The 56524-nt window shown below is 60.3% G+C and carries 51 protein-coding genes (1 of these 51 cut by a window edge); 26 read left to right on the plus strand and 25 right to left on the minus strand.

Translation table 11 applies throughout. The features are described 5' to 3' along the window. Positions 1-332: 332 nt before the first annotated feature. The gene (locus HBJ59_RS31515; protein WP_076013218.1) at positions 333-530 is read left to right on the plus strand and encodes a PA3496 family putative envelope integrity protein; all 198 of its coding nucleotides are present in this window, start codon (positions 333-335) and stop codon (positions 528-530) included. Here the strand turns inward: HBJ59_RS31515 and HBJ59_RS14495 are convergent. Beyond that, on the minus strand, positions 460-1434 hold the full coding sequence (locus HBJ59_RS14495) for a LysR family transcriptional regulator (RefSeq protein ID WP_076013217.1): 975 nt from the start codon (positions 1432-1434) through the stop codon (positions 460-462). The genes HBJ59_RS31515 and HBJ59_RS14495 overlap by 71 nt on opposite strands. 196 nt (positions 1435-1630) lie before the next feature. On the opposite strand from HBJ59_RS14495, the gene HBJ59_RS14500 reads away from it, so the two are divergent. Then, positions 1631-3046, plus strand: a complete 1416-nt coding sequence (locus HBJ59_RS14500) for an acetyl-CoA carboxylase biotin carboxylase subunit (RefSeq protein ID WP_003213442.1) — start codon at positions 1631-1633, stop codon at positions 3044-3046. An 11-nt stretch (positions 3047-3057) separates the two neighbouring features. Next, a complete protein-coding gene (gene oadA, locus HBJ59_RS14505) occupies positions 3058-4866 on the plus strand; it encodes a sodium-extruding oxaloacetate decarboxylase subunit alpha (RefSeq protein ID WP_076013216.1) in 1809 nt (602 codons plus the stop codon). A gap of 74 nt (positions 4867-4940) precedes the next feature. Here the strand turns inward: oadA and HBJ59_RS14510 are convergent, their stop codons facing one another. The 3 genes from HBJ59_RS14510 to HBJ59_RS14520 all read right to left on the minus strand — a co-directional run bounded on the left by HBJ59_RS14510 (position 4941) and on the right by HBJ59_RS14520 (position 10538). Beyond that, on the minus strand, positions 4941-6014 hold the full coding sequence (locus HBJ59_RS14510; protein ID WP_143503519.1) for a hypothetical protein: 1074 nt from the start codon (positions 6012-6014) through the stop codon (positions 4941-4943). Positions 6015-6125: 111 nt separating this feature from the next. Continuing rightward, complete coding sequence (locus tag HBJ59_RS14515; RefSeq protein WP_167663963.1) at positions 6126-7454, minus strand: autotransporter domain-containing protein; 1329 nt, start codon at positions 7452-7454, stop codon at positions 6126-6128. Between the two features lie 111 nt (positions 7455-7565). Next, positions 7566-10538 (minus strand): autotransporter domain-containing protein, encoded by a 2973-nt coding sequence (locus tag HBJ59_RS14520; RefSeq protein ID WP_167663964.1) that lies wholly within the window; start codon positions 10536-10538, stop codon positions 7566-7568. A gap of 355 nt (positions 10539-10893) precedes the next feature. On the opposite strand from HBJ59_RS14520, the gene HBJ59_RS14525 reads away from it, so the two are divergent. Next, positions 10894-11160 (plus strand): hypothetical protein, encoded by a 267-nt coding sequence (locus HBJ59_RS14525; RefSeq protein ID WP_076013212.1) that lies wholly within the window; start codon positions 10894-10896, stop codon positions 11158-11160. A gap of 144 nt (positions 11161-11304) precedes the next feature. On the opposite strand, the gene HBJ59_RS14530 is transcribed toward HBJ59_RS14525, so the two are convergent. Genes HBJ59_RS14530 through HBJ59_RS14540 form a run of 3 tightly spaced genes read right to left on the minus strand, consistent with a single transcriptional unit; the run spans position 11305 to position 13068 of the window. Further along, positions 11305-11976, minus strand: coding sequence for a GNAT family N-acetyltransferase (locus HBJ59_RS14530; RefSeq protein WP_167663965.1), 672 nt, complete (start codon positions 11974-11976; stop codon positions 11305-11307). Positions 11977-11989: 13 nt separating this feature from the next. After that, positions 11990-12436: a GNAT family N-acetyltransferase gene (locus HBJ59_RS14535; protein WP_167663966.1), complete on the minus strand. Its 447-nt coding sequence runs from the start codon at positions 12434-12436 to the stop codon at positions 11990-11992. Then, a complete protein-coding gene (locus HBJ59_RS14540; RefSeq protein ID WP_076013210.1) occupies positions 12433-13068 on the minus strand; it encodes an FMN-binding negative transcriptional regulator in 636 nt (211 codons plus the stop codon). The genes HBJ59_RS14535 and HBJ59_RS14540 overlap by 4 nt, the downstream gene beginning before the upstream one ends. Before the next feature lie 90 nt (positions 13069-13158). Between HBJ59_RS14540 and HBJ59_RS14545 the strand changes: the two genes are divergently transcribed. Further along, entirely contained in the window at positions 13159-14721 is a 1563-nt protein-coding gene (locus tag HBJ59_RS14545; protein WP_167663967.1) for a PLP-dependent aminotransferase family protein, read from the plus strand. Positions 14722-14742: 21 nt separating this feature from the next. On the opposite strand, the gene HBJ59_RS14550 is transcribed toward HBJ59_RS14545, so the two are convergent. From HBJ59_RS14550 to aspA, 6 genes are all read right to left on the minus strand, one after another. After that, positions 14743-15834 (minus strand): polyamine ABC transporter substrate-binding protein, encoded by a 1092-nt coding sequence (locus tag HBJ59_RS14550; protein WP_167663968.1) that lies wholly within the window; start codon positions 15832-15834, stop codon positions 14743-14745. Continuing rightward, on the minus strand, positions 15831-16865 hold the full coding sequence (locus HBJ59_RS14555) for a histone deacetylase family protein (RefSeq protein WP_167663969.1): 1035 nt from the start codon (positions 16863-16865) through the stop codon (positions 15831-15833). The genes HBJ59_RS14550 and HBJ59_RS14555 overlap by 4 nt, the downstream gene beginning before the upstream one ends. A gap of 155 nt (positions 16866-17020) precedes the next feature. After that, positions 17021-18013: an AraC family transcriptional regulator gene (locus HBJ59_RS14560; RefSeq protein WP_076013206.1), complete on the minus strand. Its 993-nt coding sequence runs from the start codon at positions 18011-18013 to the stop codon at positions 17021-17023. A gap of 50 nt (positions 18014-18063) precedes the next feature. After that, the gene (locus HBJ59_RS14565; RefSeq protein ID WP_167663970.1) at positions 18064-19041 is read right to left on the minus strand and encodes an asparaginase; all 978 of its coding nucleotides are present in this window, start codon (positions 19039-19041) and stop codon (positions 18064-18066) included. Between the two features lie 77 nt (positions 19042-19118). Further along, positions 19119-20570 carry a sodium:alanine symporter family protein gene (locus HBJ59_RS14570; RefSeq protein ID WP_167663971.1) on the minus strand — a complete coding sequence of 484 codons (1452 nt, stop codon included), beginning with the start codon at positions 20568-20570 and terminating at the stop codon, positions 19119-19121. Between the two features lie 416 nt (positions 20571-20986). Next, positions 20987-22411: an aspartate ammonia-lyase gene (aspA, locus tag HBJ59_RS14575; protein ID WP_003213415.1), complete on the minus strand. Its 1425-nt coding sequence runs from the start codon at positions 22409-22411 to the stop codon at positions 20987-20989. 181 nt (positions 22412-22592) lie between these two features. On the opposite strand from aspA, the gene HBJ59_RS14580 reads away from it, so the two are divergent. The 7 genes from HBJ59_RS14580 to HBJ59_RS14610 all read left to right on the plus strand — a co-directional run bounded on the left by HBJ59_RS14580 (position 22593) and on the right by HBJ59_RS14610 (position 28122). Continuing rightward, positions 22593-23522, plus strand: a complete 930-nt coding sequence (locus tag HBJ59_RS14580) for a LysR substrate-binding domain-containing protein (protein ID WP_167663972.1) — start codon at positions 22593-22595, stop codon at positions 23520-23522. A gap of 186 nt (positions 23523-23708) precedes the next feature. Next, entirely contained in the window at positions 23709-24074 is a 366-nt protein-coding gene (locus tag HBJ59_RS14585; RefSeq protein ID WP_256670837.1) for a helix-turn-helix domain-containing protein, read from the plus strand. Next, entirely contained in the window at positions 24071-25375 is a 1305-nt protein-coding gene (locus HBJ59_RS14590) for a type II toxin-antitoxin system HipA family toxin (protein WP_167663973.1), read from the plus strand. The genes HBJ59_RS14585 and HBJ59_RS14590 overlap by 4 nt, the downstream gene beginning before the upstream one ends. A gap of 196 nt (positions 25376-25571) precedes the next feature. After that, positions 25572-26063, plus strand: coding sequence for a 5-(carboxyamino)imidazole ribonucleotide mutase (gene purE / locus HBJ59_RS14595; RefSeq protein ID WP_003195648.1), 492 nt, complete (start codon positions 25572-25574; stop codon positions 26061-26063). An 11-nt stretch (positions 26064-26074) separates the two neighbouring features. Beyond that, positions 26075-27160, plus strand: coding sequence for a 5-(carboxyamino)imidazole ribonucleotide synthase (locus HBJ59_RS14600; RefSeq protein ID WP_017476761.1), 1086 nt, complete (start codon positions 26075-26077; stop codon positions 27158-27160). A 104-nt stretch (positions 27161-27264) separates the two neighbouring features. Continuing rightward, positions 27265-27510, plus strand: a complete 246-nt coding sequence (locus tag HBJ59_RS14605) for a GlsB/YeaQ/YmgE family stress response membrane protein (protein ID WP_003213408.1) — start codon at positions 27265-27267, stop codon at positions 27508-27510. A gap of 78 nt (positions 27511-27588) precedes the next feature. Further along, positions 27589-28122 carry a DUF3299 domain-containing protein gene (locus tag HBJ59_RS14610; RefSeq protein ID WP_023659290.1) on the plus strand — a complete coding sequence of 178 codons (534 nt, stop codon included), beginning with the start codon at positions 27589-27591 and terminating at the stop codon, positions 28120-28122. Between the two features lie 120 nt (positions 28123-28242). Here the strand turns inward: HBJ59_RS14610 and HBJ59_RS14615 are convergent, their stop codons facing one another. Together HBJ59_RS14615 and HBJ59_RS14620 are read right to left on the minus strand one after the other, a co-directional pair. Continuing rightward, complete coding sequence (locus HBJ59_RS14615; protein WP_167663974.1) at positions 28243-29142, minus strand: D-hexose-6-phosphate mutarotase; 900 nt, start codon at positions 29140-29142, stop codon at positions 28243-28245. Between the two features lie 58 nt (positions 29143-29200). Next, positions 29201-29605 (minus strand): acyl-CoA thioesterase, encoded by a 405-nt coding sequence (locus HBJ59_RS14620; protein WP_003176975.1) that lies wholly within the window; start codon positions 29603-29605, stop codon positions 29201-29203. 456 nt (positions 29606-30061) lie between these two features. On the opposite strand from HBJ59_RS14620, the gene HBJ59_RS14625 reads away from it, so the two are divergent. The 10 genes from HBJ59_RS14625 (at position 30062) to HBJ59_RS14670 (ending at position 41150) form a co-directional block, all read left to right on the plus strand. Further along, positions 30062-31351, plus strand: a complete 1290-nt coding sequence (locus HBJ59_RS14625) for an MFS transporter (RefSeq protein ID WP_167663975.1) — start codon at positions 30062-30064, stop codon at positions 31349-31351. 250 nt (positions 31352-31601) lie between these two features. Further along, entirely contained in the window at positions 31602-32591 is a 990-nt protein-coding gene (locus HBJ59_RS14630; RefSeq protein ID WP_076013198.1) for a phosphate ABC transporter substrate-binding protein PstS, read from the plus strand. A gap of 430 nt (positions 32592-33021) precedes the next feature. Then, positions 33022-35055 carry an ABC transporter permease subunit gene (locus tag HBJ59_RS14635; RefSeq protein ID WP_173860312.1) on the plus strand — a complete coding sequence of 678 codons (2034 nt, stop codon included), beginning with the start codon at positions 33022-33024 and terminating at the stop codon, positions 35053-35055. 15 nt (positions 35056-35070) lie between these two features. Continuing rightward, positions 35071-36741, plus strand: coding sequence for a phosphate ABC transporter permease PstA (gene pstA, locus HBJ59_RS14640; RefSeq protein ID WP_076013196.1), 1671 nt, complete (start codon positions 35071-35073; stop codon positions 36739-36741). Positions 36742-36880: 139 nt separating this feature from the next. Beyond that, complete coding sequence (gene pstB, locus HBJ59_RS14645; protein ID WP_076013195.1) at positions 36881-37714, plus strand: phosphate ABC transporter ATP-binding protein PstB; 834 nt, start codon at positions 36881-36883, stop codon at positions 37712-37714. A 72-nt stretch (positions 37715-37786) separates the two neighbouring features. Next, a complete protein-coding gene (gene phoU / locus HBJ59_RS14650; protein ID WP_076013194.1) occupies positions 37787-38548 on the plus strand; it encodes a phosphate signaling complex protein PhoU in 762 nt (253 codons plus the stop codon). Positions 38549-38715: 167 nt separating this feature from the next. Further along, positions 38716-39615 (plus strand): response regulator, encoded by a 900-nt coding sequence (locus HBJ59_RS14655; RefSeq protein WP_167663976.1) that lies wholly within the window; start codon positions 38716-38718, stop codon positions 39613-39615. Positions 39616-39805: 190 nt separating this feature from the next. Next, positions 39806-40129, plus strand: coding sequence for a type II toxin-antitoxin system RelE/ParE family toxin (locus HBJ59_RS14660; RefSeq protein ID WP_167663977.1), 324 nt, complete (start codon positions 39806-39808; stop codon positions 40127-40129). Between the two features lie 4 nt (positions 40130-40133). Next, the gene (locus tag HBJ59_RS14665; RefSeq protein WP_167663978.1) at positions 40134-40433 is read left to right on the plus strand and encodes a helix-turn-helix domain-containing protein; all 300 of its coding nucleotides are present in this window, start codon (positions 40134-40136) and stop codon (positions 40431-40433) included. 66 nt (positions 40434-40499) lie between these two features. Beyond that, on the plus strand, positions 40500-41150 hold the full coding sequence (locus HBJ59_RS14670) for a M23 family metallopeptidase (RefSeq protein WP_167663979.1): 651 nt from the start codon (positions 40500-40502) through the stop codon (positions 41148-41150). Between the two features lie 113 nt (positions 41151-41263). Here HBJ59_RS14670 and HBJ59_RS14675 read toward each other — a convergent pair whose 3' ends face one another. From HBJ59_RS14675 to phoB, 3 genes are all read right to left on the minus strand, one after another. Beyond that, the gene (locus HBJ59_RS14675; protein WP_076013189.1) at positions 41264-42604 is read right to left on the minus strand and encodes a hemolysin family protein; all 1341 of its coding nucleotides are present in this window, start codon (positions 42602-42604) and stop codon (positions 41264-41266) included. Positions 42605-42728: 124 nt separating this feature from the next. Continuing rightward, positions 42729-44051, minus strand: coding sequence for a phosphate regulon sensor histidine kinase PhoR (phoR, locus tag HBJ59_RS14680; protein WP_167663980.1), 1323 nt, complete (start codon positions 44049-44051; stop codon positions 42729-42731). Positions 44052-44094: 43 nt separating this feature from the next. Then, positions 44095-44784 carry a phosphate regulon transcriptional regulator PhoB gene (gene phoB / locus HBJ59_RS14685; RefSeq protein ID WP_003195617.1) on the minus strand — a complete coding sequence of 230 codons (690 nt, stop codon included), beginning with the start codon at positions 44782-44784 and terminating at the stop codon, positions 44095-44097. A gap of 152 nt (positions 44785-44936) precedes the next feature. Between phoB and HBJ59_RS14690 the strand changes: the two genes are divergently transcribed. Beyond that, positions 44937-45317, plus strand: a complete 381-nt coding sequence (locus HBJ59_RS14690; protein WP_076013187.1) for a hypothetical protein — start codon at positions 44937-44939, stop codon at positions 45315-45317. Between the two features lie 32 nt (positions 45318-45349). Here HBJ59_RS14690 and ubiA read toward each other — a convergent pair whose 3' ends face one another. After that, a complete protein-coding gene (gene ubiA / locus HBJ59_RS14695) occupies positions 45350-46240 on the minus strand; it encodes a 4-hydroxybenzoate octaprenyltransferase (RefSeq protein ID WP_167663981.1) in 891 nt (296 codons plus the stop codon). Further along, complete coding sequence (locus HBJ59_RS14700; RefSeq protein WP_167663982.1) at positions 46240-46803, minus strand: chorismate lyase; 564 nt, start codon at positions 46801-46803, stop codon at positions 46240-46242. Before HBJ59_RS14700 ends, ubiA begins: the two co-directional genes overlap by 1 nt. 196 nt (positions 46804-46999) lie before the next feature. Here HBJ59_RS14700 and HBJ59_RS14705 point away from each other — a divergent pair, with 196 nt between their 5' ends. The 3 genes from HBJ59_RS14705 (at position 47000) to HBJ59_RS14715 (ending at position 48824) form a co-directional block, all read left to right on the plus strand. Next, entirely contained in the window at positions 47000-47167 is a 168-nt protein-coding gene (locus tag HBJ59_RS14705; RefSeq protein WP_032856748.1) for a rubredoxin, read from the plus strand. Positions 47168-47208: 41 nt separating this feature from the next. Then, entirely contained in the window at positions 47209-48357 is a 1149-nt protein-coding gene (locus HBJ59_RS14710) for an NAD(P)/FAD-dependent oxidoreductase (RefSeq protein ID WP_167663983.1), read from the plus strand. Between the two features lie 191 nt (positions 48358-48548). Continuing rightward, entirely contained in the window at positions 48549-48824 is a 276-nt protein-coding gene (locus HBJ59_RS14715; protein ID WP_003213368.1) for an HU family DNA-binding protein, read from the plus strand. 123 nt (positions 48825-48947) lie between these two features. Here HBJ59_RS14715 and HBJ59_RS14720 read toward each other — a convergent pair whose 3' ends face one another. From HBJ59_RS14720 to HBJ59_RS14740, 5 genes are all read right to left on the minus strand, one after another. Continuing rightward, on the minus strand, positions 48948-49268 hold the full coding sequence (locus HBJ59_RS14720; protein WP_167663984.1) for a hypothetical protein: 321 nt from the start codon (positions 49266-49268) through the stop codon (positions 48948-48950). 88 nt (positions 49269-49356) lie between these two features. Then, the gene (locus tag HBJ59_RS14725; RefSeq protein WP_178124271.1) at positions 49357-50118 is read right to left on the minus strand and encodes a pentapeptide repeat-containing protein; all 762 of its coding nucleotides are present in this window, start codon (positions 50116-50118) and stop codon (positions 49357-49359) included. After that, a complete protein-coding gene (locus HBJ59_RS14730) occupies positions 50115-54497 on the minus strand; it encodes an RHS repeat-associated core domain-containing protein (RefSeq protein WP_167663986.1) in 4383 nt (1460 codons plus the stop codon). Before HBJ59_RS14730 ends, HBJ59_RS14725 begins: the two co-directional genes overlap by 4 nt. Before the next feature lie 14 nt (positions 54498-54511). Then, the gene (locus tag HBJ59_RS14735) at positions 54512-54946 is read right to left on the minus strand and encodes a DcrB-related protein (protein WP_076013181.1); all 435 of its coding nucleotides are present in this window, start codon (positions 54944-54946) and stop codon (positions 54512-54514) included. Positions 54947-54961: 15 nt separating this feature from the next. Next, a protein-coding gene (locus HBJ59_RS14740) for a type VI secretion system Vgr family protein (protein ID WP_167663987.1) crosses the window boundary here: on the minus strand, positions 54962-56524 show its 3' portion. Its footprint extends 384 nt past the window's final position; 1563 of the gene's 1947 nt are visible here — the last part of the coding sequence; the start codon falls outside the window, past its right edge; its stop codon occupies positions 54962-54964.

The following is a 56524-nucleotide window of genomic DNA, read 5'->3' on the forward strand; positions in this document are numbered from 1 at the left end:
TCTATCGTCGGTCATGGCCGATGCATTCCTTATCGGCGCTTTGGTGAAGGGGTGGGGCGAAGTCTCCCACGGTCTGTACTGGCTAGAGTCAGATGCTGGCTTTTAGTCCCACCACCCCTACAAGTCTAACCATACAAGCGGGCTTGCTCGCGAATGCGCAGTGTCAGTCACCGAATATGCTGGCTGGCCCACCGCATTCGCGAGCAAGCCCGCTCCCACATTTTGATTGGGTTCTGCCCCGGAAGATTCATCGTCCTGTCATCCCCGTGCCGCTAAACCGTCATTGCCCAAGCCCATCCTGAACTCCCCGTACTCGCATTGGGAGACTCGAAATGGCTCGGCAATACGAAGAAAGCAATAGCACCGTCAAGACTCGTCGCCAACAGGAAGACCAGCGCCGCATGGCTTTCCGACGCGCAATTGAAGACCGCTGCGATCAGCGTCAATTGCAACAGAGCATCAGTGACTATCCGGAACTTCATTGGCAGGCACCCGCGGCTGCCCAGCGAAGCGCTCAGCCAGCGCGCTGATCTGTAGCCGCTCGCTGCGGATAAAGCCCAGGAATGCATGGGCCACCGGTGACAGACGCTTGGCCTTGGCCTGCACCAGGCACCAACTGCGGTACAGCGGCAGTTCTTCCACCGGCAGCTCCTTGAGCCCGCCGGTGGCCAGTTCCAGGTTGACCGCGTGGCGCGTCAGCAGTGCCACGCCCAACCCGGCGGTCACGCACTCTCGCTGCGCCTCGGCCGAGGATACTTCCACCGTCTGGGTGAAGTGCACGCGCTTCTCCTTGAAGTACTCCTCGCACGCCATCCGCGTCCCGGACCCTGGCTCGCGTAACAGCAGCGTGTAAGGCTCCAGGTCCTGCAAACGCAGCGGCCCTTGATGGCTCAGCGGATGGTCGTGGGGCGCCACGGCAACAATCGGGTTGTTCAGGAACGGCAGGAATTCCAGGCCCATGTCCTGGGGCACCATGGACATGATCACCAGGTCATCACGGTTGTCCGACAGCCTGCGAATCACCTGGGCGCGGTTGACCACCGTCAGGTGCAGGTTGACCTCCGGGTGCTGGCGCTTGAAGGCGGCAAACAGGTGCGGCACGAAGTACTTGGCGCTGGATTCCACCGCCAGTTTCAGCTGGCCTTGCAATGAGCCCTGCATGTCGGAGAGCTGCATATCGAGGTTTTCCAGGCGCCCGAAGATGTCTCGGCTGGCCCTTTGCAACGCTTCGGCTGCTTCAGTCATATAGAGCTTTTTGCCGACGTAATCGAATAACGGCTGGCCCAGCAGCTCTTCCAGCTGCTTGATTTGTAGGCTAACGGCCGGCTGCGTGAGAGACATTTCCTCAGCCGCACGGCTGTAGGAGCGCAAATCACAGACCTCATTGAAAATTTGCAACTGACGCAATGTCATACGCATCAATGACTTACGCATTGTTCAAACCCTCCTGCCGACCTCTGATGCGCTGACTATAAGTCTTTACTTATACACAACCCAATTATTATTGATTTTTGTTAATCCCTGCAGGGGCATAGTGTGTGTCTCGCGACTGGCTTGAAACATTTGGTCACGCGCCGACCCGGCTCCAGCGGGTCGAAGTAGCTAGCAATCGGCTCAAGGGAATTTCCAAGTGATAAAAAAGATCCTGATCGCCAACCGTGGTGAGATTGCCGTACGTATCGTGCGTGCTTGCGCCGAGATGGGTATTCGTTCGGTCGCGGTCTATTCCGATGCCGATCGCCATGCCCTGCATGTAAAGCGCGCAGATGAAGCCCACAGCATCGGCGCCGAGCCATTGGCCGGTTACCTGAACCCGCGCAAGCTGGTGAACCTCGCGGTGGAAACCGGTTGCGACGCGCTGCACCCCGGCTACGGCTTTCTCTCGGAAAACGCCGAGCTGGCAGATATTTGCGCCGAACGCGGGATCAAATTCATCGGCCCGTCGGCCGAAGTGATTCGCCGCATGGGCGACAAGACCGAAGCCCGCCGCAGCATGATCAAGGCCGGCGTGCCGGTCACCCCGGGCACCGAAGGCAACGTTGCCGACATCGCTGAAGCTCTCACCGAAGGCGACCGTATCGGTTACCCGGTGATGCTCAAGGCCACCTCCGGTGGTGGCGGTCGCGGCATTCGTCGCTGCAACAGCCGTGAAGAACTCGAACAAGCCTTCCCTCGCGTGATTTCCGAAGCCACCAAGGCGTTCGGTTCGGCGGAAGTGTTCCTGGAAAAATGCATCGTCAATCCCAAGCACATTGAGGCGCAGATCCTCGGTGACAGCTTTGGCAACGTGGTGCATTTGTTCGAGCGTGATTGCTCGATCCAGCGCCGCAACCAGAAGCTCATCGAAATCGCCCCGAGCCCCCAGCTGACCCCTGAACAGCGCGCCTACATCGGCGACCTGTCGGTGCGCGCAGCCAAGGCCGTGGGCTACGAGAACGCCGGCACCGTGGAGTTCCTGCTCGCCGAGGGCGAGGTGTACTTCATGGAGATGAACACCCGGGTGCAGGTGGAACACACCATCACCGAAGAAATCACCGGCATCGACATTGTGCGTGAGCAGATCCGCATCGCGTCGGGCCTGCCGCTGTCGGTCAAGCAGGAAGACATTCAGCACCGGGGTTTCGCGTTGCAGTTCCGGATCAACGCCGAAGACCCGAAGAACAACTTCCTCCCAAGTTTCGGCAAGATCACCCGTTACTACGCACCCGGCGGCCCCGGCGTGCGCACCGACACGGCGATCTATACCGGCTACACCATCCCGCCGTTCTACGACTCCATGTGCCTGAAGCTGGTGGTGTGGGCGTTGACCTGGGAAGAAGCCATGGACCGCGGCCTGCGCGCCCTGGACGACATGCGGCTGCAAGGCGTGAAGACCACCGCCGCCTATTACCAGGAAATCCTGCGCAACCCGGAATTCCGCAGCGGCCAGTTCAACACCAGTTTCGTGGAAAGCCACCCTGAGCTGACCAACTACTCGATCAAGCGCAAACCCGAAGAGCTGGCCCTGGCCATCGCCGCCGCCATCGCCGCCCACGCAGGCCTGTGAGGAATATAAGAATGAGCAAGAAGATCTTCGTAACCGACACCATCCTGCGCGACGCCCACCAATCGTTGCTGGCGACCCGCATGCGCACCGACGACATGCTGCCGATCTGCGACAAGCTCGACAAAGTCGGCTACTGGTCCCTGGAAGTCTGGGGCGGCGCGACCTTCGACGCCTGCGTACGCTTTCTGAAAGAAGACCCGTGGGAGCGCCTGCGCAAGCTGCGTGCGGCATTGCCCAACACGCGCCTGCAAATGCTGCTGCGCGGCCAGAACCTGCTGGGCTACCGCCACTACAGCGACGACGTGGTCAAAGCCTTCGTCGCTAAAGCTGCCGTCAACGGTATCGACGTGTTCCGTATCTTCGATGCGATGAACGACGTGCGTAACCTGCGTGTGGCCATCGAAGCGGTAAAAGCAGCGGGCAAACATGCCCAGGGCACCATCGCCTACACCACCAGCCCGGTGCACACCGTCGAAGCGTTCGTGGCCCAGGCCAAGCAGTTGGAATCCATGGGTTGCGACTCGATCGCGATCAAGGACATGGCCGGCCTGCTGACGCCGTACGCCACCGGCGAACTGGTCAAGGCGCTGAAAGCCGAGCAAAGCCTGCCGATCTTCATCCACTCCCACGACACCGCCGGCCTGGCTGCGATGTGCCAACTCAAGGCTATCGAAAACGGCGCCGACCATATCGACACCGCCATCTCCAGCTTCGCCTGGGGCACCAGCCACCCGGGCACCGAGTCGATGGTCGCCGCCCTTAAAGGCAGCGAGTTCGACACCGGCCTGAGCCTGGAACTGCTGCAGGAAATCGGCCTGTACTTCTACGCCGTGCGCAAGAAGTACCACCAGTTCGAAAGCGAATTCACGGCGGTCGATACCCGTGTGCAAGTCAACCAGGTACCGGGCGGGATGATTTCCAACCTGGCCAACCAGTTGAAAGAGCAGGGCGCGCTGAACCGCATGAGCGAAGTGCTGGCTGAAATCCCGCGAGTGCGTGAAGACCTCGGCTTCCCGCCGCTGGTTACCCCGACCTCGCAGATTGTCGGCACCCAGGCGTTCTTCAACGTGCTGGCCGGCGAGCGCTACAAGACCATCACCAACGAAGTGAAGCTGTACCTGCAAGGCGGCTACGGCAAGGCGCCGGGCACTGTGAATGAAAAACTGCGGCGCCAGGCCATCGGCAGCGAAGAAGTTATCGACGTCCGTCCGGCCGATCTGCTCAAGCCGGAAATGACCAAGCTGCGCGGCGAAATCGGCGCGCTGGCCAAGTCCGAAGAAGACGTGCTGACCTACGCCATGTTCCCGGACATCGGCCGCAAGTTCCTCGAAGAGCGTGATGCCGGCACCTTGAGCCCTGAAGTGTTGTTGCCGATTCCTGAAGCCGGCGGCGTGGCCCGCGCCGGTGGTGAAGGTGTGCCGACCGAGTTCGTGATCGACGTGCACGGCGAAAGCTACCGCGTGGATATCACCGGGGTGGGCGTCAAGGCTGAAGGCAAGCGCCACTTCTACCTGTCCATCGACGGCATGCCCGAAGAAGTGGTGTTCGAACCGCTCAACGAATTCGTCAGCAGCGGCGGCAGCAAGCGCAAGCACGCCACCGAGCCGGGTCATGTCAGCACGGCGATGCCGGGCAACATCGTCGACGTGCTGGTCAAGGAAGGCGATGTGGTCAAGGCCGGCCAGGCCGTGTTGATCACTGAAGCGATGAAGATGGAGACCGAAGTACAGGCGTCTATCGCCGGCAAGGTCACCGCCGTTCACGTGGCCAAGGGCGACCGGGTCAACCCGGGTGAAATCCTGATTGAAATCGAAGGCTGACTGACAGCCTTCGACACTACCGCTTAATCCTCGGGGGGGCATGTGCCCCCTTTTTTTTCGCCTGGGATTTGCCCTCAGGCCGCCACGGCTTCCTTGGGTTTGAACGCCACAAAAACGCCGGTTGGGGTGTAGATCAGCTCCGGGGTGTAGGCCTTCAGGTTGCTGGTAACCGTGCCGAACTCGCCGTCAACCTGCTGGGCATCAACCACCCGTAGTTGCCGCGCCAGGAGCTGGTCGGTCTCGGCGGTGACTTCGATGTTCAACGTGGCGTTGTTCAGGACGGCGCGGTTGTCGACTTTCAACGTGCTGTGGGTTTCATCCGTGCCGACCTTGAAGGCCAGTGTCGAACCCGGTTCAAGGCGCAAGGTGTCCTTGACCCTTGTCTGCGACTTCGTCGCCGGGTCGAGCTGCAGGGTGCCCGCAACATTCAGGCTACCAACGGTGCCTCCCGTGTAAGTACCTCCCGGGCGTACGTGCATCTCCCCGCCGATTCGGCTTTTGTTGATCAGGGTCGCGTTGGCGTAGACCTCGCCGTTCTGGTTGGCGGGCACGGGGCCGGTCAAGGTCCAGGCGCCGCTGCCCACCCACAGGTGTTGCATCTGGCTGGCGCCGTCAAAGGTGCCACCCTTGGCACTGTCCAGGAGCACCTGATTGGTGCCGCTGCCTCCGTCGACTGCGCCGTCGAAACCGCCGCTGCTGCGCACAATCAACAGGTCGTCGCCGCCGCCCATGTCCAGGGCAATGCCGTTGCTGCCTTTGATCATGCCTGCGTTCACCACCTCGTCTGCCTGGTTGCCCGCAAGTTTTACCCCGGTACCCTTTTTGTTTTCGATAAGGCCCTGGTTTTCCAGCCAGACAGGGTTCTGGCCGGCGCTTGAAAGGCCCTGGGTCGTGGCGGTAGGCGAGTTGGTGATTTCGATGCCTCGCAGTGAAGTGCGGGGGCCGGTTTTGGCGTAGGGCGAAATCAGCTGGCTGACACTATCGATGTCCAGTCCTGCCCCATTGTTGAGGGTTACGGAGATGGAGGTGAAGTTTGCGCCGACCGGGGCGGCTGAAGGTGGCCGAGGCGCCACGGCCTCGGCCAATGACCGAGTGCCGTAGGCCAGCAGGGAGCCCATGGAAGGAAAGTACGGGATTGTCGACGACATAATGTTCCGGCCTCTTGGGTAAAAGAGACCGGAATGTAGCGAGCAACCCGGGTTGATGACTGTCAGGACATCGGGCCGATGCTTGCGGGATTGTTCCTCAATTCACTGAGGTTAGAACGCCATCCGCCAGTTGCCCATCAGTCCTTGTTGATGGCTGTTGCTGCCGACCTCGGCGGTATAGGCCAGGCCCACGGTCTGTTGCGCCGAGAGTGCCAGGTCGAGCCCGGTGTGCAGGGCCAGGCTGTCACGGTCAAGGGAGGTGCCTTCGATGTTGAAGTCACTGTTGAAGGTTGTCCGTTTTACCCAGGCGGAGGATTGGCGCACGCTGCTGCCCACGTCGCCGTAGAGATGCTTCCAGCTAGTGCTCAGATGCGGTTTCAAGGTCATGCGGTTATCCAGCTCAAACGCGCTGGCCATGCGCAGGCCGAAGTTACTGCTGAGGTTTTCCTGGGTCTGGGTGCCGACGTTCAGCGCTGTAAAGCCGCCTTTTTCCTTGTAGCTGTCACGGTGATAGCGCTGGTAGCCGACACCGGCAAAAGGTTCGACGCTGAAGCTGCCCTTGTCCAGTTGATAGCCCAGTTCGGCGAAAGCGTTCTGGCTTTGGGCGTTGTATTTGCCTTTGGCCTGCTCGCGATAATCGACGAAGTCAAAGTCCACGGAACGTTTGGTTTGGCCGGCATGGCTGCTGTAGATCGCACCCAGGCGCAGGGCCAGGGGGCCGTCCTGCCGCACCGCGTAACCACCAAGGTGCCAGCTGTCCAGATCACCCTTGAAGCGTCTGGCGCTCAGGTCGCTGGCAGATTTGGCACCCATCACGCCCACTCGCCATGCGTCATTCACTGACCAGTCGCCACCCAGCATCAGGCCTTTTGTTCGGCGATCCAGCCCCGCGCTGCCGTGCTGCCCGTCGAGCTTGCCAGTGTCGCCCAGAGCCTGGAGCCAGACGTGGCCATTGCCTGCGCCATCGCTGACGTTGCGGCCATCGCTCAGTTGGCGCATGGCTGAAAGCAGGCTGCTATTGAGCTGTTTCATGCTGTCTTGAGTGGCAGTGCCGAGGTTGGCGTTCTGGCTGCCTGCCAGTTGCTCAAGGACTGCACCCACACGGCCGGGTGCCAGATCGCCGAGTTCCCGGGCGACACTTTCCAGTTCGTACTCATCCCATTCGTCGAGTTCTCCCGACTCGAGAAGGGTGTCCACGGCGGAGTCCAGCACGCGAGCGACCTGCTGACCGTTGCGGGTGGTCGCTTGGTTGGCGAAGTAGAAGTCGGGAGTGGGCTCGGATGGCGTGGGATACAGGTGGCCCTGTTGGCCGACCACCGGCTGTGAGGTGAACCACTCGCTGTCTGGATCAATCTCCCCTTGCGCCTGGACGAATTGAGCGCTGGTGGCTCCCAGTGCGAAGGTGATGGCAACAGCGAGTTGTTTCTGTAGGAGTGGCATGTAAACCGAACCTCTTGATGTATGAGGTCGGGAAATCTAGCGAGGTAAAGGGCGAATAAATGTCAGGCTATCCACCCTTGGCTTGCCGGAGATGTCTCTAGTGGGCTGCGATTAAAAACTCATCTGCCAATGCCCGATCAATCCATGAGTGCGGCTGTTATTGCCGATGTCGCCGCTGTAGCCCACGCCCAGCGTGTGGCGAGCCGACAGGCCAACATCCAGCCCGGCCTCCAGCATCAAGCTGTCACGGTCCAGTGCGCTGCCTTCGACGTTGAACGCGGTACCGCCCATCAGGAAGGCCTGGCGAGTGCTGCTGTCGACATCGCCGTAGGTGTGTTTCCAGCCGGCGCTGACCCGTGGCGTGAGGCTGATGCCATTGTCGAGCTGGCTCAGGTGCGCCAGGCGCAGGCCGAACGTGCTGCTGAAATTGTCCTGGGTTTGCCCATCGACACGCAGCGCGGCGGCGCCGCCTTTTTCGTTATAGCTGTCGCGGTGGTAGCGCTGGTAACCGAGGTTGGCGAACGGCTCGGCGCTGAGGCGCCCGCTGCCCAGGGCATAACCCAGTTCGGCGAAGGCTTGTTGGCTGTTGGCGTCGTAGTCACCTTTGGGGCGATCGCTGAAACCGTCGAAGGTCACGGTGCGTTTGCTGTCGCCTTGATGCCCACTGTAGGCAGCACCAAGGCGCAAGGCCAGCGGTCCACTCTGGCGCATGGCGTAGACGCCGGCGTGCCAGCTGTCGACGCTGCCATCGACGCCGGTGGTGTCCAGGTCTGTCTTCGAATAACCGCCCAGTACGCCCACGCGCCAGTCCGAATCGAGCGCCCAATCGGCCCCCAGCACGCTGCCCTTGGTGCGCTGGGTCAGGCCATTGCTGCCGTGGTCGCCGTCGAGCTTGCCGTAGCTGGCGATGCCTTGCAGCCACAGGCGGCCCCGGGCATTCGGATCGTTGAGGTTACGGGCTTCGGCGGGTACGCCAGTGGCGGCCAGTACGGGGGGGTCTTTTTGATCAAGGCCCACCAGCAATCCTGCGCCGCCGCCCAGTTGATGCATGGCGCTCAGCATGCTGTTGCCGACCTGGGCGCTGGCGCCGAGGGTGGCGCTGGTCAGGTTGGCGTTGCTGCTGCCCGCCAGTTGCTCGATGGCGGCACCGGCGCTGTTGTTGGTGGTGTTGAGCAGGGCGTTATACAGTGGGTTGTTGTTGCCCAGGCTCGCCAGGGCGTTGGCGGCGCGGGTGCCGTTGCCGGTGTTGGCGAACTGATTGAAGGCAATATCATTACGGGTGTAGGTCAGGCCAACCTGGGTAGGGCTGTAATCCAGGGTGGGGGTGAGGAAGGCATAGTCGCTGGTGACCTTGCCGAATGTGCCATGGATGCTGCCGGCTTGCAGCACCGTGTAGTGGCTCTGCCACGGGTAGGTGCCGGTGCCTGGGTTGACCGCCAGGGTCGCGCCATTCAGATAGGCAGTGCCTCCGATCTGAACCGGTGCACTGCTGCCGTCGGCATTCACGCCATAGGCCAGGGTCGAGCCACTGGTCATGGTCAGGTCGCGGGTGATTCTGGCGGTGCCGAGTGCAGTGTTGGTCTGCAACGTGCCTTTGACCAACAGGCTGCCGACGCTGCCGCCACCGGCATAAATACCGCCTTCATCGACGGTCACGTTGCCGGCGATCCCGCCTTGGTTGATCAGCTTGGCGCCGCTGAAAATCTCGCCGCCATCGCTGAAGTCACCGCTGCCGGTGAGGGTCCAGGTGCCTTGCTTCACGTCCAGCCATTCAAAGTTGCGGCTGTCGCCGAAACTGCCGCCGGCGGCGTCGTCCATGATCACGCGGTCATATCCGGTGCCGCCATCCACCACGCCGACAAAACGGCTGCCACCGAGCAGAGTCAGCTTGTCATCGCCGCCGCCCATATCCAGGGCCAGGCCGTTACTGCCGCTGATCAAGCCAGCGTTGACCACCGTGTCGGCAAACTCGCCGACGAACTTCACACCAAAGCCGTTCAAGCCCTGGATGGTGCCGTGGTTGATCAGGGTCGTGGCTGCCAGTCCCGGGCCGTCGCTGCCGTCGTCCACCAGCACCGCGTTATTGGCGCCGCTCACCAGCGCGCCGACACCGTTGAACACATAGCCACCGCCGAGGGCGATGCCTTCGCTGCCGTTGGCAAAGCCGTTTTTGTCGACGCCACCGGCGCCCACGCCCTGGATGACTCCGTAGTTTTCAATGTGGGCGATCTTGTCGATGTCCACGCCGTCGCCGTCGCCATCTGGCTGCAGTCCGGAGAATGCGCCAGTGATGGTGCCGTGGTTGATCACCGTGCCGTCGCCGTCGGAGCCAAAGCCCGAGCCGTTGCGGCCGATCACCGTGCCGTAGTTGGTCAGCGTAGCGCCCAGGTCGGTGGTGATGCCGTGGCGGCCGCCGGAGATGAGGCCGTAGTTGGTGACGGTCACGCCGGTGGCGGAGTCGATGTCGACGCCGTCGAATTTGTCATCGCGCGAGTGGGTGTCACCGGTGGAAATCTCGCCGTAGTTGGTGATCGTAGCGTTGCCGCCGGTCTTCATGCCGTCGCTGGCGTCGCCGCGAATCAACCCGCCCAGGCGGTTGATGATGGTGGTGCTGACGTTGGGGCTGCGGATCGCATCCAGGTCCAGCCCTTGGCCGGTGGCGGAGCGAATGGTGCCGCTGTTATCGATCAACAGGCTGCCGCTGGCGAAATTACTGTCGATGCGCAGCGCGTCGTTGGCACCCTGGATCACGCCGCCGGCGCGGTTGTAGATGCTGTAGTTGCGAGCGCCGGTGAGGTCGCCGCTGCTGTCGATCCCGCGGCCGCCGGTGGAGGCGATAGTGCCGGAGTTATCGATCCGCACGCCGTTGCCGCTGGTGCCATCTTTCAAGGTCACCGCGACTTTGGAGGTGGTGATGCTGCCCGGGGCCGAGATCGTCAACGAGTCACTGCCACCCAGGGTTTGCCCGGTGGTGGTGGGCGTGTCGATCTGCAGCGTCTTGGTTGGCGTGGGCGCCGCATCGACAAAACCGCTGCTGACCAGCAGGCCGAGAGTGAGCGCAAGGCGCTGGGGCGAAGGGGGCATGGCGGGCGACCTTGTTTTTGGAAAATAGTCGACCTGTATAGCGAAGGTTTTTTACAGAATGATGGCGGGGAGGTGACAGAAGAGTGCAATTTATTGCAGCTTTTGCAGCTTTATCATGCAATAAACGCAATATATTGCAGCTTGCCGTGTTCAGTCCGTTTGAATTGAAGGTGGGAGCGTTGAAGCTTCGTAGAAGCTTATAGGAAAAGGCGATCATGAGATTTTTGATCGTGGGCAAGTATTTTAAGGTATAGCCGCTGGCATATAGTCCGCCGGTTGCTGATTCGTAGGTGACCGATCTTAGCCGGTCGAAAGCAAAGTGAGACCTCTGAACTTCAATTACGAGTCTTTCTTCATGCCCAACTACACCGCTCTTGAAAGTAATATCAGCTGTGACCCCGTCCTGTTCCTCAACCCCGATGCCGACGCCCGCGGGCTACTCGAAACCGCCACCCAGCGCATCGAGGCTGCCCGCAATTTGCTCAATAGCGTGATCTGTCTGAGTACCGAGCGCGTGGAGGGCACGGACCTGCAACACTTCGCCTCGGCGGCGCATCTGTTGTTGCAGGATGGTTGTGACGCCTTGCAGGCGTTGGGGTGGAAAGAGGGCAGGGTTGGCTGAGCACAAGGCCCGGATACGCTGAAGATACAATGTGGGAGCCGGGCTTGCCCGCGATGACGGTGGGTCAGTTAATACATTTGTGACGGATACACCGCTTTCGCGAGCAAGCCCGCTCCCACATTTGTAAGGGGGTGGCAGGGTGGATTAGGTACGGCATTCCACCAGCGTTTTCAACTGTCCCGAACCGGTCTGGTTGGCATCTGACAGCCACCGCTCAAACCCCGCCCCAATCGCCGGCCATTCCCCATCCAGGATCGAATACCACGCCGTATCCCGGTTGCGGCCCTTGACCACGGTGTGCTGGCGAAACACCCCTTCAAAACTGAAACCCAAACGCTCGGCCGCATTTTTGGAGCGGGCGTTGGCGTTGTTGCACTTCCATTCCAGGCGACGATTGCCCAGCTCAAACGAGTGCTTGGCCAGCAGGTACACCGCCTCGGTGCTTTTCGGTGAGCGCTGCATCGGCGCGCCGAAGGTCACGTGGCCGATTTCGATGCGGCCTTGCTCGGGCACGATGGACATCAGGCTGAGGATGCCTTGTACGTCGCCGCTGGCCTTGTCGATCACGCTGAAGAAGTACGGGTCGCTGTGGGACGCGTGGTTGTTCAGCCAGGCGTCGAAGGCGGCGCGCTCAGGAAACGGGCCGTAAGGCAAATAATCCCATAACGTCGGATCCGCGCCGGGGCCTTGCAGGGCGTTGAACAGGTCATCGCCGTGGCGGGCCGGGTCGAGTTTTTCCAGGCGGATGAAGCGCCCTTCGATAACGGTGACGGTGGGCGCCGGGACGCCTTTCCAGTCGGCCAATGATGTCGTCATGCTGTGCTTCTCCTTAAAGACCTTTGCGAAACTGGATAAAGCCGGGGCGTTCGGCGATGCGTTCGTACAGCTGGATGGCGGTGGCGTTGGTCTCGTGGGTCAGCCAGTGGACCTTGCAGCAGCCGTCGGCCTTGGCGGTGGCGTAGACGAATTCGATCAGTTTGCGGCCGACGCCGGTGCCACGCTGGGCCGGGTCTACCAGCAAGTCCTGCAGGTAGCAGGAGTTTTCGATGCTCCAGTTGGAGCGGTGGTAGATGAAGTTGACCATGCCTACGGCCTTGCCGTCCTGCCAGGCCAGGGCCGAATGGGTCGGCTCATTGGCGTCGATCAGGCGTTGCCAAGTGTTCTGGCTGACGGCGTCGGGCAACTCGGTGTTGTAAAAACGCAGGTAGGCCTGCCACAGGGGCAGCCATGCGGCGTGGTCGGCGGCGCCGACCTGGCGGATTTCGATCTGGCTCATGATGGCTCCTTGGGGATAAAGCGGGCGAGGGTCTGGTCGCGCACATCGGTGCTGGCCGCAAGGCCGTCGCGAACCCCAGCGATGTCTGCCGGGCTGCGGTTCTGGCTTAGTTTGCGTTTGCCTTCCAGGCGCTGGATGGGCAGGGCAAAGCCGACGATGGCCTTGAGCATGCCGTCGATGTAATCGGCCGGGGCGTCGCTGACGTTCCAGGGTTGGGCGCGATTGCCTTCATGGCGGTCGGTGAGGGCACTGACCAACTCCAGCAGGCGCTCGGCATCGGTGAACACTTCGCCGGTGCCGTAGGCGTGTACCGCGATGTAGTTCCAGGTCGGCACCACTTTGCCGTGTTCGGCTTTGGCCGGGTAAAACGACGGGCTGACGTAGGCCTCGGCACCGGCAAAAATCACCAGGGCCTCGCCGCCATTTTGCAGGTCCTGCCACTGGCGATTGGCCTTGGCCATGTGCCCGTAAAGGGTGCCGTTGGGCCCTTCATCGGGGTTGAGCAGCAGCGGTAAATGGCTGGCTTGCAGGCCTTGCTCACCGAAAGTGACCAGTTGCGCCAAGCGCGTGTGCTGGATCAGTTGCTGGATTTCGGGCAAGTCATCGAGGGCAAAGGCGCGTGGTGTGTACATGAAGATTTTCCTTGGCGAATGCTTGCATCCTAGGCAGGCTATTGGTTCGTTGTAAGAGCCATCTACAGTCAATTTCATAGGTCCAATTCTATGCCTGCCTTAGAACCACCGCTCTCGTTCAACCCGGCGGGTATCGAGTTGGACCGTCGCCAGGGCCTCACGCGCCAGCTCTATCAGGCGCTGCGCCAGCGGGTATTGGATGGCCGGCTGGTCAGTGGCACTCGGCTCCCCGCCAGCCGCGACCTGGCAGCCGCGTTGTCGATTTCACGCAATAGCGTGGTCCGCGCTTACGACCAACTGTATGCCGAAGGATTTATCGAAGGCCGAGTGGGTGATGGCACCTATGTCGCGCAATTGCCACAGACACCGACTCCCGCAAAAAAACTATCCACAAAAGTGTCCACAGGGTTATCAACAGGCTTATCCCCAGGGTTATCCACAAAACGGCCGGATTTACCTGGGGTTTCGTCCAGTCAAGTTATCCACAGCGGTGCGTTGGCGCGGGTGGAAAACAATCATTTGGCACTTCCACCCGGCGGTCCGCCGAGGGCTTTCAGGGTGGGCGTACCGGCTTTTGATCTGTTCCCCTTCGACGTGTGGGCCAAGCTGAATGCGGCTTTCTGGCGCAAGCCGGACTTGCAGCAGCTGTGTTATGGCGACCCGGCAGGCGACGAGCGCCTGCGTGGATTGATTGCTGCCTATTTGCGCAGTTCTCGCGGCATGCAGTGCAGTGCTGAGCAAATAGTGATCACCAGTGGCGCGCAGCAGGCAATCAGCCTTTGTGCACAGTTGCTGGTGGAGCCCGGCGATGCAGTTGCCATTGAAAATCCGGGGTATCGGGCGGCGGGCCATGCGTTCGCAGTGGCGGGGGGCCAATTGCATGGCGTGACGGTGGACAGCGAGGGCATCGACTGCGCTGCCTTGAACGGCCTCGGCAGTTGCCGCTTGGCCTACGTCACCCCATCGCATCAATACCCCACCGGAGTGGTGATGAGCCTGGCCCGGCGCCTGGAACTGCTGGCCTGGGCCGAGCGTACGGGCGGCTGGATCGTCGAGGATGACTACGACGGTGAGTACCGCTACAGCGGCGCGCCCCTGGCTCCGCTGGCGGCCCTGGATCGTACGGGGCGGGTGCTGTATGTCGGGACCTTCGGCAAGGTGGCCTTTCCGGCGCTGCGCCTGGGCTACCTGGTGTTGCCGGTCGGCCTGGTCCAGGGCTTTGCCCGTCGCCGTGCGGTGGACGTGCGCCACTCGGAAGTCAGCACTCAAGCGGTGATGGCGGAGTTCATGGCGACCGGGCACTTTCAACGCCATGTGCGCCGGATGCGCCGAGCCGCGCAGAGCCGGCTCAATGCGCTGGTGGCCGAATGGCCCGCTGGTATAGATGGCGTTGGCCGCCTCCCGTCAGTGGCGGCCGGGCTGCACTTGACCGTGCGGGTCGACAGCCTGGCGCGGGAACAGGCGCTGATCGCACAGGCCGCGGCGGTGGGTGTGGAGATCAATGGCCTGAGCAGCTATTGGTTGCCGGACTCGCTTACACCGCAGGATCAACGTGCAGGATTGGTGTTGGGGTTTGCTGCCGTGCCCGAGGCGCAGATCAGCCAGGCGTTGAAGCGCTTGGGCCAGGTTTGGCGCGCGCCGGTTACGCGCTGAGGCGCAACCGGCGGCCACCGATCAGGTGCCGGACTTGATCTTGGTCCAGGCGCGGGTCCTGGCCCGTTCTGCATCGCGGCCCAGCGGTTTCAAGGTATAGAGCGTGGCCATCGCCGTTTCGGTGGGGTACAGGTTGGGGTTGCTGCGGATCGCCGGGTCGACCAGCGAGGTGGCGTCCTTATTGGGGTTGGGATAACCGACAAAGTCACTGATCGGCGCGATCACGCCCGGTTGCAGCAGGTAGTTGATAAAGGTGTAGGCGTCTTCCGGGTCCTTGGCGCCTTTGGGGATGGCGAGCATATCGAACCAGATTGGCGCACCTTCTTTCGGCAGGCGCATGTCCACGGTCACGCCGTTCTTGGCTTCCTTGGCGCGGTTGGCGGCCTGGGAGAAGCTGCCGGAATAGCCGACCGCCACGCAGATGTCACCGTTGGCAATGTCGGCCATGTACTTGGACGAGTGGAAATAGGTGATGTACGGACGGATCTTCATCAGCAGCGCTTCGGCTTTGACATAGTCCGCCGGGTTGCTGCTGTTGGGGTCCAGGCCCAGGTGCTGCAAGGCCAGCGGCAGGATCTCCGACGGCGAATCCAGCAGCGCCACGCCGCATTGCTTGAGCTTGCTGATGTTTTCGACGTTGAAGATCAAGTCCCAGCTGTCCACGGGCGCGTTGGCACCCAGCGCGGCCTTGACCTTGTCCGGGTTGAAGCCGATCAGGATGGTGCCGTACATGTAGGGCACGGCGAACTTATTACCCGGGTCGTTGGCCTCGATCAGCTTCATCAACTTGGGATCGAGGTGGTTCCAGTTGGGCAGTTTGCTGCGGTCCAGCGGCTGGAACACCGAGGCTTCGATCTGCTTGGCCAGGAACACGTTGGACGGCACCACCACGTCATAGCCGGAGTTGCCGGTCAGCAGCTTGGCCTCAAGGGCTTCGTTGGTGTCGAAGATGTCGTAGACCAGCTTGACGCTGGGGTTCTGCGCCTTGAAATCTTCCAGGGCCTTGGGGGTGATGTAGTCGAACCAGTTGTAGACCCGCAGGGTTCTTTCTTCGGCGTGCGCGGCCCCGCTCAGCACGGCGGCGCAGAGGACGAGATGCTTGAGCATGTTCATTGGACGAATCCCTCAAAACCTTCGAGAACGTTGACGGCATTGATGCCGATTTCTTCCACGGCGTAGCCGCCTTCCATCACAAACAGCGTCGGTTTGCCGAGGCGGGCGATTCGCGCGCCCATCGCCAGGTAGTCCGGGCTGTCGAGCTTGAACTGGGAGATCGGGTCGTCCTTGAAGGTGTCCACGCCCAGCGAGACCACGATGATGTCGGCGCCATAGCGTTCAATCTCCTCGCACGCCTGCTCCAGCGCGGCGCTCCAGCGGTCCCAGCCAGAACCTGCAGGCAGCGGATAATTGAAGTTGAAACCTTCACCGGCGCCTTCGCCCGACTCGTCGGCATAGCCCAGGAAGAACGGAAATTCCGCTTCCGGATGGCCATGGATCGAGGTGAACAGCACATCGTTGCGCTCGTAGAAAATCGACTGGGTACCGTTGCCGTGGTGGTAGTCCACGTCGAGGATGGCGACCTTCCCGTGGCCCTGGTCGAGAAACGCCTGGGCTGCGATCGCCGCGTTGTTGAGGTAGCAATAGCCGCCCATCAAGTCGCTGGCGGCATGGTGCCCGGGCGGACGGCACAGGGCGAAGGCGCTGTGGGCACCTTGCTGGATCGCCTGTTGCGCAGTCAGCGCGACTTGCGCTGCGCTGTAGGCCGCTTGCCAGGTGCCGGCGGTGATCGGCGCGCCGCCGTCGAAGCTGTAATAGCCGAGCTGGCCGTGCAGGCTGGTGGGGATGACCCGGCGCAAAGTGCGTGCGGGCCAGGTGTAGGGCAGCAGATCTCCGTCCTGGCCGAACGCGGTCCAGCGCTCCCAGGCGCCTTTAAAGAAGTCCAGATAGGCGGGGCTGTGAATGCGTTGCAGCGGCGCCAGGCCAAAATCGTTGGGCGCTTGCACCGGTCCCAGTTCGCGCTCCTTGACCCGTTGCAACACATGGTCGGCGCGCGAGGGCATTTCAAAACACGGCATCAGTTGCCCGTCCATCAACTCGCACCGGCCATGATGCAGGTGGTGATCGTCCGAGTAGATCGTCAGCATATTGTTGTTCTCCGCAGGCTGAATCGGTGAGGTCCAGTCTTGCGGCGGTCGGGATTTATGAGAATGGCAGGAGCGGCCAAAAGGGGATCAATATGGCCAAAGTGTGTGACCGCAATTCGCCCCGAAATGGCGCGGCCACGCCCCACCAAGTGGCTTCAGGGGCGGAACTGGCTGGGCGCTACGCCGCTCCAGCGCACAAAGGCGTGACGGAAACTTGCGGTTTCGCTGAAGCCCAGCGCCTCGGCAATTCGGTAAATAGGCAGTTCATCCTCGCCCAGCAACCGTTTGGCCCGCTCGAAGCGTAGCTCGTCCAGCAACTCCTGATAGCTGCAGCCCAAGTCATGCAGGTGCCGGCGTAGCGTGCGGGGGGAGCAGTTCATCTGCTCGGCCAGGCCATCGAGTCCCGGCGCGGCGCTGAGTTGGCTGGCGAGCAGGTGGCGAATCTTGCCCAGCCAGGCCTGGCGCCCGGTGAACTCGGTGTTTTGCTTGCGGCAGCGCTCGGCCATGGCCTGGTGGGTGACGGCGTCGGCTAACGGCAGGGGCTGGTCCAGCCAGCTTCGGTCGAAGGCAAACGCGTTGGCGGTGGCGCCGAATTGCAGCGAGCAGGCAAAGCTTTCGGCGTACCGCGCGCGGTAATCCGGGGCGTCATGTTCAAAGCGCGCACCCAGCAGCGGCAAGGCATGCCCCAGCAGGTCGTCGCAGATCACCTTCAACGAAGCCAGGCAAAGTTCGACGTTGAACATTTCCAGTGCCGGATTTTCTCGGTAATCCGCGGCGCTGAACCAGATGCGCGTGCCGTCTTCCTCGAGGTCCAGCTCGAAAAGTGTTCCCAGCAGCGCCGGATACCGCAGCGCCAGGCGCAAAGCGTCACCGAAGGTGGCACTGGTGAGCAGTGCGTAACCGAGCATGCCATAGGAAGAAACGTGCATTTGCCGGCCCAGCTCCAGGCCGATATCCCGGCGCAGTGCCACGGCGTTGGCGCACACGCGCATCTCCTGGTTGGTGGTGATGCGGGTGTCGGCGCGGCTCAAGTCCGCCGCGCAGATACCGCTGCCGGCCAGCAAGGCCTCGGCGGGTTGGCCTTCGGCCTTGAAGGTATTCAGCACCAACGAGACGGCATTGAGGGTGGTGAGGTGGGAGTGCAGCATGGGTGCTTCCAGCCAGGGGATGGCTGGAAGAGGAGCAAGTTATATGCCGGTCAGCTCAGTTCGCCGCACAGGTCGAGTTCGACAAGGCGGCGGACTTCGGCGGTGTCCAGCCCGGCGCCGATCAAGGCATTGAGCTTGCCGAACACGGCTTCCCGGGTCATCCCGCCACCTGACAACACGCCCACGCCACGCAAGCGGCTACCGGCTTCGTACACATCCAGCTCCACGCCGCCTTCATGGCATTGGGTAATTGCCACCACCACCACGCCGTTATCCTGCGCGCGCTGGAGGCTGGCGAGGAACTGCGGGTTGTCGCTCGGCCCGGTGCCGCTGCCGAAGCATTCCAGCACCAGCGCCTGGATGCCACTGTCGATCAACCCGTCCAATTGCGCGGCGGCGATGCCCGGCACCAGTGGCAGCACGCCCACATTGGCCAGCGCCTTGGCCTGGCGGTAATGCAGCGCTGCTGGCACCAGTTCGGCCTTGGCCACGCCGCCATTACGCCGTAACGCGGCAAACGGATGGCGACCAAAACTGCGGATTTTCGCGCAACGGGTCGGGGCCATCAGTGCACCGTGGAAGTACAGTTGCACGCCCGGCGCCAGGCCTTCGCCCAAGGCTGCCAACGCACCGCTGACGTTTTCCCAGGCATCGCTGTCGGGCACGCCGGCAGGCAGCATCGAGCCGGTGAACAGCACCGGTGCGGGCAGGCCCAGCAGTTGGAAACTCATGGCGGCCGCGCTGTAGGCCAGGGTGTCGGTGCCGTGCAGCACCAGTACGGCGTCGCAGCCCTCGTCCACCGCCTCAATCACGGCGGCGCGCAGGCGCTGCCAGTAGGCGGGGGTCATGTTGGCGCTGTCGATCAGCGGGGACATTTCCCGGAAGCGCCAGGCTGGCATATTCAGTTGGGCGAGGGCTTCGCTCATTCGCGCTTCAAAACCCGAAGCGGGGGCCAGGCCGTTTGCGCTGGCCTGCATGCCGATGGTGCCGCCGGTGTAGAGCACCATGACGTTGTTGGCTGGTTGCATTGAAGAATCTCCTGAACGAAAAACGCCGCCGGGCCCAGAGCATGCCCAAGGCCGGGCGGCGTGTCATCTATCTAGGTTTAGCGTTGCGTTTGAGTGCTCAGTTCAACCGATGCTTGAGCGGTTGGCTCAGCCTTCACCGGGTTCGCCGGCCAGGCCTTGCGGTCCAGGTCCAGGTCCGGGAACTTGCTGGAATCAAACACGGGCGTCTTGATGCCCGCAGCACGCTGGCCGTCGTAGTCATTCAGGATACGCATGGCGATCTTGAACAGGAACGCCAGGGCAAACAGGTTGACGAACGCGAGCATGGTCATGGTGATGTCGGCGAAAGCGAACACGGTGCCGAGGTTCTCGATGGAACCCCAGAAAATCAGCACCAGCACCAGCGCACGGTAGCCCATCAACACCTTGCGATTGTCGCCCACGATGAAGCGCAGGTTGCTCTCGCCGAGGTAGTAGTTGTACATGATCGAGGTGAACACGAACAACGCCAAGGCCACCGAGATGAACATCCGGCCCCAGTCACCGACCACTGCCGCGAGGGAGTTCTGGGTCAGGGCAATGCCGTCGCCTTCAAAGCCAGGGGTGTAGAAGCCGGAGAGCAGGATCAGCAACGCGGTGCAGGTGCAGATCACAAAGGTGTCGAGGAACACGCTGAACGCTTGCACCACGCCTTGGGCGATCGGGTGCTCTACCGACGCGACTGCCGCCACGTTAGGCGCACTGCCCAGGCCGGCTTCGTTGGCGAACACGCCGCGTTTCACGCCCATGATGATCGCGCTACCCACCAGGCCACCGAAGGCCTGATCGAGGCCGAAGGCGCTCTTGACGATGGTCGCGAGCATGGCCGGTACGTGGTCGAATTGCAGCACGATCACGTACAGGGTCACGGCGATGTAGACCAGGGTCTTGACCGGCACCAGCAGGTCGGCGATCGAGGCGATACGCTTGATCCCGCCAATGAACACCAAGCCCAGCAGCACAGCCAGGGCCAGGCCGGTGTAGGTGGTGTCGAGGCCAAACGCGTTGTTCAGCGAGTGGGTTACGGCGTGGGCTTGCAGACCGTTGAAGGCGAAACCGAAGGTCACCAGCAGCAGGAACGCCATCACCATGCCCAACCAGCGCTTGTGCAGGCCATGCTGGATGTAATACGCCGGGCCACCACGGTAGGTGCCTTCAGCGTCGGTGCGTTTGTAGAGCTGGCCGAGGGAGCACTCGATAAAGCTCGAGGACATGCCCACCAGTGCGGTGACCCACATCCAGAATACGGCGCCCGGGCCACCCAGGGTCACGGCAATGCCGACGCCTGCGATGTTGCCGGCACCCACGCGCCCGGCGAGGCTGAGCATCAGCGCCTGGAACGAGCTGAGCTGGCCGGCGCTGCTTTTCAGGCTGTCGCGAAATACCGAAAACATGTGGAAAAAGTGACGCAACTGAACGAAACGCGAGCGGATCGTGAAGTAACCACCGAGCCCGACAATGAGCACGATCAATACTTTCCCTGAGAGGAAGTCGTTGATGACTTCTAGCATGGAGTGTTCCTCGCTGATTTTTCTAATGGCAAACGCAGGACGGTCCGACGCATCGCTCGGCACCAGGCAGTGCACGACGCTTCGACCCCAATCCTTTTGCGGGTGTTGTTATTCATGCGGTTTCGCGCTTACCAGGGTCTCGTTACCGACGACCGCTGACGCGAAGAGGGGCGGCACTATACCTAGGAGTGTGTGATCCGTCTGCACGAGGCGATTAAAGGTTTGTAGGAGCGAGCTTGCTCGCGAAGGTCGTTAACGGTGATCTTGGCTGTCTGGATGATTGCGGTCTCCTTGCGTTTTTCGCGAGCAAGCTCGCTCCTACAAGCAAAAAAAAAGGGCCTGAAGAACGAGCCTTCAGGCCCTCAAAAGGTGAGAGGTGTCTAGTCCCTCAACCTGGTGAGCGGTGCAACAAACGCTTAGGCCTTCAACGGGACCAAACGTGGAGCGATCATGTTTTCGGGGCGCAGGATGTCGTCGAGCATGGCGTCGTCGAGCAAGCCTTCTTCGCGCACCAGTTCCAGCACGCCGCGGCCGCTTTCAAGGGCGATGCGGGCGATGCGGGTGGCGTTTTCATAGCCGATGTACGGGTTCAGCGCGGTGACCAGGCCGATGGAGTGTTCCACCAGTTCGCGGCAGCGGGCTTCGTTGGCGGTGATGCCGACGATGCAGTGCTCGCGCAGCATATCCATGGCGCGTTGCAGCAAGCGGATCGAGTCGAAGATCTTGTAGGCGATCAGCGGCTCCATCACGTTCAGTTGCAGCTGGCCGCCTTCGGCCGCGATGGTCAGTGCCAAGTCGTTACCGATGATCTGGAACGCTACCTGGTTCACGGCTTCCGGGATGACCGGGTTGACCTTGCCGGGCATGATCGAGCTGCCTGGCTGACGCGCTGGCAGGTTGATTTCGTTGATGCCGGTGCGTGGGCCGCTGGACAGCAGGCGCAGGTCGTTGCAGATCTTCGACAGCTTCACCGCGGTACGCTTGAGCATGCCGGAGAACAGTACGAAGGCGCCCATGTCGGAGGTGGCTTCGATCAGGTCGGCAGCCGGTACCAGCGGCTGGCCGCTGATGGTGGCCAGGCGTTGCACGGCCAGGGCCTGGTAACGCGGGTCGGCGTTGATGCCGGTACCGATGGCGGTGCCGCCCAGGTTCACTTCAGTCAGCAGCTCAGGCGCCAGGGTCTTCAGGCGAGCCAGGTCTTCACCGAGGGTGGTGGCGAAGGCACGGAATTCCTGGCCGAGGGTCATCGGCACGGCGTCTTGCAACTGGGTACGGCCCATCTTCAGGACGTGGCTGAATTCTTCACCTTTGGCAGCGAACGCCTGGATCAGGCTGTCGAGGCTGGCCAACAAGGCGTCGTGGCCCAGCAGCAAACCCAGGCGGATCGCGGTCGGGTAGGCGTCGTTGGTCGACTGCGCCATGTTCACGTCGTTGTTGGGGTGCAGGTATTGGTATTCGCCCTTGCTGTGGCCCATGGCCTCCAGCGCGATGTTGGCGATGACTTCGTTGGCATTCATGTTGGTTGAAGTGCCAGCGCCGCCTTGAATCATGTCCACCACGAACTCTTCGTGGAAATCGCCGCGGATCAGACGGGCACAGGCTTCGCTGATGGCAGCATGCTTGGCTTCGCTGAGCTGGCCCAGCTCGCGGTTGGCGTCAGCAGCTGCCTGCTTGACCATTGCCAGGCCGACCACCAATTTCGGGTAATGCGAAATCGGAACGCCCGAGAGGCGGAAGTTATTCACCGCTCGCAGGGTCTGGATGCCGTAATACGCTTGAGCGGGTACTTCGAGTACGCCAAGCAGGTCTTTTTCTGTGCGGAAAGATGCAGCGGAGGACATGACGGAAATCATCTCGATATGGACCCGGGCTAGGCCGGAACGCTGTGAATGCTAGGCTTGCAGGAGATTTTGGGCCAATGCTGTTAAACACTGGGCTATGCATAAACGGCATAATGTCGGTGTGACCCCGTTACCATAACGGTCGTGTGTGCCAAAATGGTGCATGCCCCGGGAGGATGTGATGAACCTTGAAAGCAAATGGCTGGAAGACTTTAGCGCCCTGGCTGCCACCCGCAGCTTCTCCCAGGCGGCGGAGCGGCGCTTCGTCACCCAGCCGGCGTTCAGTCGACGCATTCGCAGCCTGGAGGCCGCGCTGGGGCTGACCCTGGTTAATCGCTCGCGCACGCCGGTCGAACTGACGGCGGCGGGGCAGTTGTTCCTGGTCACCGCGCGTACCGTGGTCGAGCAACTCGGTGAAGTGCTGCGGCACTTGCATCACTTGGAAGGCGGGCAGGGCGAAGTCATGCAGGTGGCCGCGGCGCACTCCCTGGCGTTGGGCTTCTTCCCACGTTGGATCGCGCAGTTGCGCAACGAAGGACTGAACATCGCCACGCGGTTGGTTGCTACCAACGTGGGTGACGCCGTGCATGCCTTGCGCGAAGGCGGTTGCGATTTGATGCTGGCGTTCTACGACCCGGATGCGGCCATGCAGATGGACCCGGAAATCTTCCCGTCGCTGCACCTGGGCAACACCGAGATGCTGCCAGTGTGCGCCTCCGATGCCGATGGAAAGCCGCTGTTCGACCTGGAAGGCGAGGGCAGTGTGCCGCTGCTGGCCTACAGCGCCGGGGCTTTCCTGGGGCGCTCGGTAAACCTGTTGTTGCGCCAGCGGGCGCTGCGCTTCACCACGATTTATGAAACTGCCATGGCCGACAGCCTGAAAAGCATGGCCCTCGAAGGCCTGGGCATTGCCTGGGTGCCGCAGTTGAGCGTGCGCGCCGAGTTGGCCCGGGGCGAACTGGTGGTGTGCGGCGGCCCGCAATGGCATGTGCCGCTGGAGATCCGGCTGTACCGCTGTGCCTTGGTGCGCAAGGCGAACGTGCGGTTGCTGTGGCGCAAGCTGGAAGGTGGTGCGGCGCAGACACCGGTGGGAGAGCGTGGCCTTGCTTGATGATATAAATTGGATAGTTTTCTGATCAATATAGGCTATAAGGTCATATTTTGATCATGTTTCTAGCCAAAAGATATGACTTTATATGGCATCAGTTTTCAGTCAATTATTGGCTAGAATACTGATCAATATCCCGTGAAATACTGCCTATTGATCAGGAATCTATACAAAATGCGAATGACTACGATGAGTGAGCAAGCCATCGCACAGGCAATTGGTTTGCGCCTTGAAGCCTTGAGAGTAAAAAAGAACATCAGTCAGGCAGTCGTCGCCGAAGAGGCAGGCATTTCGCGTACGACATTACGTCAGTTGATGGCGGGCAAGGGCACCCTGCTCAACCTCATTTCGGTCCTGCGGGTGATCGGTGAATTGGATCGGTTGAGTTCTCTGGTCGAGGAGGTGCGTTCAAGCCCCATCCAGATGGCGAAGATGGCCGGGAAGAAGCGCCAGCGGGCCTATACCACTCGCAAGGATCCATTGGCGGCGACCGCAGTAACAGGCCAGAAAAAGCTCATCGTGCCTGACGCAACCAAGAAGGACATTAGTTGGTGATCGCACAAATCTACTTATGGGGTTTATACGTCGGCGCGCTTAATTGGGATGAGGCAACCGAAGTTGGCGAGTTCGAATTCTCCCCCGAGTTCGTGGCCACGGGTCTGGAAATCTCGCCCATTCATATGCCCGCCCGCGCGGGGTACACCTACGCATTCACCAACCTGAATCGGGAAACCTATAAGGCGCTCCCTGCGATCTTTGCCGACTCTCTCCCGGATGACTTTGGTAATGCGCTGATCAATGCGTGGTTAGCACAGCAAGGCCGTGACAAGCTTTCGTTCACGCCAGTGGATCGACTTCTTTACCAGGGTAATCGGGGCATGGGCGCGCTTGAGTATCGGCCGGCCATGAACACTGAGGCGAACGAGGCCCAGGTCGTAGAGATCGCGGCACTTGTTCAGTTGGCTGGGGAGGTTCTCTCGGGAAGAGAGAGCCTGGAGGATCGCCTGACCTCTAATGACCCCACTGTCGACGACGCTGCATTGCAACGTTTGATTCAGGTCGGCACAAGTGCCGGTGGCGCGCGTGCGAAGGCGATCATTGCGATCAACGCCGAAGGTCACATCAGGTCAGGGCAGGTGATCGCTCCTAAGGGTTATAGCTACTGGCTCCTTAAGTTTGACGTCGGAAAAAACACTGATGTGCTTGCCGATAGTCAAGGTTATGGCCGGATCGAATACGCGTATTACTTGATGGCCAGGCAAGCCGGTGTGGTGATGACCGAATGTCGCCTGCTTCAAGAAGGCGGACGTGCTCATTTCATGACCAGGCGATTCGATCGCACTGATGAGGGTGAAAAAATCCATACAGCGACACTATGTGCGTTGGATCATGCCGACTATAAGAAGCCTGGAGAGTATTCCTACGCTGAGGCGCTGAGCGTATTCAGGGTGCTGAAACTGGGCCGTAGTGAGGCAGAACAGTTTTTCAGGCGGATGGTGTTCAACGTTATCGCTCGAAACCAGGATGACCATACCAAGAACATCAGTTTCTTGCTGGATACCGACGGCACTTGGTACTTGTCTCCAGCCTATGACGTAACGTGGTCCTACCTGCCTGGAAACTTCTGGGTCGATAGCCATCAGATGAGCATCAACGGCAAGCGTGACAATTTTGTGGTGGATGACCTCCTCACTGTGGGAAGGCAGATCAAGGGATTGAAGGCCAAGCAGATCATTCGGGAGGTCCATGAAGCTGTGCAGCAATGGCCTTCTATCGCTGCAGAGGCAGGCGTCTCAAAGGTAATGATCGAGGCCATCGCCAAGACCCATCGCCTCGATCTTGTCGCTGACTTGTAAGTCAATAAAACCGCCGGTTTGACCTGTAAGACAGATGGTCACCCAAGGGGCTGTTTATCTGCGTTATTACGGTATACTGCGCGGCCTTCGGCCGGTCCAACCGGCCTTAATTCGTACAACAAGCCACGCCGGATTTCCCGCGTGGCTTGTTGTTTTTTGACGCGCCTGCGGGCGCCCAGAGAGAAGAGGCACGACGATGAGTGCATTGGTTGGCGTGATCATGGGCTCCAAGTCCGATTGGTCCACCCTTAGCCACACCGCCGATATGCTGGAAAAACTCGGCATTCCCTATGAAGTGAAGGTGGTTTCCGCCCACCGCACTCCGGATTTGCTCTTCCAGTATGCCGATGAAGCAGAGTCCCGTGGCATCGAGGTGATTATCGCCGGTGCCGGCGGTGCAGCTCACTTGCCAGGCATGTGTGCCGCCAAGACTCACCTGCCAGTACTTGGCGTTCCGGTGCAGTCGTCGATGCTCTCGGGCGTGGATTCGCTGTTGTCCATCGTGCAGATGCCCGCCGGTATTCCGGTGGCCACCCTGGCGATCGGCAAGGCCGGCGCGATCAACGCAGCCTTGCTGTCCGCCAGCATCCTCGGGGCCAAGCACCCGCAGTTCCACGCGGTGCTGAAAAAATTCCGTGCTGAACAGACAGACAGCGTCCTGGACAATCCAGACCCACGCATTGCCTGAGGTTGTTGACGATGAAAATCGGTGTAATCGGTGGCGGCCAACTGGGCCGCATGCTGGCCCTGGCGGGTACGCCGCTGGGGATGAACTTCGCTTTCCTGGACCCGGCGCCGGACGCCTGTGCGGCTGCGTTGGGTGAACATCTGCGGGCTGATTACAGCGACCCGGATCACCTGCGCCAACTGGCCGATGAAGTCGACCTGGTGACCTTCGAGTTCGAAAGTGTCCCGGCTGAAACCGTAGCCTTCCTGTCGCAGTTCGTGCCGGTGTACCCGAGCGCCGAAGCCTTGCGCATCGCTCGTGACCGCTGGTTCGAGAAGAGCATGTTCAAGGACCTGGGCATCCCGACGCCGGCCTTCGCCGACATCCAGTCCCAGGCTGACCTGGACGCCGCAGTCGCCTCCATCGGCCTGCCGGCCGTGCTGAAGACTCGCACCCTGGGTTACGACGGCAAGGGCCAGAAAGTCCTGCGCACCGCCGCCGACGTGGTCGGTACCTTCGCCGAACTGGGCAGCGTCGCCTGCCTGCTGGAAGGCTTCGTGCCGTTCACCGGCGAAGTCTCGCTGATCGCCGTGCGTGCCCGGGATGGCGAAACCCGCTTCTACCCGCTGGTACACAACACCCACGACAGCGGCATCCTCAAGCTGTCCGTGGCCAGCACCGACCACCCGCTGCAAGCCCTGGCCGAAGATTATTCGAGCCGTGTGCTCAAGCAACTGGATTACGTCGGCGTGATGGCGTTCGAGTTCTTTGAAGTCGACGGAGGCCTCAAGGCCAACGAAATCGCCCCGCGCGTGCACAACTCCGGGCACTGGACCACCGAAGGCGCCGAGTGCAGCCAGTTCGAAAACCACCTGCGGGCGGTGGCGGGCTTGCCCTTGGGCTCCACGGCCAAGGTCGGCGAGAGCGCCATGCTCAACTTCATCGGCGTGGTGCCGCCGGTTGATCGCGTGATCGCGATTGATGACTGCCATCTGCATCACTACGGCAAGGCGTTCAAGGCCGGGCGCAAGGTCGGCCACGCCAACCTGCGCTGCAAGGACCGCGCGACGCTGCAAGCGCAGATCCTCAAGGTCGAAGCGCTGATCGCTGAGCAATAACCCAAGGCCGGGCGGGAACCATTGGTACCCGCCACCCTCTGATTGCAGGAAGCCAAAGTCTGACTAGGCTTTGACTTAGCTCACTTCAATCAGAGGGAAATGCCATGGGTATCATTGGAACCATCTTTATCGGTTTGATCGTCGGCCTGCTGGCGCGTTTCCTGAAACCAGGCGACGACAGCATGGGCTGGATCATGACCATCCTGCTGGGTATCGCCGGTTCGCTGGTTGCTACCTATGGTGGCCAGGCACTGGGCATCTATCAGGCTGGCCAAGGTGCAGGCTTCATTGGTGCGCTGGTGGGTGCCGTGGTGTTGCTGGTGATCTACGGTTTGCTGAAAAAGAAGTAATTTAGCGACCAAGCCCTCTGCGCTGCGCAGGCGCAGAGGGCTAGAATGCCGGCACTGTAATCCTTGCCGAGCTTCTCCATGCGCCGTCTCCTGTTATCCCTTCTTCTATGCACCGGGTTGGCCCACGCAGGCGAACTGCCGGAAACCGACTGGCTGGAACTGATGCCCAAGTCGGACCAGAAAGCCCTCGAAGAAATGCCGGAAATCGACCACAACTCCCCGGAAGCCCAAGGCACGTTCACCGCAAAGGGTGGCCTGAAGCAGAGCAAGGGCTTGCCGGCGGTGATGTATTCCACCAAGACCGTGGCTGCCATGAACGGCAAGAACATCCGCATCGGCGGCTACCCCGTGCCACTGGAAACCGACGCGAAGGGCCGCAGCACGCTGTTCTTCCTGGTGCCTTACCCGGGCGCCTGCATCCACGTGCCGCCACCGCCGCCCAACCAGTTAGTGCTGGTGCGTTATCCCAAGGGTTTGAAGCTGGATGACATCTACACGCCGCTGTGGGTGACGGGCACGCTGAAGGTGGAGAAGGTCAACAATGACCTGGCCGATGCGGCGTATGCGCTGGATGCGGGGAAAGTGCGGGCGGTTAAAGAGTCGGATCTCTGATCTGACGCAGAACCTAATTTGGGAGCGGGCTTGCTCGCGAAAGCGGTGTGTCAGTCAGCACATACACTAACTGGAAAACCGCATTCGCGAGCAAGCCCGCTCCCACATTTTTGATTGGGTTTACAGGGCAATACCGGCGATGCTCACGCCCAAGGTATGGCTTTCACCCGGCGCCAGCGTCACCACATCGTCCAGCGCGTTCGCGGTCTCGATGCACAGCATGCCCTGCCAGCCATCGTCGGCCATGTCGCTGAAAGCCTTGGCACGTTCAGTCCACGGGTTCCAGATCACCGTCGAGCGCGAACCTGTGCTGGTGAGTTGAACGCGGCGCTGCCAGTCTTTATCGACAATGTTCAGTTGCGCTGGCGTGTCGAGGTAGATGCGGTCGGTCTCGGCGGTGAAGTGCAGAAGCCCGGATTGCTGCTTGTGGCTCCAGCCGTCGGCGGTGTCGATATAGGCTCGCCCGTCCAGGCCGTCGACCTGCACGTTGCGCACATCACTGACCGCAAAATAACTGTGCAGCGCCTGGCTGAGGCTGACGGTCTCGGTGCCACGGTTGTGGCTGGTCAGGCGGATGTGCAGTTGATCATCCAGCAGGAGGCTCATCTTCAGGTCAACTAGATGCGGCCAACCCGGGAAGCCACCTTCAGCCACCGGCAGTTCCAGTTCAACCCGCAACGCTGCGCCTTCAGCTTCCACGCCAGCCAACGTCCAGTCGGCGGTCCGTACGAAACCATGCGCCCCAGCCGGCTCGTCGCCCTGGTACATGGCCTTGACGCTTTGCGGATTGCGGTCGAACACGCCAAACCACGGCCAGCACACCGGCACGCCGGTACGAATGCCTTTGCCTTTCTTGAATACCACGGCGTCATTGGGCCAGATCAGCGGCTTCTCGCCGGTGCGCTGGTAACTGACGATGTGCGCGCCTTGCTGGGCGACCACCAATTCGGCCCCGTTATGGCGGATGCGCCAAGCGTTCAGCTCATCCAGTTTTACGGTTTCAACGTTGGGCGTAGACATAGGCGCGCGCTCTCAATGGCAGACAATGGGGCAATGGACCGTCAAAACGTCGCGATGTTTAACGCGCCCGCGACGGAACCGACCGGGTGCGACCGCTGCCATCGATGGCAACGAACACAAACACAGCCTCGGTGACTTTGCGCCATTCACTGGACAGCGGGTCGTCGCTCCACACTTCGACCATCATCTGGATCGAGCTGCGGCCGATTTCCAGGGCCTGGGTATAGAAGGACAACTGCGCGCCGACGGCCACTGGCACCAGGAATGCCATGCGATCAATCGCGACGGTCGCGACGCGGCCACCGGCAACCTTGCTCGCCATGGCTGTGCCGGCCAGGTCCATCTGCGCGACCAGCCAGCCGCCGAAGATGTCGCCGAAACCGTTGGTTTCACGCGGGAGTGCAGTGATTTGCAGGGCGAGATCGCCTTGCGGGATAGGATCTTCTTGTTCGAGTTCGATCATGCCGGTGCCTCTGACCCGTGACGCTTTATGGGTATTTCAAGTGGATAGCCGTCTTCTGGAAAAACGTTTCAGCACCAACATACACCGCTCGATGCGTTTCTCGTAAGGCGTACTAAAGGGAAACTCTGCCAAATCGGCTGGAGGACACCAACGGCGTTTTGGCACAGCAGCCCCTCAAGGATGCGGGTCTGGCGCTTGCAATGGGCGAGTATATCGAGCCGTCGGCGCCACGACGACCTCCCGTCGCTCATTTGGTCGGTAAATAGAAGCTGTATCGCGGCTTTTTCCGGCAACTGTGCTCCTGCTCATGTTAATTGCAGTTCTGCGACGGGAATATTTCGCTTATCTGAACTGTTAACGGCCCGACGCTGTGCTTTTTCAAGCGATTTGCTATCTTGCCAAACCTGCCGCAAGTCCCGGGCTTGCCGTCCTGACTACTATAAGAGAAGCCTTGCCATGTCCTCCGTGCCCGCAAGCAGTGCGCAACCTTCGCGCCCGCTGACCCGCAACGACTACAAAACCCTGTCGCTGTCTGCCTTGGGCGGGGCGCTGGAGTTCTACGACTTCATCATTTTCGTGTTTTTCGCCACAGTGGTCGGGAAACTGTTTTTCCCTGCCGAGATGCCCGAATGGCTGCGCATGATGCAGACCTTCGGCATTTTCGCCGCCGGCTACCTGGCGCGGCCGTTGGGCGGGATCATCATGGCGCACTTCGGCGACCTGCTGGGGCGCAAGAAGATGTTCACCCTGAGCATCTTCATGATGGCCGTGCCGACCCTGATCATGGGCCTGCTGCCGACCTATGCGCAGATCGGCCTGTGGGCGCCGATCCTGTTGCTGCTGATGCGCGTGATCCAGGGCGCGGCGATTGGCGGTGAAGTACCAGGCGCGTGGGTGTTCGTTTCCGAGCATGTGCCGCCGCGTCATATTGGCTATGCCTGTGGCACCCTGACCAGCGGCCTGACGGCCGGCATCCTGTTGGGTTCGCTGGTGGCCACTGCCATCAACACGCTCTACACCCCGGAGCAGGTGTCGGATTACGCCTGGCGGATTCCGTTCCTGCTGGGTGGTGTGTTTGGCTTGCTGTCGGTGTACCTGCGTCGCTGGCTGCACGAAACCCCGATCTTCGCCGAGATGCAACAGCGCAAGACCCTGGCGGCCGAGCTGCCATTGCGCGCGGTGCTGCGTGACCACCGTGGTGCCATCGTGTTGTCGATGTTGCTGACCTGGTTGCTTTCGGCCGGTGTGGTCGTTGTGATCCTGATGACGCCGACCGTGCTGCAAACGGTCTACCACTTCAGCCCTACGGTGGCGCTGCAGGCCAATAGCCTGGCCATCGTCACCCTGAGCCTGGGGTGTATTGCCTCCGGGGCCCTGGCCGACCGATTCGGTGCCGGGCGGGTGCTGATCATCGGTTGCGCGCTGTTGCTGGCAACGTCCTGGACGCTCTATCACAGCCTGGTGGCTCACCCGGATTGGCTGTTCCCGTTGTACGCCTTGACCGGCCTGTTTGTAGGCACCATCGGTGTGGTGCCCTATGTCATGGTGAAAGCGTTCCCGCCAGTGGTGCGTTTCAGTGGTTTGTCGTTCTCCTACAACGTCGCTTATGCCGTGTTCGGTGGCCTGACACCCTTGGCGGTGTCGCTGCTGATGAAGGAAAGCCCGATGGGTCCTGCTTACTACGTGGCTGTCCTGTGCGTGATGGGGATGGCCGTGGGTGGGTACCTGTGGAAGCGCGGGCGTTAACCCACTACCTGAAGATTGTTCCTACGCAGTAGCGTAGGAACAGTCATAGATTGCAGAGTATTTCTGAAACACCGCTTAACCCGCCTCAAACTCCCCGCAAGTCCCGGATTTATTGAAGTTTCTCCTTCCTGTCAGCTTTTTCATAAATGCTGGCCTTTCATCTAATTGTCATATTCCAGACATAGAGTGTTCACACGGCCTACCGATACTTGGCCCCGATCCAACTATCCCTATCTGCTAGGAGCAAGGCATGAAACTGAAACGTTTGATGGCGGCAATGACTTTTGTCGCTGCTGGCGTTGCGACCGCTAACGCGGTAGCCGCTGGTGTTGACCCGGCAATTCCGGCTTACGTGAAGACCACTGGTGTGTCGGGCAACCTGTCCAGCGTTGGTTCCGATACCTTGGCAAACCTGATGACCCTGTGGGCTGAGGGTTACAAAAAGGAATACCCGAACGTCAACATCCAGATTCAGGCCGCCGGCTCCGCCACTGCTCCTCCTGCGCTGACTGAAGGCACCTCCAACCTGGGCCCGATGAGCCGCAAGATGAAGGACACCGAACTGGCTGCCTTCGAGCAGAAGTACGGCTACAAGCCAACCGCTATCCCGGTTGCCGTGGATGCCCTGGCCGTGTTCGTGCACAAGGACAACCCGATCCAGCACCTGACCATGGAACAAGTCGACGCGATCTTCTCTTCGACGCGTCTGTGCGGCGCCAAAGCTGATGTCAAAACCTGGGGCGACCTGGGCGTGACCGGCGACCTGGCCAACAAGCCAGTGCAACTGTTCGGTCGTAACTCGGTATCCGGCACTTACGGCTACTTCAAGGAAGAAGCCCTGTGCAAAGGCGACTACAAACCTAACGTGAACGAACAACCAGGTTCGGCGTCGGTTGTGCAGTCCATCAGCTCTTCGCTGAACGGTATCGGTTACTCGGGCATCGGTTACAAAACCGCCAGCGTGAAGACCGTGGCCCTGGCCAAGAAAGGCAGCACTGACTTCATCGAAGACACCGAAGAAAACGCCCTGAACGGCAAATACCCGCTGTCGCGCTTCCTCTACGTCTACGTCAACAAAGCCCCGAACAAGCCTCTGGCCCCGCTGGAAGCCGAGTTCGTGAAGCTGGTTCTGTCCAAACAGGGCCAGGAAGTTGTAGTGAAAGACGGCTACATCCCGCTGCCAGCCAAAGTTGCCGCCAAGGCACTGGCTGACCTGGGCCTGAAAGAGGGTGGCAAATAAGCCGCCGGTAAACCTGCCTTGAACCTGGGTTCACCCACCGTTCAAGGCCTGGGCGGGGTCTGCAAGACCTGGACCTCGCCTCCCATTTTTTAATCCGCTGCCAGCCCTGCTACGCGGCGGATTTCTTGCGTCACTGCATTGTCATCTTTCTGTCATACAGGATCGCTAGGGTGTGCGCATGAATGATCTGGCCAATTCCACCATGACGACGACTTCTCCCCCCAAGCGCATTGATTTCAATACGCCTGAGCTGCAACGCAAGCGCCGCATCCGCGCGCTCAAGGATCGCCTGACCCGTTGGTACGTGCTGGTGGGCGGCCTTGCCGTCCTGGGCGCTATCACCTTGATTTTCTTTTTCCTCGCCTACGTGGTCGCCCCGCTGTTCCACGGCGCCAACCTGACCAAGGAAGACGCCCTGACGCCTGCCTGGATGCAGGACGCCGGCAAGCCGCTGATGATCTCCATGGAAGAACAGAACCAGGTCGCCATGCGGGTTTCCGACAAGGGCCAGGCGCTGTTCTTCAACGTTGACACGGGTGCCGAACTCAAGCGCGTTGACCTGCCGTTGCCGGCCGGTGTGACGGTCGCCTCCATCGGTGAAGACCAGCCCGGCAGCCCGCTGGTGATTCTCGGCCTGTCCAACGGCCAGTCTTTGGTGTTCCGCCACACGTATAAAGTGTCGTACCCGGAAGGCAAGAAGACCATTTCGCCCGCCGTCGAATACCCTTACGGCGAAACGCCGATCGTCCTCGACGAACAAGGCCGCGCGCTTGAGCACGTCGCTTTGAACGCGACCGACTCGACGCTGGTGGTGGCCGGTTCCAGTGGTGCTCATCTGAACGTGCTGTCCATCAGCCGTGAAGAAAACATGATGACCGAGGAAGTCACCACCGAGCAGAAGCGCATCGAACTGCCGCAAATGACCGAGCCGGTGAAAGCCATCTTCGTTGATCCGCGCCAGCAGTGGCTGTACGTGATCAACGGTCGCGCCCAGGCCGACGTTTTCAGCCTGAGGGACAACAGCCTCAACGGTCGCTACAAATTGTTGGACGACGGCGTTGCGCAAGTCACGGCCAGCACCCAGTTGGTGGGCGGCATCTCGCTGATCATCGGTAACTCCAGCGGCGGCCTGGCCCAGTGGTTCATGGCCCGCGACCCGGACGGCGAACAACGCCTGAAGCAGATCCGCACCTTCCAGATGGGCACCGCGCCTATCGTTGAAATCGCCGCCGAAGAGCGTCGCAAAGGCTTCACCGCCCTCGACGCCTCCGGCAAGTTCGGCGTGTTCCACAGCACCGCCCATCGCACGTTGCTGGTGGACCCGGTGGTCGACGGCACTGGCATCTTCGGCATGTCGCCACGGGCCAACCGGGTGATCGTCGAAGCCGGCGGCAAGCTGCAACCGCTGCTGCTGGACAACCCGCACCCGGAAGTCTCCTGGAGCGCGTTGTGGAGCAAGGTCTGGTACGAAAACTACGACGAGCCTAAATACGTCTGGCAATCGACCGCCGCCAACACCGACTTCGAACCCAAAATGAGCCTGGCGCCCCTGACCTTCGGTACCCTGAAGGCCGCGTTCTACGCCATGCTGCTGGCCGCGCCACTGGCCGTCGCCGCTGCAATCTACACCGCCTACTTCATGGCCCCGAGCCTGCGCCGCAAGGTCAAGCCGGTGATCGAGTTGATGGAAGCGATGCCGACGGTGATCCTCGGCTTCTTCGCCGGCCTGTTCCTGGCGCCGTATGTCGAAGGGCATTTGCCGGGGATTTTCAGCCTGTTGATGCTGCTGCCGGTTGGCATCCTGGTCGCCGGCTTCATCTTCAGCCGCCTGCCTGAGTCGATCCGCCTGCGGGTTCCGGATGGCTGGGAAAGCGCGATCCTGATCCCGGTGATCCTGTTTGTGGGCTGGCTCTCGCTGTACATGAGCCCGTACCTGGAAACCTGGTTCTTCGGCGGCGACATGCGGATGTGGATCTCCCACGACCTGGGCATTACCTACGACCAGCGCAACGCCCTGGTAGTCGGCCTGGCCATGGGTTTCGCGGTGATCCCGAACATCTACTCCATCGCCGAAGACGCCGTGTTCAGCGTGCCGCGCGGCCTGACCCTGGGCTCCCTGGCCCTGGGTGCCACGCCATGGCAGACCATGACGCGCGTGGTGATCCTGACCGCCAGTCCGGGCATCTTCTCGGCACTGATGATCGGCATGGGCCGCGCGGTCGGTGAAACCATGATCGTGCTGATGGCCACCGGTAACACGCCGGTGATGGAGATGAACCTGTTTGAAGGCCTGCGCACCCTGGCGGCCAACGTCGCGGTGGAAATGCCCGAATCGGAAGTCGGCGGCAGCCACTACCGCGTGCTGTTCCTCTCGGCGCTGGTACTGCTGCTGTTCACCTTCGTCATGAACACCCTCGCCGAGCTGATTCGTCAGCGTCTGCGCAAGAAATACTCGTCGCTTTAAGAAAGGTAGAAGTCTGTGAAACAGAACTCCCTGAATGGATGGTTCAAGAGCGGCGCCCCGGGCGTCTGGATCAGCGGTGGCGCGGTGTCCATCGCGGTCATCATGACCATTGGTTTGCTGGCCGTGATTGCCGTGCGTGGTTTGGGCCACTTCTGGCCGGCCGACCTCATCCAGGCCAGCTACAACGTGCCGGGCCAGGAAAACCATATCGTCGTCGGCGAAGTGGTGCAGAAAGAAGAAGTGCCCCGCGAGCGTCTGAAAAGCGCTGGCTTGCCGGTGCCGGACCAAGGCCCGGAGTTCATGACCCGCGAGCTGATCAAGGTCGGCAACCGTGACTTGAACGGCAACGACTTCACCTGGATCGTCGGCGAGTGGCTGACCAACCAGACCAAGCCGGTCGAACTGATGGCTATCGAGCGGCGTGAATGGGGCAACTTCTACGGCACCCTGGTCAACGTCAAGCAGGACGGCAAGGTCATCGCTGAAGGCGAGGCGGCCTGGCCGGAACTGCAAGCCCGCGTCGACCGCGTCAACAAGCTCGCGGCCCAGCTCAAGACCCTTGAGAAGTCCGACATCGGCGCAATCAACGCCGGCCTCGAACGCATCCGCCTGCACGGTCGCAAGCTGGAGCTGGAAGGCAAGCTGGACGCCACCGCTCAAGCCGACATGGACAGCGGTCGCGCCGAACTGAACAACCGCTACAAGGACATCGAAGCCCGCCTGGCGGACCTGCATGCCCAGTTCAACCGCGACAGCCTCACCGCCCGCGATGCCAACGGTAAAGAAATCGAAATCGGCATCGGCAAGGTGGTGCATGCCTACCAGCCGAACGCCATGGGTTACATGACCAAGATCGGCTTCTACTTCAGCAAGATCTGGGAATTCCTCAGCGACGATCCACGGGAAGCCAACACCGAAGGCGGGATTTTCCCGGCGATCTTCGGCACCGTGATGATGACGCTGATCATGGCGATGATCGTGACCCCGTTCGGTGTGCTGGCGGCGGTGTACCTGCGTGAATACGCCAAGCAGAACACCCTGACGCGGATCATCCGCATCGCCGTGAACAACCTGGCCGGTGTACCCGCCATCGTTTACGGCGTATTCGGCCTCGGCTTCTTTGTCTACGTACTGGGCGGCTCGGTCGACCGGCTGTTCTTCGCCGAAGCCTTGCCGGCACCGACCTTCGGTACGCCTGGCCTGCTCTGGGCGTCCCTGACCCTGGCGCTGTTGGCGGTACCGGTAGTGATCGTGGCCACCGAAGAAGGCCTGGCGCGGATCCCTCGCACCGTACGTGAAGGTTCTTTGGCACTGGGCGCGACCAAGGCGGAAACGCTGTGGAAGATCGTCCTGCCGATGGCCAGCCCGGCGATGATGACCGGCATGATCCTCGCCGTGGCCCGTGCCGCCGGTGAAGTGGCGCCGCTGATGCTGGTAGGTGTGGTGAAACTGGCGCCGTCGCTGCCGGTGGACGGCAACTACCCGTACCTGCACCTGGACCAGAAAATCATGCACCTGGGCTTCCATATTTATGACGTCGGCTTCCAGAGCCCCAACGTCGAAGCCGCGCGGCCGCTGGTGTACGCCACTGCCTTGCTGCTGGTGCTGGTGATCGCCACGCTCAACCTCTCGGCGGTGTGGATTCGTAACCACCTGCGCGAAAAATACAAAGCGTTGGACAGTTAATTGAAGTGAACGCGGACTAAATGTGGGAGCGGGCTTGCTCGCGAATGCGGTGTATCAGTAATACATGGGTCAACTGACCTGACGCCTTCGCGAGCAAGCCCGCTCCCACAAAACGAATTGGTAGCACAGGGAGCATCCCATGCAACATGAAACCCATTCCCACGGCATCAACATGTCAGCCCTGGGTCGCGACAAGCAGAGCCTGAGCCTGGCCCAGGAAACCGTGGCGATCGAAGTCCCGAGCCTGAGCCTGTACTACGGCGACAAGCAGGCGCTGTTCGACGTCAGCATGAACATCCCGAAGCAGCGCGTGACCGCTTTTATCGGCCCGTCCGGCTGCGGCAAGTCGACCTTGCTGCGCACCTTCAACCGGATGAACGACCTGGTGGACGGCTGCCGCGTCGAGGGCGCAATCAATCTCTACGGCACCAACATCTACCGCAAGGGTGAAGACGTGGCCGAGCTGCGTCGCCGGGTGGGCATGGTGTTCCAGAAGCCCAACCCGTTTCCCAAGACCATCTATGAAAACGTGGTCTACGGCCTGCGCATCCAAGGCATCAACAAGAAGCGCATCCTCGACGAAGCCGTTGAGTGGGCTTTAAAAGGCGCGGCGCTGTGGGACGAGGTCAAGGACCGTCTGCACGAATCGGCCCTCGGTTTGTCCGGCGGCCAGCAGCAGCGTCTGGTGATCGCCCGCACCATCGCCGTGGAGCCGGAAGTGCTGCTGCTCGACGAACCTTGCTCGGCACTCGATCCGATTTCCACGCTGAAAGTCGAAGAGCTGATCTACGAACTGAAATCCAAGTTCACCATCGTCATCGTGACCCACAACATGCAACAGGCAGCGCGGGTTTCCGACTACACCGCGTTCATGTACATGGGCAAACTGGTGGAATTTGGTGACACCGATACCCTGTTCACCAACCCGGCGAAGAAGCAGACCGAAGACTACATCACCGGTCGCTACGGCTAGCAGGTGGCTGGTTGCTCACTGAACTGATGCTGCGGTCGACCGCACCTTACTGGACGTTCCAAGGACGCCAACATGATTAGCAAAGAAGGCCTTACCCATCACATCTCCGCGCAGTTCAACGCCGAGCTTGAGGAAGTGCGCAGCCACCTCCTGGCCATGGGCGGGCTGGTGGAGAAGCAAGTCAACGACGCGGTCACCGCGCTGATCGAGGCCGACTCCGGCCTGGCCCAGCAAGTGCGCGAGATCGATGACCAGATCAACCAGATGGAACGCAACATCGACGAAGAATGCCTGCGCATCCTGGCCCGTCGTCAGCCGGCGGCGTCCGACCTGCGTTTGATCATCAGCATTTCCAAGTCGGTGATCGACCTGGAGCGCATCGGCGACGAAGCCACCAAGATCGCCCGCCGCGCCATCCAGTTGTGCGAAGAAGGCGAAGCGCCGCGTGGTTATGTCGAAGTGCGCCACATCGGTGACCAGGTGCGCAACATGGTCCGCGATGCCCTCGACGCGTTTGCCCGCTTCGACGCCGAACTGGCGTTGTCGGTGGCCCAGTACGACAAGATCATCGACCGCGAATACAAGACCGCCCTGCGCGAACTGGCGACCTACATGATGGAAGATCCGCGCTCTATCTCGCGGGTGCTGAGCATCATCTGGGTGCTGCGTTCGCTGGAGCGCATCGGCGACCACGCACGCAATATCTCGGAACTGGTGATCTACCTGGTGCGGGGCACCGACGTGCGGCACATGGGCCTCAAGCGCATGAAAGCCGAAGTTGAAGGCACGGTTGATCAAATCCCTAATGTTCCGGGCGTTCCTGACGATAAGTAAGATTGCCCGAGAAATAAACGCCCGGCCTTTGGTCGGGCGTTTTCGTTTGTGGCGTACGAATTTTGCGCGGCGGGGTAACGTAAAGTCCTGGCGTGACTGAAGAGTTTTGGCGAAATGCCATCAGCGAAGCGTTATGCTTGCCGGGGTTTTTATAGGATGAAGGGTCGATGAGCAAAGTCAGTGTATTGGTGGTGGATGACGCCTCGTTTATTCGCGACCTGGTGAAGAAGTGCCTGCGCAACTACTTCCCTGGGATCAAGATCGAAGATGCGGTGAACGGCAAAAAGGCCCAGGCCATCCTGATGCGCGAAACCTTCGACATGGTGCTGTGTGACTGGGAAATGCCGGAAATGTCCGGCCTCGAACTGTTGACCTGGTGCCGAGAACAGCCTCATTTGAAGGCCATGCCGTTCGTCATGGTGACCAGCCGTGGCGACAAGGAAAACGTAGTGCAGGCGATCCAGGCCGGGGTTTCCGGCTACGTCAGCAAGCCGTTTACCAACGAGCAGTTGCTGAACAAGGTCAAGCAGGCGCTGAACAAGATCGGCCGCCTCGACGCGCTGATCGCCAGTGCGCCGACCAAGATGAACTCGGCGTTCGGCAACGATTCCCTGAGCGCCCTGACCGGCGGCAAGCCTGAAGCGGTCAAGCCGGCGGCGGTGGCCGCACCGAGCAAAGGCTTGCTCAACAGCCCGCCGGTGCAGGCTGCTCCGGCAGCATCGCCAGCCGGCGGTCGTGGCCAGGGCCAACTGCGCCTGTCCAGTGGCACCCAGCAATGCGTGATCAAAGCCCTGAGCATCAAGGAGGCGCTGCTGGTGGTGCGTCGCGGCGAAATCCTGCCTCAGGTACTGGAAAGCGCCGTGCTCGACCTGGAGCAGGGCGAAAACGCCGAGGTGGCCCGTCTCAACGGTTACCTGCACGCCGTCGTGGCCTACGAGCCCAAGCCTGACAGTGACTGGCTGCAACTGACCTTCCGGTTTATCGACCAGGATGCGCAGAAGCTCGACTACATCTCGCGGCTGATCGCCCGCGGGACCGCACAGAAGCATTTTGTGCCGGGTGCGTGATCTCTCTTCCAATATCGGGAATCGACCAACCGTCTGATTCTCGGTGTTCGGCTTGATTTATATCGGTTTCGATATAGTCTCTCGTTAACGCACTGTCGTTATCGAGTGTTCGCTACGCCTTGAAACATACCGCCCGCTCCTTGAGCCGAATCGTCTATTACGCTTTTCCTTTCCAGAACAAGAGAAGTGGATGCCAAGGCATAAGGACGTGGTGTTTGTGGGAGGCTCGCTCAAGGATCTCAAGTCGTTTCCACTTGATGCGCGACGAGCCGTCGGTTTTCAATTGGACCTCTTGCAGCAGGGCGAGCAGCCTTTTGATTGCAAACCGATGAAGACTATCGGGCGCGGCGTCCATGAGATCAGGATTTTCGACGAGTCAGGAGCGTTCCGGGTTTTTTATGTGGTCAATCGGCCGGAGGCAATCTATGTGCTGCATGCGCTGCGCAAAACCACTCAGAAAACCGAAATGCGGGATATTGAATTGGCTCGCGCCAGACTGCAGGAGTTAGGTTAAGCCCATGACAGACCAAAAGTTTCAAACCGAACGTTTCAGCAGCGTTTGGGATGCGCTGGAAGATACTCCCCAGCAAGCAGCCAACATGCGTTTGCGCTCAAAGCTCCTTCAGGAACTGTGCAAAACCATTCGCAGCTGGGAGCTTTCCCAGAAGGACGCAGCCCATCGACTTCACATCAGTCAGCCGCGCCTCAATGATGTTCTGGGCGGCAAGATCGACAAATTCTCGCTGGATGCCTTGGTTAACCTGTCCGCTGCGGCTCATATGGACGTGGATATCTGCTTCACACCACTGCTGGCCTGAGGTCACATAGCACTGTCATGATCCCTTGTTAGCCTGCCATCCCGTCGTCTCTGGCAGGCCAACCCGATGCTCGTGCGCTCACTGCTGTTTTGGGGATTGTTCGCCGTCGTCATGCCGGTGATGTCCATGACCCTCTACAAATCCATCGACGCTGACGGCGTTGTAGTCTTCAGCGACCGGTACACGCCCGGGGCGCAGGCGTTTGTGTATCAGGTTCGGGTGATTCCCAAGCCTGTATATCCGTCGCAATCCGTTTCCTATCGTTATCCCTTGCCCTGGCGTGGCGGCCCGTTCCGTCTCACCCAAGGCCCCAACGGTACCTTCAGCCACTCCGAGCTCAAAAGCCGCTACGCGATGGACATCGCCATGCCCGAAGGCACACCGATCATTGCGGCACGCGCAGGTTTGGTGCTGAAAACCGAGAACACCCAATCCGGGCGCGGCAGTGATCCATCGGGCAATTTCGTGCGGGTGCAGCACGATGACGGCACGCAGGGCGTGTACCTGCACCTCAAGCAAGGGTCGGTCAGCGTCAGGGAAGGGCAGCGAGTGGCGGTGGGCAGCCCGCTGGCGCTGTCGGGTAATACCGGCAACAGCAGCGGGCCGCATCTGCATTTTGTGGTGCAACGCACGACGGCGTTGGGGCTGGTGTCGATTCCCTATGAATTCAACCAGCCGGTGCAGGCGTTGCCCAATTTTGCATTGGGCCCGCGATAAGGCTTTTGTAGGAGCGAGCTTGCTCGCGAAAAACCTGAGGGCGCTGCCGGGTGTCAGGATCCCAGCGTTATCGTTAACGTCCTTCGCGAGCAAGCTCGCTCCTAAAGGGGCGGCTAGTCGAGCAACAGCACCTTGGCCAACACGATCTTCGGCCCTTTCATCTTCTTGATGATGATCCGCAGGCCTTCGACTTCCAGCACTTCTTCCTCTTCCGGCACCCGTTTCAGGGTGTCGTAGATCAGCCCGGCGAGGGTTTCGGCCTCGATGTGGTCCAGGTCGACGCCCAGCAGGCGCTCCACCTTGAACAGCGGCGTGTCGCCACGCACCAGGAGCTTGCCCGGCTGGTAAGCGAGGATGCCGCGCTCGGCCTTGCGGTGTTCGTCCTGGATGTCACCGACCAGCACTTCCAGCACGTCTTCCATGGTCAGATAGCCGATGATCTTGCCGTCGGCTTCTTCCACCAGAGCGAAGTGCGCGCCGCCTTTGCGGAACTGCTCAAGCAACTGCGACAGCGGCATATGGCGCGATACGCGCTCCAGCGGGCGGGTCAGCTCGGCGAGGTTGAACGATTCGGGAATGTGGTCCAGGGCCGCCAGTTCCAGCAGCAGGTCCTTGATGTGCAGCAAGCCGACAAACTCGTTGCGCACCGCGTCGTACACCGGATAACGGCTGAACTTGTGGCGACGGAACAGCGCCAGGATTTCCTTGAGCGGAGCGTTGAAGTCCAGGGTCACCAGGTCTTCCCGGGAGTTGGCCCAGTCGACCACTTCCAGCTCGCCCATTTCCACGGCGGAGGCCAATACACGCATGCCTTGGTCGCTCGGGTCCTGGCCACGGCTGGAGTGCAGGATCAGTTTCAGTTCTTCACGGCTGTAATGGTGCTCGTGGTGCGGGCCAGGCTCGCCTTGGCCGGCGATGCGCAGGATGGCGTTGGCGCTGGCGTTGAGCAGGTAGATCGCCGGGTACATGGCCCAGTAGAACAGGTACAGCGGCACGGCGGTCCACAGCGACAGCAACTCAGGCTTGCGAATGGCCCAGGACTTGGGCGCCAGCTCACCGACCACGATGTGCAGGTACGAGATCACGAAGAAGGCGGCAAAGAACGACACGCCCTTGATCACTTCCGGCGATTGCACACCGATCGCGCCCAGCAACGGCTCGAGGATGTGCGCGAAGGCCGGCTCACCGACCCAGCCCAGGCCCAGGGAGGCGAGGGTGATACCCAACTGGCAGGCCGACAGATACGCGTCGAGCTGACTGTGTACGGTGCGCAGGATCTGCCCGCGCCAGCCGTTTTTGTGGGCAATGGCCTCGACCCGGGTCGAGCGCAGTTTGACCATGGCAAATTCCGCCGCAACGAAAAAGCCGTTGAGCAGTACCAGGATCAGTGCAAAAAGAATCATGCCGAAGTCGGCGAAGAGTGTCGCGAGGGTGATGCCAGGGGAAGGGTCCATGATGGGGTTTTGCGGGTTCCGTCTAATCAAAAAGGGTGAGCAGGTGGGCCTGAAAGGCAGGCGCAAGTCCGCCAATGTAGCGGCTGACGGGGCGCTTGCCTAGTGGCGGCTGCCGGGTGGAGGGTCACCCGTCCTGATGAATGACCCGTGAGCGTGTCATCTGGGCCGGCGGGAAATGGCAGGTAAAGGTACTGCCATGGCCGAGCACGCTGCTGATTTCCAGCCGCGCGCGATGGCGCAGCAGCACATGCTTGACGATGGCCAGGCCGAGCCCGGTGCCGCCGGTGTTGGAGTTGCGGCTGGAGTCGACGCGGTAGAAGCGTTCGGTGAGGCGCGGCAAGTGTTTGGCGTCGATGCCCATTCCGGAGTCCTGCACGCTGAGGTGTGCGCCCTGGTCATCGGCCCACCAGCGGATGCGGATATTGCCCTTGTCCTGGGTGTATTTGACGGCGTTGAACACCAGGTTGGAAAACGCGCTGCGCAACTCGCCCTCGCTGCCCTTGAGCAGGATCGACGGGTCGGCTTCGAGGGTAATCTGCTGTTCACGCTGCCCGGACAATGCCTGGGCGTCGCTCTTGATGGTCTGCAGCAGGCTTTGCACCGGCACCGGATGGTTGTCAGAGGGGTAATCGGTGGCTTCCAGCTTGGCCAGCAACAGCAGGTCATTGAGCAGGGTTTGCATGCGCCCGCCTTGCTGCTGCATCTGTTGCAGGGCACGGGTCCAGCGCGGGTTCACGTCCTCAACGTTATCGAGCAGCGTCTCCAGATAACCGCAAATCACCGTCAGCGGCGTGCGCAGTTCGTGGGAGACGTTGGCGACGAAGTCCTTGCGCATCTGTTCCAGCTGATGGATGCGCGTGACATCGCGCACCAGCATCAAATGTTCGTTATTGCCGTAGCGCGTCAGGTACAGCTGGATGCGCACGCGGTCGTTGGTAGGCGACGGAATTTCCAGGGCTTCTTCGAAGTTGTCCTGCTCGAAGTACTCCTTGAAACGCGGGTGGCGCACCAGGTTGGTCACCGGCTGGCCGCTGTCCTGGGGCGTCTTGAGGCCCAGCAGGGTTTCTGCGGCGCGGTTCCACCATTCCAAGTTGCCGTCGCTGTCGAGCATGATCACGGCGTCTTTCAGCGCGGCGGTGGACTCCTGGACCCGGTCAATTACCGCCTGCAGCCGCCCGCGTACACGTTGGTCGCGGCGTTGCAGGTGGTAGATGCTGTCGAACACCTCGCCCCACAGGCCGTAGCCATCGGGCGGTGCTTCATCAGGTTTGTGCTGGCGCAGCCACTCGTGCAGGCGCAGCAATTGCTTGAGGGTCCAGCCAAGATAGAGGCCGATGCCGACGGCCAGGCTCCAGCCGTAAAAGCCGCTGACCAGGCCCACCAGCAGGCAGCCGGTGATCAGCAGGAGCATGTGGCGGATCAGGGTGCCATGCCAGTTTTGGTTCACTTAAACACGCGTCCTTTCAGCTGTCTGGGCAGTTCGGGCTGGCTCAGCCTTTGGTGGAAAACCGGTAGCCAGTGCCGCGCACGGTTTGTACCAGATTCTCGTAAGCGTCGCCCAAGGCTTTGCGCAGGCGGCGGATATGCACGTCGACGGTGCGCTCTTCCACATACACATTGCCGCCCCAGACCTGGTCCAGCAGTTGGCCGCGGGTGTAGGCGCGCTCCTGATGGGTCATGAAAAATTGCAGCAGGCGGTATTCGGTAGGGCCCATCTCGGCGGGTTTGCCGTCGATGGTCACGCGGTGGCTGATAGGGTCCAGAATCAGGCCGTCGACTTCGATAGGCGCTTCGCCATCGGTTGGGCCGGCACGGCGCAGAACGGCTTTCAGACGGGCGACCAGTTCCCGTGGGGAAAAGGGCTTGGTGATGTAGTCATCGGCGCCGACTTCCAGGCCCTGGATCTTGTTGTCCTCTTCGCCCTTGGCGGTGAGCATGATGATCGGGATATCCCCGGTCAGCTCGTCACGCTTCAGGCGGCGGGCCAATTCGATGCCGGAGGTGCCGGGCAGCATCCAGTCCAGCAGGATCAGGTCCGGCTTGCGGTCGACGATAATGGCATGGGCCTGCTGGGAGTTCTCCGCCTCCAGGCAGTCATAGCCGGCCATTTCCAACGCAACGGCGATCATCTCGCGAATGGGCGCTTCGTCGTCAACGATCAGAATGCTCCTGCCAACCATGCTAAATCCTCTTGTCATTTAACTGTCTTGCGCCGCATTAGATAACGGAATTATTGCAGTCGTGTGACAGTAATTTAGTCGCTTAGGCATTCGGCGCCTCTCTGGACTACGCTTGGGGTCCGAATCCTGACAACCACAAAAGGAAGGTTCCCATGACTCACAGTACTTTTTCCTGGAAAACCCTGCTGGTAACGGCCGCGTTAACGCTGCCGACACTGGCGTTTGCGGCAGACCCGGCGATGACCAAGGACGGGATGCTGGTGGACCACAAAGGCATGACCCTCTACACCTTTGCCAAGGATGCTGATGGCAAATCCATGTGCAATGACAAGTGCGCCACCAACTGGCCGCCGTTGATGGCCGAATCCACCGACAAGCCCATGGGCAAGTGGACCGTCATCACCCGTGACGACCAGAAAAGCCAATGGGCCTACAGCGGCAAGCCCCTCTACACCTTCATTATGGACAAGAAGGCCGGCGATATGACCGGTGACGGCAAAATGGACGGGGCCTGGAAGGTCGCCAAGCCCTGAGTCAACCTGCTAGCGGTGAGGGGCGTGGCCCTTCACCGAAACCCGTAGTCCGCCACAATCCCGACAAAAATCGCCAACCCGGCCCAGTGGTTGTGCAAAAACGCCTTGAAGCATTTGAGGCGGTCCTTGTCCCGGGTGTACCAGAACTCCCAGGCAAAACACCCGGCCGCCGCCAGTAAGCCCAGGTGGAACCAGCCACCCAACTCAAAGCGCATCCCCGCCAGCCACAGGCAAGCCAGCGCCAGACCCTGCAAGCTCAGGATGATCACCCGGTCGGCTTCGCCAAACAGAATGGCGGTAGATTTGACCCCGATTTTCAGGTCATCGTCGCGATCAGTCATTGCGTAATAGGTGTCGTAACCCACCGTCCACAACAGGTTGGCGATGTATAGCAGCCACGCTGCGGCAGGCAGGCTACCGGTCTCTGCGGTGAACGCCATTGGCATGCCCCACGAGAACGCCGCGCCCAATACCACCTGCGGGTAGTAGGTGTAACGCTTCATGAATGGATAGCTGGCCGCCAGCGCGAGGCCGCCCAGGGACAGCCAGATCGTCATGGAATTGGTCAGCAGCACCAGCAGGAAACTGATGAACATCAGCACCGCGAAGAACACCAGCGCCTCTTTCGAGCTGATCTTGCCGCTCACCAGCGGCCGCTGTTCGGTGCGTTTCACGTGACCGTCGACCTTGCGGTCGGCCCAGTCATTGATGACGCAACCGCCGGCCCGGGTCAGTACCACGCCGAGTACAAAAATCACGATGTTAAGCAGCGATGGCGAACCCTTGCCGGCAATCCACAGCGCCCACAGCGTGGGCCACAGCAGCAGATAAATGCCGATGGGCTTGTCCATGCGGGTCAACTGGATGAAGTCCCAGGCCCTGGGGTTCAAGCGATTCAGGGATTTGAGCAGGCGCTGGTACATCAGCAATTCTCCGGATGGTCGTGCACGGCTTGCCACAGGGTCGGCAGGAAAATCTCCGCCACCAGCACGCTCAGCGGCCCGCGATCAAAGCGCGAGCGGCGCGCCCACAGGTTATCGACCTGGTCCGCAGTAGGCAGCCATTGCCGTGGATAGCGGCATACCTCGATCGGCTGGCGCGTGAAGGCATGGTCACAAAACAGCAACTCCCCCAGCGACCGGCTGCCCAACTCATCCATGTGCAAACCGTCGCCTTGCAAGGCGCTGCGGGCCGCCACGCTGCGGGCAAACACCCACGGCTGGCCATGGCCACGCAAATACACCTCGCGCACCCAGCCGATGCTGGCGGCGGGCAGGTCCAGGGCGGCGCATTCGTCGTCTCGCAGCGGTTGCCAGCCTTCGAACAGCGGCGTCACGCTGAAGCCATCGCTGGACAGACATGTAAGGCGCCGGGTCAGCGAACCTTCATCGAACAGCCAGTTGAGTGTCAGCGGCGCGGGCAGTGGGCTCAGAAGGCTCTGGGTCAGCCATCGGCAAGCATCGGGAAGGGCGTTTGAATGCGGCACGGAGGGTCATTATTGGCAGTTAATGAGGCGGCGAGCTTACCATGGTGCCCTGGACTTTTGCCGGGACGCGCCAGGCCCATGCGTCGATCATGCTTGCATCTGCGCCTGCTGATCAGTACAAAACGCCCTGAGCCGCACGGCAAGGTTTCATCTATCGACTGTCGGCCAACACGCCTGGACCCTGAGGAAGCAAGTAATGAAGAAGTGGCAATGTGTCGTCTGTGGCCTGATTTACAACGAAGCAGACGGATGGCCGGATGACGGTATCGCGCCGGGCACCCTGTGGCAGGACGTCCCCGAAGACTGGCTGTGCCCGGACTGCGGCGTGGGCAAAATGGATTTCGAAATGATCGAAATCGGCTGATTTAAGAAGCAATTCAAGAACCGTACTACAAGGAGAAAGGAATGAACGCACCTGTCGTGATCGTCGGCACGGGTTTGGCCGGTTACAACCTGGCTCGGGAGTTTCGCAAGCTTGATAGCGAAACCCCGCTGTTGCTGATCACCGCAGATGACGGGCGCTCCTACTCCAAGCCCATGCTTTCCACCGGTTTTGGCAAGAACAAGGAAGCCGACGGCCTGAGCATGGCTGAACCGGGCGCCATGGCCGAGCAACTCAAGGCCGAAGTGCGCACCCACACCCGCATCAGCGGCATCGACCCGGGTCACAAGCGTTTGTGGATCGGTGAGGAGGCGGTGATCTACCGCGACCTGATCCTGGCCTGGGGCGCAGAAACCGTGCGGGTGCCGGTACAGGGCGACGCTGCTGACCTGATTTTCGCGATCAACGACCTTGAAGACTACGCGCGCTTTCGCGCGGCGGCGGCCGGTAAGCGCCGGGTGCTGTTGCTGGGCGCCGGGCTGATCGGTTGCGAGTTCGCCAACGACCTTATCCTCGGTGGCTACGAGATCGACCTGGTGGCGCCGTGCGAGCAAGTCATGCCGACCCTGCTGCACCCGGCGGCGGCTGCAGCGGTGCAGGCCGGGCTTGAAGGCCTGGGGGCGCGCTTCCACCTGGGCCCGGTGCTCAATCGCCTGCAGCGCAACGCTGACGGCCTGGAAGCCCACCTGTCTGATGGCGAAGTGATCCAGTGCGACCTGGTGGTGTCTGCCATCGGCCTGCGCCCCCGTGTCGATCTGGCCGCCGCCGCCGGCTTGCAGATCAACCGTGGGATCATGGTCGACCGCCACCTCAAGACCTCCCACGCCAACATCTACGCCCTGGGCGACTGCGCCGAGGTAGATGGCCTGAACCTGCTGTACGTAATGCCCCTGATGAGTTGCGCCCGCGCCCTGGCGCAGACGCTGGCGGGCAACGCGACCGCTGTCAGCTACGGGCCGATGCCTGTCACAGTAAAAACCCCGGTCTGCCCGCTGGTCGTCTCGCCACCGCCACGGGGCACCGAAGGTGTGTGGAGCGTCGAAGGGCAGGGCGGCGACATCAAGGCCCTGTGCCGCGACGCCAGTGGCCGCCTGCTGGGTTACGCCCTGACCGGCACGGCCGTGATGGAAAAACTGGCCCTTAACAAAGAACTTCCGCCGCTGCTGGCGTAAATGCTGGTCGTTCTGTCGGAATAAGCATCATTTTGCCCACAGAAAGGTCGCCGTGAGACTGGCGCAGGCCCCGATGGCATGCCATCCTCACTCCCGTCTGCCGCAGAGTAGAGCCTGCGGCGCCTTGGGCGCTGCTCCGAAAGAGAGCAGCACGGACATAACAACAAAAAACCGTCAAAGAGGCTTCACTTATGCGTAAACCAGAACTCGCAGCCGCTATTGCTGAAAAAGCAGACCTGACCAAAGAACAGGCCAACCGCGTACTCAACGCCGTACTCGAAGAAATCACCGGCGCGCTGCATCGCAAGGACAGCGTCACCCTGGTCGGCTTCGGCACCTTCCTGCAGCGCCACCGCGGCGCCCGCACCGGCAAAAACCCGCAAACCGGCGAGCCGGTGAAAATCAAGGCGAGCAACACCGTTGCGTTCAAGCCAGGCAAGTCGCTTAAAGACAGCGTCAATCCGTAAGTAAAGAAGCCTGCGCTACGCACATGCGAGTGTGAGCGCGGGATAAAAAATGGGCACGCCGACTGGGTCGGGTGCCCATTTTTTGTGGCTTTTTGAACGTTGCGTCCGGTTAATGAGACCGGCTTAGTACTCGATAAACGCGTCATTCTCGAAATAGAAAACAAACGCTTTGAATAGGTCTGCAACACTTACTGTTGGCAGCTGATCTTTTGCATTGTCGACTACGTCCTCGATTGCTGAGGTTTCCAGCGTTGCAATCCAACCGTCCTCTTTCGCCTGTTTCGGCAAATAGTCGTCGGAGTCAGGCGGGAAATCCGAACTATCGAGTGAAAATACACCTAAGGTCTCAGCGCTCCACTGCGCGGCATCTGGAGGTAAGTAGAACCACCCTTGCGGGTTGTTCTCTGGTGAAGAGAGAGCATCGCGAATTGAGACCAATTTCATATCGCTTCCTCATATCAGGGTTAAGGGGGCGGATTATTCAATTTATCTAATGGTCATTTAATCTAAACAAATCTTTCCCTTTTATAATTTAAGCATCTTGAAGAAGTGAAATAAATCGTGAGGTGAATTCCTCGCCCTCATAATCTTCGAGGTTTTCAATATTGAAGACAGCTCCGCGTTGAGTTGTAAGTTTTAATAGTCGTCGCTTCAATATCTTATTGATCTGGCTTTCAGGTTCTGCAGATATGATAGTGAGTGCTTTTTTCGCACGAACTGCCACATCTTTGAAGAAAATGTGTTTGGCCTCGGCGGGTGGGGTTATATTTTCCAGGTTGCAGTTTTCAAAGGTTACATAATCAAGTTTGCAAAGTTCAAAGTCAGCAGAAAGTGGCGTGCTGGGTTGATCTGATATGAAATTAACTTCCTGGAGTTTTCCAGCGAATTTAATGGTGGATATATTTTTTACATTAAATGAATTATCAATAATTTTGCACTGAGAGAATGTGCAGTTGGCAAAAGTGCAATCCTTCAAGGACGCTTCTCGAAAGTCGCACTTCACAAACGTGCAGTTCTCAAATTTGCTATTGCTGAAACCTGATCCTTGAAAACTTGTAGTTTTGAACGAGCAATCGGTCAAGGATGTTTTATTGAAGAATCGCGAGCCGGAAAAGTCAGCTTTTTCAAAGTCGCAATTTTCCAAAATGCATTGGTCAAAAATCGGATCGCAGAGTTTTGCGTTTTTTAATTTGCAACCACTGATAAGCTCGTTTTCAAAACGCGTTTTTTTAGGCAAAACGAGTCCTTCCTGCGAAACGCCGGACAGTACTTTTGATGGAATTTTGTCACTCACCATAATATTCCTTCATAACCATTGCCCCAGTCCCCATAACGCCGCTGATGCGTTCCTCTTTTCCAGTCAGCCTTCGTCGTGAGATCCCACCAGGTTTTAGTTTTAGTTTCATACACATCGGGTAGACGTTGCCCTGATTTTGACACCTCCAAATGCCCAAGTGACGGATCATTTTTCACTCTGATTTTGAAGTCTGCATCTATTCGCTGCCCTACATACCGACGATAGCGTGAGCGTGCTTGTCCGAGATCGCCTCTGTCATAGGCTCGTTTTACTGCTGCTCTTTGTTTTGGGGTCAAAGACCTTTGAGGATTACTGTAAACGGCCTTTCTAGCGGCATTGGCGTGTGCCTGAAGCTTGCTAGTTGTTGCGCCGCAAGGTGCCCACCCCAACGGATCGATCCATCCCGAAGGGTTAGGAGAATACTGATAAAGGTTAAAACCTCCTGCCAGCCCGACAGGGTCAGGCGTTGTAAAACGGCCCACATCCGGATCATAAAACCGAAATGTATTGAAATGCAGCCCCGTCTCCCGGTCCAGGTACTGTCCCTGAAACCTTAGATTCTGCTCTTCAAGGTAGTAAGGCTCGCGCACCTCCTCCGACGTATTGCCCCACACTTGATAACTGGCCTGCCAGAGGTTGTGTCCATCGGTCTCGGTCAACTGCTCAGGGAGCCCGTTCAGATCATTGTGGTAGTAGCGAATTTTTTGCAGCGACCCGGTACCGTCTATTCGGGCTAGAGGCTCGTAGCTTTCCCCTTCATAAACATAAAGGCTGGTCTGGCTGTGTTTGTGTTCCTGCAATAGGCGTAAACCATCCCAGATGAAACGCGTCTGGCCCAGTGGATTGCCATTGTCGTCATGCTCTGTTTTTTCGACGCGTCGCCCCAGTGGGTCATAGCTCATCCTGACCACGTTGCCGCTCTCATTTCGCACTTCAACCAGGCGACTTTCAGCGTCGTAGGCAAAGCGCTGAAAACCCCGGATGCTACTGCGTTTTTCGATCATACGACCCAAGGCATCGTATCGATAACGCTTGTCCTGATAGGTGAGCAGCCGGTTATGCCGTACAAGGCCCCCCTGATGCGGGCTATCCAGTAGATTGGCTGCGGCGTCATAGGAGTAGGTTTCGCTCCTTCCCACTTGGTGGCAGACAAGAATCCGGTCGGTACTGTCGTAACCCAACTGCTCTTGACGATCATGAACACGGTCAACACGCCGACGCCCGATCAGGTTATCGCTGGGATCGTAGCTGTAGTCAGTCTCAACCAACGGCGGCAACTGCCACGGTTGGTCAATACTGCGGCGCTGGCGCGAGCGAACCCTTCCACTGCGGTCATACGCGGTGTTCGTTCTGAGTTGACCTTGAGTGCGCTGCACTTCGCGGTGCAAACGATCACGCTCGAAGTCGCTGATGACCTTTCCATCGAGATTCAACTGATGCAGGTGACCGCTGCCGTAGTAGAGGCGGTTCAGCCATCGACCGTCGGGCAACTGGGTCTGAATCAGGTTCCCCAATTCGTCGTAGTGATGCTGCAAGGAACCTGCTGTGCTTTGCTCCTCCAGCAGTTGCCCGAGCGCGTCGTAGCTGAAGCCGAGTCGCTGCTGCCGACCGTCAAGCGCGGTGAACGTGACGCCGACCAGTTGGTCGTTCAGATCATGTTCGTAAACGGTGGTGCCGTCGGCGGTGACTTTGCTGACCAGGCGTCCAACCGGATCTCGCTGAAATTGGTGTGACAACGGCGCTACCGGCTCGCCTTCCGTCCCCGGCAGGTAGTCCACGGCGACGACATCATCCATCGGGTCATAGGTGTAGCAACGCCGACTCTGGTCGAGGTCTTGCTGCCGCACCATGCGGTCGGACGCGTCCCACTCAAAGCGGTAGCTTTCGCCGTTCTCATTGGTCAGCTTGCGCAGTCGGCCATAGGCGTCATGGTCGAACATGACCGTGCGGTTATGCGCATCCCAGCGTTGTTTGACCAGACCACGCAGGTCATAGGCATAGCGCGTGGTGCTGCCGGCCGGGTCGACATGGGCCGTCAGGTAACCGCTGGCGCTGCGTTGGAACTGTTCCACGCGGCCATCCGGGAGCTGGCATTCCAGCAATAGCCCCTGAGGACCGTACCGGTAGCGAACCGACTCACCTTCCGCATTGGTCTGCACCACCAGATTGCCGAAGGCGTCGTATTGATAACGGGTGGGATAACCCGAGCAATCCACCGCTTCGACCAGTTGGCTCCATTCGTTCCAATGCAGCGTTTTGGTTTTTTCCGTGGCATCGATGATGCGCACCGGTTGACCGAACCCGTCGTAGACATAGCGCGTGCTATTGCCCAGCGGGTCGATTTCCTCGATGCAGTTGCCTCGCTGATCGTAGCGGTAATGCCAACTGTTGCCCGCAAGGTCGGTCTCTACTTGGGGCAATGCCCAGTGCGCGAGCCACTGCGTGCCGCTGGTTCTGGACAGCGGGTCGATCACCGCGCTCAGGTTGCCGGACTCATCGTAATTGAAGCGCCACTGACCGTTTTGCGGGTCAATCGCGCCGAGCAACTGGCGATCTTCGCTCCACTCGAACTGCCACGTATGGCCCAGGTTGTCGACGTAGCGAGTGATCTGGTACTGCGGGTTCCACTCTCGTGTGCTGACGCGCATCAGGCCATCGGTCACGCGGGTAATGCCTGCGTCGAGATCGTAGTCGAAGGTGTATTCATCGCCTGCATCTGTCCAGTGGCGGCTCACGCGCCACTCGTCACCGTGGGGTCCGGTCACTGCACTCCATTGATAGAAGCAGCGCAGGCCACTCGGCAACTGGTGTTCGACCATTCGCCGGCCATTGTCATAAGCAAAGCGTCGAAGGGTGGTACCTTGCACGTCCAACACTTCAGCCAGGTCGCCGTTGCTGTCATAGCGGTAGCTGACGAGCACGTCGCTGCGCGCATCGAAATGGTCCTGGCGCAGGTAACGCCGTTCGATGTGGCTCACGCGCCGTGGATATTCGGTCGAGTAGCTCAGCTCGACGTGCATCAAGTCATGAGTGTCGCGCAGGCGATACAGCCGCCCCTGAGTGTCGTAGTCGAGAAAGATCCGCCCTTCATTGCGATCACCCAGCAGCTGCAGACGCATCCGCGCGCTGTTCAGTGGGTCGGGCTCGAACAGGCGATACAGGCCGTCGATGCTCTCGATCAATACCGCGCCGTCGGCACTGCGCCTGACCGCAAGGCCTTCGCCCGGGTCGAATGCTCCGCCGGACAAGGGGATGTAGCCGATCTCCAGGCGGCGCCCTTGCTCATCGATGTAGAGCAGGTTTTCGTCTGCATCTATCTCAATCGACACTTCATACGCAACGCTCCAGCCCGCGCCGAAGAGACCGTCCTGGCGTGTGTCGAGGCTGCTGTAGAAACGCTGCCAATCTATCGGGAGCAAACCCGGCAGCACGAAATCCAGTTCCTCGTCCCCACCCAGGACCTTGGCCCCGGTCGCGCTGTGAACCGGATTGGGCGAGCCATTCATGGCGCTCTTGAGCGCAGAGGTAACCTTGCTGGTTGCATAAGAAATGGCACCGCCCACCACCAAGCCACCAACCAGGCACGGCAGCTTGGTCCAGAAACACTTCACGTTACCCCGCAACGCCATCACCACCGCAATCGCCAAACCCACGCCCGGCGTCTTGCCGCTACGAATCTCTTGCACCACGATGGTCCCGCCACCGATGCGCACATCCGGCGAGATCAGGCCCGGGGCTGTACCAATCTTGGCGTCGCACGTACTGCGATCGCCACTGCGTGCCGCAGGCTGCCCGTTGATGAACACCGAGCTGGACCCCTCGGCAATGAATTGCAGGGGCATGGGCGGGTGCTTGTTGCATGCCACAGTGTCCAGCGGGCAAGGCTCGGTGCCAGGGGCGGGGGAGGCGACGGTCGGGCGCCACATCTGTGAGAAAAACTCCCCGGCCATGTCCAGGAAGCTGGGGGCTGGCGGTTCGCTGGGTGCGACCGGAACAGCAGTCATCTTGCCAGCGGCGCGGGCAGCTTTTTTGCCATTGATGAAGACGTTGTCCGAACCGCTGGTGATGAAGGCATCGATCACCGGCGGGAAAACCCAGTTGGCGGCGGACTCGCACCAACTGGATATTTTCAGGTCGGCCCCTGTGAGCCCTGCGGTGATCCCAACGACTGCCCCCACTACCAAAACCAATGCAACGCCGCCTGTGGCGATGGTCGCACCGGTCGCGAGGAAAACCGCCCCTGCAACGGCCAGGCAGCCCACGGTAGTGAGTGCGGCATAGGCCGCCACTTCCAGCACGCCGCCGAGAATATCGGCCATCACCGAGGTGTGCAGCAGCGCGTCGCCTTCGCGGGCAGCCCAGAGGTCTTCACTCATTGTTCAGACTCTACTCAGGGCGTGGCGACGAAGTTAAGCGTGTTCTTGAGCGTTGCCCAATGTGCCGCTTCGGCAGGCCCCAGGGGCTGGGTCTTAACGTAGCTCAGGGCAATCAAGCGGCGTGTGCCGGGTATCTGCATCGCCAGCTGATATTGGTAAATATTGTCACTGCCTTTGTTGAAACGGTTCTGCACCTCAAAGGCGTCGATGTCCTGCGCTGGCCCCACCTTGACGGCTTGCGCCGGCGAATAACGAAGGTCTTTGACTTGCTGCTCAAGTTTTTTAAGCTGGCCCTCGAAGTTGCTGTGTAAGGTCTCGCCATCTGCCAACGGGCTGCGGCTGACCACCAGCGTGGTGCCCAGCTTGGCGAACTTGAGAATGTTGATCGAGGTGTCCTGCACCTCTGCATCGGGCAGGGTGAATTGGGCTTCGTTGATCAGGTAATTCATGGTGGAGAAATCTCGTTATTGACCAGCGCCGGGCTTGCCAGGGAATTTTGATTCGACGGCGGACTTGATCGTGCTTTGCACGCCTTGGGCACCGGGCACCGTGCCCTTTTCGTTGCCCAGGTTGATATCCAGTTTGCCCTTCGTCTGGATTTTGCTGCTGCCGGTGGAAAACAGGTTGAACGAGCCACAGGTCAGGTTGATGTCTCCACCGGCCTTGAGCTCAATCACACTGGCGCCGCACACCAGGCGAATACTGTCGCCCGCCTCGATGGTGTAGGTCGTGGCGGCACTGTCAGACTTGGCACCGCCCACAATCACGGTGTCGTTGTTGCGCACAACCCGCAGGCGGTTACTGCCAATCGTCACCGTCTCGTTATGCCCAATACTCTTGTTCCGGTCATGCCCCACCGAATGACTTTCATCCACCTCAACCACGATGTCCTGGTTACGCTCGGCATGGATGTACAACTGCTCCAACCCCTTCTTGTCCTCCATGCGGATTTCATTGAAGTTGGCCGGCGTGCCGCCTTTGCTGGAGCGGCTCTTCATCCCGCTTTGGGTGGCGTTTTCCGGCAAGTCGTAAGGCACCGTCTGCTCGGCGTTGTACACGCGGCCGGTAATGATCGGCCGGTCCGGATCACCCTCGAGAAAGCTCACAATCACTTCCTGACCAATCCGTGGAATCTGCATGGAGCCCCAGTTTTTACCGGCCCATGACTGCGATACACGAATCCAGCACGAGCTGTTTTCGTTGGACTGGTCGTGACGGTCCCAATAGAAATGCACCTTGACCCGGCCATATTGGTCGGTCCAGATTTCTTCGCCTTTGGGGCCCACCACCAGCGCCGTCTGCGGGCCTTTGACGATGGGCCGGTAGGTGTTGGCCAGCGGGCGGAAACTCTGTTGCGCGTCGATGCAGGTCAGGGTGCTTTCGAACTGGGCCGAGGCTGCGCCACCGCCGCTTTCGAGGCTTTCCTGGGAGATGTAGTAGCGGGCGCCGACGATCAGGTATTCGCGGTTCTGGTCGCGGCGGCTGAAGCCGGTGAGGCTGAACAGGTGGCCGGAACCCAGGCCCCGTGCGTTGCCGCTGAACTCCACTTGTTCGTGCAGGGTTTGCAGGGCTTCGATGCGGGTGCGTGCGTAGTGTTCGCCGTCTTCGCTTTTGACGTAGGTGCCGGGGTAGTCGTACAGCGGGTAATCGCCGGCGGTGTGCGGGCGCGGCATGGCCGAGCGTACGTCGATGCTGGCGCTGGGGCGCTGGAAGTCGTAGTCGTTGAGCTCAAGGGAACCAGGCTGTACTTCCTGCGCCAAGTGCCAGTTGTGCATATGGTCGCGTTCGCGCTGCTGCTCGTCCTTGGGGTAGTAAGGCACCGAGGCGTAGCCGGGCACGTTGGCGTGGGCACCGTAGGCATCGGCCAGCACCAGCACGTGGCGGTCCTGCTCGTGGCGGAAGAAGTAGTAGATGCCTTCCTGTTCCATCAAGCGGCTGACGAAATCGAAGCTGGTCTCGCGGTACTGCACGCAGTATTCCCACTCGCGGTACGGCCGGCTCAAGGCGTCTTCGAAGTCGGAAAAACC

The organism is Pseudomonas sp. AN3A02 (assembly GCF_011765255.1).
In the GTDB taxonomy this organism is placed as follows: Bacteria; Pseudomonadota; Gammaproteobacteria; order Pseudomonadales; family Pseudomonadaceae; genus Aquipseudomonas.

Coding starts and splice junctions, on each gene's coding strand:
- HBJ59_RS31515 (WP_076013218.1), top strand. CDS start 333: ATGGCTCGGCAATACGAAGAAAGCAATAGCACCGTCAAGACTCGTCGC.
- HBJ59_RS14495 (WP_076013217.1), bottom strand. CDS start 1,434: ATGCGTAAGTCATTGATGCGTATGACATTGCGTCAGTTGCAAATTTTC.
- oadA (WP_076013216.1), top strand. CDS start 3,058: ATGAGCAAGAAGATCTTCGTAACCGACACCATCCTGCGCGACGCCCAC.
- HBJ59_RS14510 (WP_143503519.1), bottom strand. CDS start 6,014: ATGTCGTCGACAATCCCGTACTTTCCTTCCATGGGCTCCCTGCTGGCC.
- HBJ59_RS14515 (WP_167663963.1), bottom strand. CDS start 7,454: ATGCCACTCCTACAGAAACAACTCGCTGTTGCCATCACCTTCGCACTG.
- HBJ59_RS14520 (WP_167663964.1), bottom strand. CDS start 10,538: ATGCCCCCTTCGCCCCAGCGCCTTGCGCTCACTCTCGGCCTGCTGGTC.
- HBJ59_RS14525 (WP_076013212.1), top strand. CDS start 10,894: ATGCCCAACTACACCGCTCTTGAAAGTAATATCAGCTGTGACCCCGTC.
- HBJ59_RS14530 (WP_167663965.1), bottom strand. CDS start 11,976: ATGACGACATCATTGGCCGACTGGAAAGGCGTCCCGGCGCCCACCGTC.
- HBJ59_RS14535 (WP_167663966.1), bottom strand. CDS start 12,436: ATGAGCCAGATCGAAATCCGCCAGGTCGGCGCCGCCGACCACGCCGCA.
- HBJ59_RS14540 (WP_076013210.1), bottom strand. CDS start 13,068: ATGTACACACCACGCGCCTTTGCCCTCGATGACTTGCCCGAAATCCAG.
- HBJ59_RS14545 (WP_167663967.1), top strand. CDS start 13,159: ATGCCTGCCTTAGAACCACCGCTCTCGTTCAACCCGGCGGGTATCGAG.
- HBJ59_RS14550 (WP_167663968.1), bottom strand. CDS start 15,834: ATGAACATGCTCAAGCATCTCGTCCTCTGCGCCGCCGTGCTGAGCGGG.
- HBJ59_RS14555 (WP_167663969.1), bottom strand. CDS start 16,865: ATGCTGACGATCTACTCGGACGATCACCACCTGCATCATGGCCGGTGC.
- HBJ59_RS14560 (WP_076013206.1), bottom strand. CDS start 18,013: ATGCTGCACTCCCACCTCACCACCCTCAATGCCGTCTCGTTGGTGCTG.
- HBJ59_RS14565 (WP_167663970.1), bottom strand. CDS start 19,041: ATGCAACCAGCCAACAACGTCATGGTGCTCTACACCGGCGGCACCATC.
- HBJ59_RS14570 (WP_167663971.1), bottom strand. CDS start 20,570: ATGCTAGAAGTCATCAACGACTTCCTCTCAGGGAAAGTATTGATCGTG.
- aspA (WP_003213415.1), bottom strand. CDS start 22,411: ATGTCCTCCGCTGCATCTTTCCGCACAGAAAAAGACCTGCTTGGCGTA.
- HBJ59_RS14580 (WP_167663972.1), top strand. CDS start 22,593: ATGAACCTTGAAAGCAAATGGCTGGAAGACTTTAGCGCCCTGGCTGCC.
- HBJ59_RS14585 (WP_256670837.1), top strand. CDS start 23,709: ATGAGTGAGCAAGCCATCGCACAGGCAATTGGTTTGCGCCTTGAAGCC.
- purE (WP_003195648.1), top strand. CDS start 25,572: ATGAGTGCATTGGTTGGCGTGATCATGGGCTCCAAGTCCGATTGGTCC.
- HBJ59_RS14600 (WP_017476761.1), top strand. CDS start 26,075: ATGAAAATCGGTGTAATCGGTGGCGGCCAACTGGGCCGCATGCTGGCC.
- HBJ59_RS14605 (WP_003213408.1), top strand. CDS start 27,265: ATGGGTATCATTGGAACCATCTTTATCGGTTTGATCGTCGGCCTGCTG.
- HBJ59_RS14610 (WP_023659290.1), top strand. CDS start 27,589: ATGCGCCGTCTCCTGTTATCCCTTCTTCTATGCACCGGGTTGGCCCAC.
- HBJ59_RS14615 (WP_167663974.1), bottom strand. CDS start 29,142: ATGTCTACGCCCAACGTTGAAACCGTAAAACTGGATGAGCTGAACGCT.
- HBJ59_RS14620 (WP_003176975.1), bottom strand. CDS start 29,605: ATGATCGAACTCGAACAAGAAGATCCTATCCCGCAAGGCGATCTCGCC.
- HBJ59_RS14625 (WP_167663975.1), top strand. CDS start 30,062: ATGTCCTCCGTGCCCGCAAGCAGTGCGCAACCTTCGCGCCCGCTGACC.
- HBJ59_RS14630 (WP_076013198.1), top strand. CDS start 31,602: ATGAAACTGAAACGTTTGATGGCGGCAATGACTTTTGTCGCTGCTGGC.
- HBJ59_RS14635 (WP_173860312.1), top strand. CDS start 33,022: ATGCAGGACGCCGGCAAGCCGCTGATGATCTCCATGGAAGAACAGAAC.
- pstB (WP_076013195.1), top strand. CDS start 36,881: ATGCAACATGAAACCCATTCCCACGGCATCAACATGTCAGCCCTGGGT.
- phoU (WP_076013194.1), top strand. CDS start 37,787: ATGATTAGCAAAGAAGGCCTTACCCATCACATCTCCGCGCAGTTCAAC.
- HBJ59_RS14655 (WP_167663976.1), top strand. CDS start 38,716: ATGAGCAAAGTCAGTGTATTGGTGGTGGATGACGCCTCGTTTATTCGC.
- HBJ59_RS14660 (WP_167663977.1), top strand. CDS start 39,806: ATGCCAAGGCATAAGGACGTGGTGTTTGTGGGAGGCTCGCTCAAGGAT.
- HBJ59_RS14665 (WP_167663978.1), top strand. CDS start 40,134: ATGACAGACCAAAAGTTTCAAACCGAACGTTTCAGCAGCGTTTGGGAT.
- HBJ59_RS14670 (WP_167663979.1), top strand. CDS start 40,500: ATGCTCGTGCGCTCACTGCTGTTTTGGGGATTGTTCGCCGTCGTCATG.
- HBJ59_RS14675 (WP_076013189.1), bottom strand. CDS start 42,604: ATGGACCCTTCCCCTGGCATCACCCTCGCGACACTCTTCGCCGACTTC.
- phoB (WP_003195617.1), bottom strand. CDS start 44,784: ATGGTTGGCAGGAGCATTCTGATCGTTGACGACGAAGCGCCCATTCGC.
- HBJ59_RS14690 (WP_076013187.1), top strand. CDS start 44,937: ATGACTCACAGTACTTTTTCCTGGAAAACCCTGCTGGTAACGGCCGCG.
- ubiA (WP_167663981.1), bottom strand. CDS start 46,240: ATGTACCAGCGCCTGCTCAAATCCCTGAATCGCTTGAACCCCAGGGCC.
- HBJ59_RS14705 (WP_032856748.1), top strand. CDS start 47,000: ATGAAGAAGTGGCAATGTGTCGTCTGTGGCCTGATTTACAACGAAGCA.
- HBJ59_RS14710 (WP_167663983.1), top strand. CDS start 47,209: ATGAACGCACCTGTCGTGATCGTCGGCACGGGTTTGGCCGGTTACAAC.
- HBJ59_RS14715 (WP_003213368.1), top strand. CDS start 48,549: ATGCGTAAACCAGAACTCGCAGCCGCTATTGCTGAAAAAGCAGACCTG.
- HBJ59_RS14720 (WP_167663984.1), bottom strand. CDS start 49,268: ATGAAATTGGTCTCAATTCGCGATGCTCTCTCTTCACCAGAGAACAAC.
- HBJ59_RS14730 (WP_167663986.1), bottom strand. CDS start 54,497: ATGAGTGAAGACCTCTGGGCTGCCCGCGAAGGCGACGCGCTGCTGCAC.
- HBJ59_RS14735 (WP_076013181.1), bottom strand. CDS start 54,946: ATGAATTACCTGATCAACGAAGCCCAATTCACCCTGCCCGATGCAGAG.